Origin of the sequence: Planotetraspora phitsanulokensis, assembly GCF_016863295.1 — a bacterium.
Lineage (GTDB): Bacteria > Actinomycetota > Actinomycetes > Streptosporangiales > Streptosporangiaceae > Planotetraspora > Planotetraspora phitsanulokensis.
The window spans coordinates 1-57,351 of record NZ_BOOP01000030.1 but is presented as its reverse complement, the minus strand read 5'-3'; the positions used below and the strand labels follow the sequence as shown (position 1 = coordinate 57,351).

The window sequence follows — 57,351 nt, the reverse complement described above, 5'->3', positions numbered from 1 at the left end:
GCACCCGGCCTGCCGGAGCGGTACCCCTTCTCGAGCCACTTCAGCTGGGTCGACAGCCGGCCGTGGTCGCGGATCCACGCGCCGTCGAGCGTGCCCCAGTACAGGTCGCGGTACTCCTGCCACGGCGGCATCTGACGGCGCATCGCGGACACGGCCACTCCGGCGAAGCATTCGGCCTGCAGTTCGAGGCGCCGGCTCAGCAGGTCCGCGGCCGATCGCTTGTCGGCGACGTCGGCTGCCGCCTCCTCGTAGGCCAGCATGTTCGTCCAGTACTGGACGTGATGGCCGTACTCGTGGGCGATCACCTCGGATATCCACGTTGCCGCCCAGGGCCGCAGCGAGTACTTCGGGACCAGGACGTAGTAGGTCGTGGTCGCGCCGCAGTAGGTCCCGTCGGCCCCTTTGGCGGGCATCATCCCGCACGCGGGATCGCGCACGCGGCGCTGCACGAACTTCCGCTTGGGCGGCGTGAAGTAGATCCTCGCCTCCTTGAACGAGCCCGCCCAGATCCGGTCCAGACAGGTCGAGACGGCGGCCATGTACTTGTTCATGGACGGCCGGCTGCCCGACGTGATCGCGGGAATGTCGCAGCTCGCTTTCACCCGGGGTGCGGCGTAGAGCGGGCTGTCGACCACTGCGGGGTGGCCGAGGGGGACCGTGAGCAGCTGAGTCGGCGCCGGGGACGGCGAGGCCGAAGGCGACGGCGTCGCCGCGGGCGCGGCGCCCTTTCTCGCGCCGGACAGAGGAATCGGCGTGGGCGAGGGGGCGGCGGGTGAACACGCGGTGAGGAGGAGGACACAAATGATCAAAGGCCGGGAGAGGCGGCGCATATTGGGGGATCTTATCCACCAATTATCGCGAAATGGAGTTTATTTATTTTCGCCGGACTACTGGGATTATTGCGTTTAAAGGGATGAATGGCTCAGGCGTCGCGCATCGAGGGATCGCCGGGAAGACCGACCCGGTCCGGTACGGCCTGAGGCAGCCCGCGCAGCCAGCCGTCGAGGTCGTCGGGCCACCACCGGCCGGGCGCCAGGTGCCCGAGCAGTTCTCCGACGACCGCCGCGGACGCCGGGGCGGGCACGACGCGGGTCGGCGCGGCTCCGGCGAGCACGCCCAGCCACCAGTGCCGCCGGGTGGCCGGCAGGTCGTCGGGGTCGAGGACGACGTAGTAGTCGGGAAGGATGAGGCGGTCGCCGCGCAGCCCGGCGAGGGCCGCCTCAATCGCGATCTCCAGGCCCCCGGTGGGTGCGGCGCCGTCGAAGAAGTCCGCCCAGGCGGCGCCGACGTCGGCGAGAGGATCGGCGTCGTGCACCACATAGGTCGCCCGCGCGCGTGTCACCGTCTCGGTCACGTCCGCCGCCGGACGCTCGCCGCGAGTGATCGCCCGCACGTTGTGCAGGCCGTCGAGCGCGGAGACCACGTCCGCCGCATGATCCCCCGCCACCACGACCACGGTGCTGCTCAGTCGCCGCATGAATCGGAGTCTAAGACCCCATATCTGGCGATCTCGTCCGTGGGCGGCGTCCCCCATGGTCATCTGACCGCCGCCGAATGAGGCTCGTGCCGTCCGCGCCGAGGCCTGCCGTACGATCGGCGGCGTGCTGGTCATGACTCTGGCGTCCTATCCCGGCGGGCCCTCGTTTCCCGCGTCCGACGACGCGGACGCGTTGCGCGTCGCGGCCGAGGCGTTCGACGGTCCCGAGCCGGTCGTCGCCGTTGACGACGACGGGCGGGTCCGGTTCCTGCGCAGAGACGTGACCGGCGCGTTCGTCGCGGTCCGGGAGCGACCGGTCGTCGCCGAGGCCCTCGACCTGCTCCCGCACCCCGAGGGCGGGTGGTTCCGCGAGACCTGGCGGACGTCCGCGAGCTTCGAGCCGCCCGGCTACGGCGGGCCGCGTCAGAGCGCCACGGGCATCTACTTCCTCCTCCACCCGGGAGAGGAGTCGGTGTGGCACGTGGTCCGCTCGGACGAGGTCTGGTTCTGGCACCGGGGCGGCCCGCTGTCCCTCGTGCTCGGGGGCGCAGGCGACCGGCCGGGTGAGGAGCGGACGATCACGCTCGGTCCCGAGGTCGAGCACGGCCAGGTGCCCCAGGCGCTCGTGCCGGCGGGGGTCTGGCAGGCGGCTCGCCCGGCGGGTTCGGAGGGCGTGCTCGTGAGCTGCGTGGTGTCCCCCGGATTCGACTTCGCCGACTTCAGAGCCGTCTGACGATCAGGCGGCTTCGGGCTCCGGTTCCGTCTCCGGCTCCTCGGTTCCCGTCTCCGACTCCGCCTCGCGTACGGCCTCGGCGATCGGCTGGAGCAGTATGCCGGCGGCCGTCGCCGCCGCCGCGCTTCCCAGAGCGATGCACCAGGCCAGCGGACCGAGCGGACGGGACCCGAAGAACCTGCTGACACCGGGGACGGTGACGATCGCCCACAGGACGGCGAGCGACACCAGGGCGGCCAGCAGGACCACCTTGTCCCTCCCGCCGTTGGTCAGGGTCTGCATCAGCTGCGCCGAGACGAGCGCGACCAGCCCGATCGTGTCCGCCCTGCCCCGGGTGCCGGTCACGCGTCCCAGCGTCCACGCGGCCGTGGCGGCCGTCGCCGTGATGACGGCCCGCAGGTAGATGTCCCTGGTCAGCGTGGCTCCGAGTGAGGCCTCCGGTCCTTCGGCCAGGAGCTTTTCCGGGTCGGTCGCCGCGGGCGGCCTGACGGCCACCGCCATGGCGGGCACCATGTCGGTGAGCAGGTTGACCAGCAGGAGCTGGCGGGCGTTCAGCGCGCTCCGCCCGGCGAGCACGCTCGATCCCACAGTGAAGGCGATCTCTCCGATGTTCCCGCCCAGCAGGATGCTCAGCGCGTCCCGGACCGAGCCCCACATGGCGCGGCCTTCGACGATCGCGTCGACGATCGTCTCGATGCGGTCGTCGGTGACCACGAGGTCGGCCGCGCCCCGGGCCGCGGGGGTGGCCCGCGTACCCAGCGCGATGCCCACGTCGGCCATGCGGATGGCGGGGGCGTCGTTGGCGCCGTCGCCCGTGACGGCGACGACCTCTCCGGCCTGGCGCAGGCAGGTGACGATCCGCGCCTTGTGGGCCGGCGTGGCCCGGGCGAAGACCGCCACGTCGGGAAGGATCTTCGTCAGGGCCTCGTCGTCCATCTCGTCCAGTTCGGGCCCGGTCATGATGCCCCGGCCGTTCAACGCGTTGAGCTCGACGGCGATGGCCTCAGCCGTGCTCGGATGGTCGCCGGTCACCATGACGATCCGGACGCCTGCGCGGATGAGCCGGTCGACGCTCTCCGCCGCGGTCGGGCGCACCGGATCGGCGAGGCCGAGGAAGCCCAGGAAGCAGAGGTCGTCGATGCGCGCCTCGTCGAGGTCCCGTCGATCGGAGGCGGGACGCTGCGCGACGGCGAGGATGCGGTCACCCTGGCGTGCGAGCCTGTCGACCTCCTGTTCCAGCGCCCGCCGCGCGGCGTCGTCGCACGGGACCTGCCGGGTCCCGTCGAACATCGTGGTGCAGTGGGTGAGCACGATCTCGGGGGCACCCTTGACGCTGAGCAGGTGCCCGGACTCGGTGAGGCCGAGCACGGCGTGGTAGCCGCGCCCGGGTTCGAAGGGCAACTCGTCGACGCGCTCCCAGGTGGCCAGGCCCTCGCCCGGCGTCACGCCCATGCGCTCGGCGCCGTCGACGACCGCGCGGTCGGTGGGGTGGGCGATGACGTGGCCGTCGCCCGACCGGGGACTGGCGCGTACGGCCGCGGCGACGATCCGCTTCAGCGCCGGAGCCGGATCGTCCACGGAGCAGCTTTCCCGGCCGTCGGACACGTGGCGCAGGCTGATGTGCCCCTCGGTCAGCGTCCCCGTCTTGTCGAAACACAACACGTTCACCCGGCCGAGCGCCTCGATCGTGGACGGGTTGCGCACCAGCGCGGCGCGCTTCGACAACCGGCGCGCCGCGGCGAGCTCGGCGACGGTCGCGACGAAGGGCAGCCCTTCGGGCACTGCCGCGACGGTGAGGCTCACCGCGGGCGTGAGCGCGGTGGCAAGGCTGCGTCCCCGGAACAGGTCGATGGCCAGCAGCACGAAGCCCGACGCGATCGAGACGGGGAGGATCCGGCTGCTCAGCTCGCGCAGCCGCAACTCGACGCCGGTCGGCGGGGCGGCCTCCCCGGCGAGTTTCGCGCTGCGCCCCGCCTCCGTCATGTCGCCCGTCGCGACGATCACCGCGCGGCCGCTGCCCGCCGCGATCGTCGTGCCCTGGTACACCATCGAGCTCCGGTCGGCGACGGCCATGGCGACCGTCGGCGCCGCCGTCTTGGTGACCAGTTGCGACTCGCCGGTGAGGGTCGACTCGTCGACCTCGAGGCCGACCGCCTTGATCACTCGCCCGTCGGCCGGCACGGCGTCGCCGGCGCGCAACTCCACGACGTCGCCGGGGGCCAGGTCCTCCCTGGTCGCCTCGACCGTCCCCTCGGGACGGCGCAGCCGCACCCGCACGGCGGTGGCCTCGGTCAGCCGGGTCAGCGCACGGTCGGCCCTGGACCGCTGGACGCCGCCGAGGAAGGCGTTGATCGTCATGACGCTGCCGATCAGCACGGCGTCGAGGACCGATCCGATCAGGGCGGAGATGCCCGCCCCCGCCGCCAGAGCGGGAGTCAGCGGGTTCGCCAGCTCCTCGAACGTCGTGCGCGCCAGTGACGGCGGCCCCTGAGGTTCCCCCTCGGGTCGTGCGGCCTCCCGTCGCTGTGCGGCCTCCACCTCGGCGAGCCCCTGGCTGGACGAGCCCAGCCGGGACAGGACGTCCTTGGCCGACATGGCGTGCCAGGGCGTGGCGTCGGCGCGCAGCGGCGCGGTGACACGGCCGGCGCTCTGGCCGGCCCACTCACCGATGACCAGGGCCACGGCCGAGACGCCGGCGCTCACGAGCTGCGCCCGGTTCAGCGCGGTGGCCTCCGGCCCCGCGATCGAGAGCAGGCTGCCGACGACCCCCGCTGTGGCGCCGAGCCGTACACCGTTCCTGCTGACCCGCGCCGCGGTCGGCAGGCAGCTCAGCAGCAGGTGAACGCCCTCGGAGTCGCCCACGACGTCGGCGTCCCACGGCACGGGGCCCGACTCGTCCATGACGCCGACGCCGAGGTCGGCCTGGGCCAGCGCCTCGCGGCAGCCGCGTGACACCACCAGGACGCAGTGCCCCTCGGACTGGAGCTCGTAGATCGTGTCCGCGAGTTCAGGGCCCCCGGGGACCGGCTGTCCGAGGGCGAGCCGCCGGGCGAGGCCATCGTCGCCTCCCGCGAGGATCACGGTCGTCGCGGCCGCCTTGGCCCTGGCGACCACGGCCTCCGCCATGGGGTCGACCTCGTGGGCCAGTCCGGCGACCGCGATCAGGCGGCCCTCTCTCTTCACCTCGACAGGGCGCAGTCCCCGCTCCCGCCACGAGGGCGCCTCGGCCGGAAGATGTGCGTCCAGGTCGGCGAGCGGCGCCACCGTCACGCCGTCGCCGGATCTCGTGCCGGTCGGATCGGTGAAGTCGATCAGGGTGTGGAGCCGCGCGTACAACTCGCCGGTGTCCATGCCGTCGCCGACGGGCACGACGCGGTCGATCGTCCACGATCCGGTCATGAGGCAGTCCGCGTCGAGGATCACCGTGTCGACGCGGTCCATGGAGCGCAGGCAGGTGGCGTCGAGGACGACCGTGTCGCGCTCCCCGAGAGCCCGGCTGATCGCGCCGGAGAAGGCGTCGCGACAGTGCGCCGCGACGTCGGGGGTGGCCGAGATCAGCACGGACAGCGCCCGATCGCCGCTGCCCGTGAGCAGCCGGGTGACCGTGTACGCGCCCGCCGTCGCCGGGCTGGCGAGGTCGGCGTAACGCTCGACCGGGCCGTGGGGCAGGGGGCACGGCCGTTCCCGCGCGGGGGTTTTGATGTGCCGGTAGGCGCCGTCCTGGTGGGAGAGCCTCTCCTCGAGCTCCTCCCACGCGTACCGGCCGGCCCGGGCCTCCACGAAGCGGCCGACCGACGCCATCGACTGCACGAGCAGCCCCAGCGGCCGCAACGCCAGCGTCTGCGTGATCATCGTCGCCGCTGTGAACATGGCGGTCGTGGCGCGGTGGCCGAGGCGACGGTCCAACTGCTCGCGCAGGGCCGGGGTGGAGTTCACCAGATGCAGCACCGAGGGGACGGTGAGCGGCAGGCTCGGGAGATTGGCGGCCCTGCCCGCGAAGACCAGGCCGATGCCCCCGACGCCGGCGGCCAGGCGGACCGTGGCGCGCAGATGCTCGTCTCTCAGGCGGGCCGGTGCATGGGGAGCGCGGTCCTCCTGGTCGTCCAGCTCGGCCACGATCGCGATCAGCTCGTCCTCGTCGACCTTCTCCCCGTCGCATACGACGAAGACGCTGCCGAGCCGTCCGTTGACCTCCGCCCTGTCCACGTGGGGGAGCGCGCACAGCCGCTTCTCCAGTCGCCTCGCCGCGCGCTCGGTGCCGTGGGCGCCGATGCCGTGCAGGTCGACCCGCAGGCCGGCGGGGTACGGCCTGACCTGGCGGACCGTCGGCAGGACGTCCTTGAGAGGGTCGGGCAGCACGCCGCGAAGCAGCGCGGCCGACGTCGTGAGCATGCGGGTCAGGAACATCCGCCCGCCCGGATGTCAGTCATGACCCCTCCTGGCATGAACCGGGGGGTTCGATGACGTGTACACGAGCGGCCGTGAAGCCGTCGTTCCTACCTTTCCTCCATCGGGCACGGCAGAAACTCGCACCGGGTCCGGAAATCGGACAGACGGGCGAGTTTGTTGGAAACTCCCTAGGTGATCGCGAAGGTGGGCCAGGCGAGCAGGTCGAGGACACGCTCCAGCCCGGGCTGGACGTTGCTCAGCCGTACCGGGTGATCGACCGGGTCGTCGGACAACAGGGTGAGGGTGCGCAGGCCGTAGAGGTCGATGAACTCCAGGTCCTCGACGTCGCAGGTCGGGGCTTGCCCCCCGCCGTACAGGAGGAGCAGGGCCTTGATCGCGGCGTCGCTGTTGGTCACGTCGATCTGCCCGCTCAGCCGGATGCGGCCGCGGCCGGAGCACCGGATGCTGAGCTGGTCGTCGGTGTACAGGACGTCCGGCATCGAGGCCTGCGACAGGCGTCCGGGGGCCTTCGTCATCGGGAAGTGCCGCCTTCCTTCAGTGGGGCGGACCACTTTCGAGCATCATCGCCTGCGACGACGCCTGTCAACCGATGCGCGCAACGATCTCCCAGACGGGGCGGGTTCACGCCTTACGGGCGACGCCTCCCACGAAGGTGTGATACGTGATCCCCTGCTCGGGAATGTCGTCCGGCTCCGGCCGCCATTCCGCCAGCGGGACGAGCCCCGGGTCAAGGAGCTCGAAGTCACCGAAATAGGCCACGATCTCGTCGTGGGTGCGCCACCGCCCGGTGCCGAGGTTCTCGTTGAACAGCCTCTCGGCCGAGGTGGCCTGAGCCGACACCTCGGGGTGCTTGTCGCCGGGGTTGTGGAAGTGCGAGACGGCGAGGTAGCTGCCCGAAGACAGCGCGTCGCGGTACCGTCCGGCGGTCCCCTCCGGGTCCTCGTCGTCGTTCAGGTGGTGCAGGATCGCGAACAGCAGCAGGCCGACGGGCTTGGTGAAGTCGATGAGCCTCGTGACCTCGGGGTGCCCGAGAATCGACTCCGGGTCGCGGATGTCCGCCTCGATGACCGTGGTGCGCCCGTCCTTGGCCAGGATCGCCCGGCCGTGGGCGAGCACGATGGGGTCGATGTCGACGTAGACCGTGTGCGCGTCGGGCGCGAACTCCTGGGCGATCTCGTGCACGTTGCCCTGGGTCGGCAGGCCCGAGCCGATGTCGAGGAACTGCCGCACGTCGACGTCCTGCGCCAGGTGGCGGACCACCCGCTTCAGGAAGTCACGGTTGGCCCGGGCGGCGGCCGGCGCGTCGGGGGCGATCCGCAGGGCCATCTCCGCCACCTGACGGTCGACGGCGAAGTTGTCCTTGCCGCCGAGCATGACGTCGTAGACCCGCGAAATGCTCGGCTTCGTCGTGTCCACGGGAGGTCGAGCGTTGTCGTTCGGAGTCTCGGTGGACGTCACGTCGTGGTCTCTGTCCGGCACGGGCCCATCCCTGGTCGCTTCGCGGCGCACTGATCTAGATCACGATAATTGTGATCTTGTCGGCCTGGAACCGTTTTGCGGCGAGAAGGGCTACCTGCGCGCTAAATGGACACGCCGACGCCGCCGCGAGTCTCGGCTCCGTACCGCTCCAACTCCTTCGCGATGTCGAGCGGCCGGATCTGGGATCGGCCGGCGAGGGTCTCCTCGTCGAGCAGGGCGGCGGGGACGAGCCAGGACACCTCGAACTCGATCCCGTCGGGGTCCTTGGCGTACAACGCCTTGGTGGTGGAGTGGTCGGACGCCCCGGCCAGCGAACCCATCTCCGCGAGCTTCACCGAGACGCGCTCCAGTTCCGCGAGGGTGTCCACCTCCCACGCGAGGTGGTAGAGCCCCACGGTCGACCGCCCCGCGGCCGACGGCCCGGCCTGGGCGCCGATCTGGAAGAGACCGAGGTCGTGGTCGTTCGTCGATCCGGAGGCCTGCAGGAACGCCGCACCCGGGAAGGAGTTGACCACCCGGAAGCCGAGTGCCTCCTGGTAGAAGGCGACGCTGCGCGACACGTCGCGGACGTACAGCACCGCGTGGTTGAGACGTTGGATCGGCACGACCCCTCCTTACACTCTTGAACTCTCAAGTAATTCTACCGCGAGCGGCGTTCCCGGAAACTGTCGGGGGCAGGCCGTACGGTGACCTCCGGACGGAGCCGACAGAGGGGGAACTCATCATGGCCGCCGACAGTGTCGCGCGAGAGCGCGAAGCCAACCAGGTCCTGTTCAGGGCCGTGCACGATGTGGCCCTCCGCCATGCCGGCGAGCCGTTCCACCAGGTGGTGTCCGCGCTCGCGAGCACTCTGCCCGGCACACCCCGCCTCGACGAGGCCGAGGTGCGCCGGATCGCGGAGGAGATCAGCGTCGGGCGCGATCCCTCGGGTCTGTGATGCCGTGCCCCTTCGGGTCTGTGACGCCGTGACCGTTCAGGCCTGTGAGACCTCGGGGGCTCGACGGGGACGTCAGGTCTGCAGCAGAGCGGCGGGGTCGGCGATGACGCGCTGGATGACCTGACCGGCGGCGCCGAGCGCGGCGGCCTCCGTGCCGAGCCGGGAGACCACCACGGGCGGCACCGCGTCGCGCATCTGGCCGAGCCGGGAGGTCAGTGTGGCGGTCACCGCCTCGCCGATCCAGGGGAACAGGGGCCCGTAGATCCCGCCGAGCACGATGGTGTCGGGGTCGACAAGGTTGATCGCGGAGGACAGGGCGACCCCGAGCGCCCACCCGGCCCGCTCGCAGGCGGCCAGGGCGGCCGGGTCCTCCGCCTCGAGCCGCGCGACGATCCGCGAGATGTCCCCGGCCGTCGTGCCGCCAGGGCTCGCCTGCGCGCCGCTTCCTGTGATCGCGCCGCCTCGGGTGCCGTTCCCCGTGGTCGGGGCCTGTGTGCCGTTTCCGGCCGTCGCGGCGGCCTGTGCGCCGGTCGTGTGCGGGTTCGCAGCCGGTGTGAGGCCGGTCGCCGAGGCGAGGGCGTCCTGGCTCGCGTACTGCTCGAGGCAGCCCCTCCCGCCGCATCGGCAGGCGGGCCCGTCGGGCGAGACGACCACATGGCCGAGCTCACCGGCGAAGCCGTGTGACCCCTGGAACAGCCGGCCGCGGACGACGAGGCCGGCGCCGATGCCGATCTCTCCCGAGACGTGCAGGAAGTCGGACAGCCCTGATCCGAACCACAACTCGCCCAGCGCGGCCAGGTTCGCCTCGTTCTCCACCTGGACGGGGAAGGGCAACTCGAGCAGCGCCGCGACCGGCACGTCGCGCCAGCCGAGGTTGGGGGCGTTGTGCACGGTCCCGGTCCGCTGGTCGACCGGGCCGGGGACGGCGAGGACTCCGCCGACCACCCGCAACCCCATGTCCACAGCGTCGTCCACAGCCTTCAGCGCGAGATTCCGGAGGAGTGCGACGACATCCCCAGGCTGTGCGAATCGGTTGTCCACAGCCTGTGTACGGCGGAGCCGTACCGTGCGGGACAGGTCGACCACGCGCACGGCCAGGTAGTCGACGTTGATCTCCAGTCCGACCGAGGCGACGTGCTCACCGCTGACGCGGACCACCACGCCGGGCCGGCCGCGCTCGCCGTCGCGCACCGCGCCCGTCTCGACCACCAGTCCGGCGTCTATCAGGTCGGCCACGAGCTTGGACACGGTCGTCTTGGTCAGTCCGGTGATCTCCGCCAAGGCGGCACGCGTCACCGAACCCCGGGAGTTCACCTCACCGAGGACGAGCGCCAGGTTCCGTGCGCGCATCGCGTCATGCCGTACGGCCTGTGCCATCACACCCTCCGGGGCCGGGAGTTGAAATCGTAGACATGAGCCACTTGACCTGTCGCACGCGGAGTCCGATATTTAGTCCACAACGTAGACTAATTCAGGAGGCGAACATGTACACCCCCACTCCCGAGGACAAGTTCACATTCGGGCTGTGGACGGTCGGCTGGCAGGCGCGCGACCCCTTCGGCGACGCCACCAGGGCTCCGCTGGACCCCGTTGAGAGCGTTCACCGGCTTGCCGAGCTCGGCGCCTACGGCGTGACGTTCCACGACGACGACCTGCTCGCGGTCGAGTCGGACCGGGGCAAGGCCATCGAGAGCTTCAAGAAGGCCCTCGCCGACACCGGCCTCAAGGTGCCGATGGCGACCACCAACCTGTTCACCCATCCGGTGTTCAAGGACGGCGGCTTCACGAGCAACGACCGGGACGTCCGCCGTTACGCGCTGCGCAAGGTCATGCGCAACGTCGACCTCGCCGCCGAGCTGGGTGCCACGACCTACGTGTGCTGGGGTGGCCGCGAGGGTGCGGAGTCCGACGCCGCCAAGGACGTCAGGGCCGCCCTGGACAGGTACAAGGAGAGCATGGACATCCTGTGCCAGTACGTGATCGACAAGGGCTACGACATCCGTTTCGCGCTCGAGCCCAAGCCGAACGAGCCGCGGGGTGACATCCTGCTGCCGACCATCGGGCACGCCCTCGGCCTGATCAGCATGCTGGAGCACCCGGAGATGGTGGGCCTCAACCCCGAGGTCGGCCACGAGCAGATGGCGGGCCTCAACTACGCCCACGGCATCGCCCAGGCGCTGTGGCAGGGCAAGCTCTTCCACCTCGACCTCAACGGCCAGCACGGTCCGCGGTACGACCAGGACCTGGTCTTCGGGCACGGCGACGTGAAGAACGCGTTCTTCCTCGTCGACCTCCTGGAGAACGGCGGCTACGAGGGCCCCCGGCACTTCGACTACAAGCCGCTGCGCACCGAGGACAGCGAGGACGTGTGGGTCTCCGCCGCCGCCAACATGCGGACCTACCTCATCCTCAAGGAGAAGTCCAAGGCCTTCCGGGCGGACCCCGAGGTCCAGGAGGCGCTCGCGGCCAGCAGGGTGCTCGACCTCTCCCAGCCGACCCTGGCCGAGGGCGAGACCTACGAGGACCTGTTCAACGACGACTTCGACCTCGACGCGGCGGCCGAGCGCGGCTTCCACTTCACGCACCTGAACCAGCTCGCGCTGGAGCACCTGTTCGGCGTCCGCGGCTGATGCGCGCGTTCGCGATGCGTGCTTTCACCGAGCACGCTTTCGCCAAGCGTGGTGTCGTGAAGCGTGATGTCGTGGTGCGGGCTGTCGTGATGCGAACCGGAGGACGGTCATGAGCCTGGTGGCGGGGGTCGACTCCTCGACCCAGAGCTGCAAGGTGGTGATCCGCGAGGCGGAGACCGGCGCGCTCGTGCGTGAGGGGCGCGCCACGCATCCGGACGGGACCGAGGTCCATCCCGACGCGTGGTGGGCGGCGTTGCGCACGGCGATCGAGCAGGCCGGCGGCCTGGACGACGTCGAGGCTCTGAGCGTGGCCGCCCAGCAGCACGGCATGGTGTGCCTCGACGACGACGGCGAGGTCGTGCGGCCCGCGCTGCTGTGGAACGACACCCGTTCCGCCAGGGCGGCGGCCGATCTGATCGCCGAGCTCGGCGGCGCCGACAAGTGGGCCGCCGCCGTCGGCAGCGTCCCGGTCGCGTCGTTCACCGTGACCAAGCTCCGGTGGCTGGCCGAGCACGAGCCCGAGCACGCGGGCCGTACGAGCTCGGTCTGCCTTCCGCACGACTGGCTGACGTGGAAGCTCGCCGGGCGGCCCGCCGAGATCACCACCGACCGGGGAGACGCCTCCGGCACCGGCTACTGGTCGCCCGCGACCGGGACCTACCGGACCGATCTCCTCCAGTCGGCGATGGGCGCCACTCCGGCGCTGCCCCGCGTGCTCGGTCCCGCGGAGCAGGCCGGCGTCGCCGGCTCCGTACGGCTCGCGCCGGGCACGGGCGACAACATGGCCGCCGCGCTCGGCGTCGGCATCGGTCCCGGCGACGTCGTCGTCTCGATCGGCACGTCGGGTACGGCGTTCGCCGTCACGGAGTCGCCGTCGGCCGATCCCTCGGGAGCGGTCGCCGGGTTCGCCGACGCGACCGGACGGTTCCTGCCGCTGGTGGCGACGTTGAACGCGGCCCGTGTGCTGCAGGCGGCCGCACGGATGCTCGGAGTCACCCAGGAGCGGCTGAGCGAGCTGGCCCTGCAGGCTCCGCCCGGCGCCGACGGCCTGGTGCTCGTGCCGTACCTGGAAGGGGAGCGCACGCCGAACCGGCCGGACGCGACGGGATCGCTGCACGGGCTGAGGCTGGCCACGGCCACCCCCGAGCACCTGGCCCGCGCGGCAGTCGAGGGCATGCTCTGCGGCCTCGCGGACGCGCTCGACGCGCTCGGGCTGTCGGCGAACAGGGTGCTGCTCATCGGCGGCGGGGCCCGTTCCGAGGCGGTCAGGCGCATTGCCCCCACCGTGTTCGGCGCGCCCGTTCTGGTGCCGAGCCCGGGTGAGTACGTCGCGGACGGGGCGGCCCGCCAGGCGGCGTGGCTGCTGTCAGGCGCTCCCGAGGCTCCGCGCTGGGAGGCGGCCGACACGGAGCTCTACGAGGCCGATGTCACGAAGGGACTCCGCGACCGCTACCGGGAGGCGAGCTCCGGCTGAGCTGGCAGGAGGCGAGGCCGGGAGCCGTACCCTGAGGCGACCCTGAGGGTGTGTCCGGGACATCTTGGGCGTTTACCCGGATGCCCGGACGCACCCGCGCGGGGGATCCTCGGAGGCATGGTCAAGAGGCTCTATCCCCTGATCGCCTGTGGCGGCATCCTGTTCGCGGTGATCTATGTGGTCACGGCTCAGGTGGCCGGAGACTCGGCTCTCGACCCGGTCACGATGACGATCAGCGAGTACGCCTCGCTGGACCGCGGCGCCGGGATCGAGGTGGCCATGGCGGTCCTCGGGCTCGCGTCTCTGGCGCTGACGGCCGGGATGCGTGCCGCCGGCGCCCCGATCGACGGCTGGCCGCGCGTCCTGATGACGGTCTGGAGCGTCTCAGTCATGGTGGCGGCGTTCGTGCCCACGACGGCAGCGGGGCAGGAGCCCGGCTGGGCGACCGGCGCGCACCTCGTCCTGTCGGCGGCGGCCTTCGTGAGCCTTCCGCTCGCGGCGACGCTCCTGGCCGGGCGGCTGGGGCAGGACGAGCGGTGGAGCCCGGCGGCGCGGCCGGTCGAGTGGCTCGCCCTCGCCGGCGGGCTGGGGCTCGCGGCCATCACCTATGTCGCCCTGCCCGGGCACGGTGTGATGGTGGGCCTGGTGGAGCGGCTTCTCCTCACCACCGAAGTGGCGGTCCTCCTGGTGCTCGCCGTACGGCTGCTGTGGCTCACCTGGGCGGGGACGCTGCGAGGAGTGGCCTACGTGCGGCGGGGGCGGTTCGTGACCGTCGGGGAGGGGGCCGATGTGCGGCCGCTGGAGTCGGCGGGGGCCCCGGGGGCCCTGTCGTCCGCAGGACCCCCGAAGCTCGCCGCGTGACCTCAGCGCTGGGCGGCCGTCAGGGTCTTCAGCGCGTGCTCGACCAGCGTGACGAGCACCACCTTGGCCGACGCCCGCCTGCGGACGTCGCAGAGCAGCACCGGGACCTCGGGGTCGAGGTCGAGCGCGACCCGCACGTCGTCGGGCTCGTGGCGATCCGCGCCGTCGAAGCAGTTCACCGCGACGATGAACGGCGTGCCACGCTGCTCGAAGTAGTCGATGGACGGGAAGCAGTCCGTCAGGCGACGGGTGTCGGCCAGGACGACCGCTCCCAGGGCGCCGTAGGACAGCTCGTCCCACATGAACCAGAAGCGCTCCTGCCCGGGGGTGCCGAACAGGTAGACCACGAGGCCTTCGCGGATGGTGATCCGGCCGAAGTCCATCGCCACGGTGGTGGTGGTCTTCCCCTCCACCCCGTCGATGTCGTCCACACCGACGCTGCGGTCGGACAGGATCTCCTCAGTGCGCAGGGGACGAATCTCGCTGATGGCGCCGACCAGCGTGGTCTTGCCGACGCCGAAGCCGCCGGCGACGAGGATCTTCAGAGCGACCGGCTCGTCAGAGGGCGCGAAGGCCATTGATCACTTCCTTGAGAATGCGCTCGCTGGGCTGCGGCGCGACCTTGACCGGAGGCCGTACGACGATCAGCCCTTGGTCGTGCAGATCCCCGATCAGGACGCGGACCACGCCAAGCGGCAGGTCGACGTCGGAAGCGATGTCCGCGACCGACGCCCCCGAGCGCGCGATCTCCAATATCCGCCGTTGCTCGGGACCGATGGTCGTGTCCCCGGGCGGCGGCGTTCCTGTCGACCTCACCATCGCGATGAGGTCGAGATTGTCACCGGAGGACCGCGCGCGGCCCCCCGTCAGGGCGAAAGGCCGGACGACGGGTCCGGCCTCCTCGTCCATCCAGCGCGGCCCCGTCATGCGGCGCCCCGGTTCATTGCGGGGTCCGCCGCGGGTTCGTCGAGATGTGCTGGCCGACCCGCTTGACGAGCATGGCCATCTCGTAGGCGATGTGGCCGACGTCCGCGTCGGACGCCGCGAGCACGGCGAGGCAGGTACCCTGCCCTGCGGCCGTCACGAACAGGAACGCCGACTCCATCTCGACGATGGTCTGGCGCACCTCGCCGCCGCCGAAGTGACGTCCGGCGCCGCGGGCCAGGCTCTGGAATCCCGCGGCGACGGCGGACAGGTGTTCCGCGTCCTCACGGCTCAGCCCTTGGGACGCGCCGACGACGAGGCCGTCCGTGGAGAGGATCACCGCCTGGCGGACGGCGGCGACCCTGCTGATGAGATCGTCGAGCAGCCAGTTGAGCTCGCCGGTCGACGTCGCTTTGCCGGTCATTCGTCACCCTTCTCGCCCTGCGCGTTGTTTGCGAAGCTTCCGTACTCCTGGCCATCCGGCTGCTCGGAGTTCTCACGGCCCCGGCGGGCACCCGCCTGGAAGGCGGAGAACATGGCCCTCGCCTCTTCCGGCGAACGCTCTTCGGGATCCGGTGTGGGCGCCCCCAGCGGCTGCGACCCTTCGCGGAGCTGAGGAACGATGTTGGCCTGCCGTACTCGACGGGGCAGTCCCGCGTGCGTGCCGTTCGCGGTGGAGGTCGCCTGGGCCGCAGGCCTCGTCGGCTCCGCGGCGGGAACGCCTTCGCGGACCGTGCGGTCGCGAGTCGTGCGCTCCCGCATGGGGAGGCCGTTGACGGTGGCTCCGTTCGACGACGAGCGGGGGCCGCCGTCCGACGGGTCCGCGAACGCGCCCACCCGCCGCCCGTCGAAGCCGGGAGCGGACAGGGAGTCCGGTGCGACCTTCCGCCCGCCCGACGCCGGCTCGTCGTCGGGGAGGTCGTCGCGCGCCGCGGAGGGGACGGCCTCGGTCCGCAGCGCGGCGGGCGTGAAGAACGGGGAGGTCTCCGGGCCGGACTCCTCGGCCGCCTGAGGAGCCGCGGTGTCGGGGACCACCGTCTGGGGGCTTGCGGGCTGGAGGGTCGGCTCCCGCTCGGCCGGCTCCGCGGCGGCCGGCGCCGCGATGGCGCGCTTGCCGTTCGTTCCGGCGCTCACGGCGTATGCCACGGAGCCGGCCATCGCCTCGGGGGATCCGTCGTCGGCCACCAGGGCCCGCGGCATGAGCACGATCGCGGTCGTGCCGCCGTACGGCGAGCCGCGGAGCAGCACGCTGATGCCGTAACGCGCGGCGAGCTGGCCGACCACGAAGAGCCCGAGGCGGTCGCTGTCGGCCAGGTCGAACTCTGGCGGGTTCGCCAGCCGCTCGTTGATGTCGGCGTACTCCTCGGGCGTCAGCCCCAGACCGCGGTCCTCGATCTCGATGACCAGCCCGTTGGCGACGACCTCGCCGCGCACCAGCACCTTGGTCTGCGGCGGGGAGAAGATCGTCGCGTTCTCGAGCAGCTCGGCCAGAAGGTGGACGACGTCCGCGACGGCGGAGCCCGTCATGGACGCGTTCGGCATCGTCGGCAGGGAGATGCGGGTGAAGTCCTCGACCTCGGAGATGGCCGCGCGGACCACGTCCATGACCGGCACCGGCTTGCGCCAGGAACGGCCGGGCGCGGCGCCGGAGAGGATGATCAGACCCTCCGCATGACGGCGCATGCGGGTGGTCAGGTGGTCGAGCCTGAACAGGTCCTCCAGGCTCTCCGGATCCGCCGACCGGCGTTGCATGGAGTCGAGGAGGGTCAGCTGACGGTGGAGCAGGCTCTGCTTGCGCCGGGCCAGGTTGAGGAACATCTGGCTGATGCCGCGCCGCAGGTTGGCCTGGCCGACGGCGGCCTCCACGGCCGTGCGCCGCACCGTGCTGAACGCGTTGGCGACGTCCACGACCTCGCTCGAGCCGGTCGCCTTGATCGGCGGCGCCGCCGCTTCGACGTCGACGTCCTCGCCTCGGCGGAGCCGGTCGACCACGTCGGGCAGCCGTACGTCGGCGAGGTCGAGAGCGGCCTCGCGCAGGCCGGCGAGGTCGCCGACGAGACGGCGGCCGAAGCGGACGGAGAAGATGATCGTGGCCAGGATCGCCACCAGGCCGAGCCCGCCGGCGATCGCGATGCGGCCGACGATGCCGGTGGCCGCCGAGGTGGCCTCCGCGGTGAGCGCGTCGGTCGCCTTGACCCGCGACGTGTCCAGCCGGGAGTCGAGAGAGTCGACGGTGGGAGCCCACTTGTCACGGTCGATGGCGTACAGGCTGCCGGAGGTCTGCGCCACGACGCCGTCCTCGAGCGTGGTGAAGCGGTCGTAGAGCTCGGAGTTCAGCACGTCCTCGTACGGCTGCCGCATGCCGCCCTTGAGGATCGGACGGTACTTCAGATAGATGAACCGGCGGTTGGCGGCCCATTCCGCGAAGGCCTTGTGCTCGTCGCGGGTCAGCCGGCCGCCGCTCATGATCGTGCCGCGGACCAGGGCGTCCTCGCGGGCGATCATCTCGTAGGCGTTGCCCATCGCCTGCATGGCGCTGGCCTGCTGGAAGATGGCCAGGTCCGGCACCGAGACGAGGCGGTCGTAGAGCCCGAACAGCTCGTCCATGACCCCGTTGTAGGCGTTCATCGCCTCGAGCCGGTCGAACTTGCCGAGTGTGACGGACTCGCGGATCGACGGCAGGCGGTCGAGCGAGGCGAGCAGGGAGTCCATCGGCGCCTTGAGGTCGGAGCCGAGGGCGCCCGCGTCCTCCTGCTCGTGCACGGCCTTGTCGAAGGCGTCGATCGCGGCGCTGGTCTTGCCCTGCTGCGAGGTGACCGCGGGTGAACTCGTCTGGCCTGCGCTGAGCATCCGGATGGTGAGCCCGCGCTCGGCCTGGATGTGCAGGCCGAGGTCGGCGGAGGTCACGCCGATCGCGTCGTACAGCGATTTGGCGCGGAGGAGGGTCACCCCGTCGCCGACCGTGAGCTTAAGGACAAAGCCCCACAAAGCGCTCAACATGAGCAACGGGAGGAGCAGCAACAAGAAGATCTTGAACCGAATCGACCGGTTTCTGGAACCCATGGCCACTCCTGCAGTGCGTGGAGGCTCGCGCCGCATTTATGGGGAAATGCACCTCCGGAAGATCGCATAGGAGACTAGCACCGATACTGTTCTGGCGCAGTGGAGGTTCTGATGATTACTGTGCTTACTGGGGCCAGTGCCGGAATCGGTGCAGCTGTTGCGCTTGATCTCGCAAAGCAGGCGCACCAACTAGTGCTTGTGGGACGCACCCCCGCCAGGCTGGAGGCGGTCGCCGACCGTGTCGCCGCCGTCACCGGAACCGCGCCCGCGACCTTCCAGGCCGACTTCGCGGTCCTGGCCGACGTCCGCAAGCTGGCGGACGAGCTGCTCGCGCGCTACGAACGCATCGACGTGCTCGTCAACAACGCGGGCGTGATGACGACCCGGCGGGAGCGGACCGCCGACGGGCACGAGCTCATGATGCAGGTCAATCATCTGGCCCCCTTTCTTCTGACGAACCTGTTGCTCGACCGTCTGAAGGAGTCGTCCGCGCGGATCGTCACGACCTCGTCGCGGGCGGCCAGGACGGGCAGGATCGACCCCGCCGACCTGTCCCGGGATCGCCGCCGGTGGAGTGGATGGCTGCAGTACGGCGACACCAAACAGGCGGGCGCCCTGTTCACCGTCGGGCTGGCCGAGCGCGGGCTGGCGGCCACCAGCCTGCATCCCGGCGTGCTCGACACGGGCTTCGCCCCGGGCACGCTCTTCATGAAGTTCCTCACCGTCGTGCCGGGGATGGCCGAGCCGCCGGAGGCGGGGGCGAGGAGGATCGTCCATCTGGTGACCCAGCCCGACGGGGTCGACCACCCGGGCCGGTTCTTCGTCAAGAACGCCCCCGCGGCCGTGCCCCGCACGATGACCGACCCCGCACTCGCCGAGGCCCTCTGGAAGGCCGGCCAGACCGCCTGCCACCTCTGACCTCTCACCCCCGTGATCATGCGCACATTCGGTGAGATGCCGGCTGAGCTGCGCGAGCCCATGCCGTGATCAAGCACGAATTCGTATGAATGCGGCCTGAGCTGCGCACATTCCGTTTATGATCATGTAGATAAGTGGTCGTTGATCGTTACGGCAAAATTTGTTCGCCGTTACCTATCACGACATACGCGCAGTCGATAGGGTCCGGCACCGTGACCGCGTCTCCCGCCGCCTCTTTGAAGCCTGGCACGTCCGCTCGTGACCCCCTGCTGGACAACGCCAAGTACCTGGCCATCCTTCTCGTGGTCTGTGCCCACCTCATCGAGAATCTGCGGGATGTGAAGGGCGCGCACGCCCTGTACTTCTTCGTATACCTCTTTCACATGCCGCTGTTCATTGTTATTAGCGGCTACTTATCGCGAAATTTCACCTTCTCTGCGGGTAAGGCGAGGAAGCTCATCAGCGGCCTCGCCGTGCCGTACGTGATCTTCGAAACGCTGTATTCGATGCCGCGTTTCCTCCTGTACGGCAAGCTGGAGATCAGCCTGCTCGATCCGTACTACCTGACGTGGTTCCTGATGTCGCTCTTCCTGTGGCGGCTCTCCACGCCGGTGTGGCAGCAGCTGCGGTGGCCGCTGGTGGTCGCCGTCGGCCTGTCGCTCCTGTCGGGGACGAGCGCGTTGCCGGACGAACTGTCGATGAACCGCACGCTCGGGCTGCTGCCGTTCTATGTTCTCGGGCTCATGCTGAAGCCGGAGCACTTCGACATCCTGCGGCAGCGGTGGGCGAGGATCGCCGGGGCGGCCGTCCTCGTCGTGGGGCTCGCCGTGGCCTTCGCCGTACACATGAAGGTGCCGACCGAGTGGATCCGCTGGCGGCACGCGAACTCGGCGATCGGCGTGGACGACCTGACGGGCAGTCTGACCCGGCTGGCCCTGCTGGCGACGGGTGCGCTGCTGGTGGCCGCCTTCATCGCGATCACGCCGAGGCGCCGTGTGTGGTTCACCGGGCTGGGCGCCGCGACCATGTACGCGTACCTGCTGCACGGTTTCGTGGTCAAGGTGCTCGAACGGTTCTACAACCGGCTGGACACTCCGCTCGGGGTCACCCTGGTGATCGTCTTCGGCGTGGTCCTGGCGACCGTGCTCTGTACGTGGCCCGTCCGGTTCCTGACTAAATGGGCGGTTGAGCCGAACATGTCCTGGGCCTTCACCAAACTCCGGCGTCCGGAGTCCCAGGTCAAGGACGGATCGCCGGCGCCCGCCGTGCCGAGCGGCAGTGAAAGCGAGCAGTCCCGCGAGCCTGCCGTACACGGGTGAGTCCTTCTTTGTGCCGACAAGGCGTATTGCCTGGTCATATGTGAATCGGCTGAACGTCGTACGACGGACACGTCGGTACATCTCCTTTGAATACTGACGTATCTGTTTCTGACGAGTAACCTGCGTATTCGCAGTGAATGCGAAGACGACGGGGTGACACGGGTGGTCGGCAGGCAGGGCAGAGTCACGGGCAAGATCGGTCCGGGCCTTGTCGGTGAGGTCATGGTGCCGATCCGCGGGGGGGTAGAGGCGTTCTACGCCTATCCGAGCGTGCCCGACGAGGAGATCCCGGTGGGGTCGATCGTCGTTGTCGTGGAGTATTCACCGCCACGTTCGGTCTATGTCGCGCGCGCGATCGCCTGACCATCCACTCCCCACGTCGCGGAGGCTCGCATGCCTACGGAGTTCGCCGTTCTGGGCGGCGCGATCGTCGTCGCCCTCGTCGTCATCGTCTTACTGTTCAAGGCCATCTGGCGGGTGGCCGAGCCGAACGAGGCGATGATCATCTCTGGGCTCGGCGCCCGGTCGAGAACCGAATTGGCCGACAGCCTGGGCTTCAAGATCGTCACAGGTAAGGGCACCGCCGTCCTGCCCGGCTTCCAGACCTCGCGCCGGCTCAGGCTGGACAGCCGCGCGGCCAACCTCCAGGTCTCGTGCGTCACCCAGCAGGGCATCCCCGTCCAGGTGCGCGGCGTGGTGATCTACAAGGTGGGCGACGACTTCGCCAGCATCGCCAACGCCGCCCGGCGCTTCCTCGACCAGCAGGACTCGATGAACGGCGCCATCCACGAGCTCTTCACCGGCCACCTGCGCTCGATCATCGGCAACCTCACCGTCGAGGACCTCATACTGAACCGCGAGCGGCTGACCAGCGAGACGCGCAGCTCCGCCGCCGACGAGATGAGCAAGCTCGGGCTGGTCGTGGACTCGCTGCAGATCCAGGAGATCGACGACGAGACCGGCTACATCACGAACCTGGGCAAGCCGCACGCCGCCAAGATCGCCGCCTCGGCTCGCATCGCCGAGGCGCAGCGGGACCAGGAGGCGACGGAGGCCGAGCAGGTCGCCGCGGCCAAGAAGGCCGCCGCGATCCGCGAGTCGCAGATCCAGCAGGCCGGGTACCAGGCCGAGGTCGACCAGGCCGCGGCCAAGTCGCGGCAGGCCGGCCCCCTGTCGGAGGCCACCGCCCGCCAGGAGGTCGTCGTCCAGGAGACCAGGGCCGCCGAGCTGGAGGCCCAGCTGGCCGAGCAGCGACTCCAGTCCCAGGTCCGCAAGCCCGCCGACGCCAAGGCGTACGAGACCGTGACGCTCTCGCAGGCCGAGCGCGACGCCCGCATCGCGCAGGCGGAGGCCGAGGCCAAGGAGACGGAGCTGCGCGCGGTGGCGCAGGCGTCCCAGGTCAAGCAGGCCGCGGCCGCGGAGGCCGAGTCGGTACGGCTGCGCGGAGAGGCCGCCGCGGCGGCGACGAAGGCGACCGGAGTCGGTGAGGCGGAGGCGGCGAAGGCCCGGGGCCTCGCCGATGCCGAGGCGGCGAGGGCTCGCGGTCTGGCCGAGGCGGAGGCCGCCAAGGCCCGCGGTCTGGCCGAGGCCGAGGCGATCCGGGCCCGGTCCGAGGCGCTGGCCGAGAACCAGGAGGCCGTCATCGCGCAGCAGTTGGCCGAGAACTGGCCGCAGATCGTGGAGGCGGGCTCCAAGGCGTTCGGCAACGTCGACCACATGGTCGTGCTGAACGGCGCGCAGGGGATCGAGGAGATGCTGGCCAAGGCCCTGACGCTGGGTGGAACGGGCCTCGGCCTGGCCCGCTCCCTGCTCGCCAAGGGAGGGTCCGCGAGCGTCAACGGCTCCGAAGCCCCCGCGTCCCCGATCACCCCCGAGCCCCGGGCGTGATGATCATGCACCGGTTCGTGGACGGCCTGTGTGAGCAGGCCGTCCCCAGGCCGTGATCATGCAGCGCTCGGGGCTGCGCATTCACGAACCCGTGCATGATCACCCCAAGGTTGCGGGGGTCAGATCATTACGTGGGCTTCTGGGCTGCCGACGAAGGCGAATTGCGCGTTGCGGGTCAGCACGTGGTCGGCGGCCTGCCAGGTGTGGAGGGCGGCGTCGGAGTTGCGCATGTAGACGAAGTTGAACCGGTCTGCCGAGTAGATGGAGACGCCCTCCTCCTGGCAGCGCAGGATCAGGTTGGTGTCCTCGCCCGTGTTGAGCGGTTCGAAGAGCATCGACCGCATGAGATCGGCCTTGGCGGTGATCGTCCCGCCCTGGACGAGATGGGTGTAGCGGTGCTCAAGCCCGGGGAGGCGGAACACGGTGACGTCCTGGTGGGAGAAGTAGGTGTAGTGCCCGCCCTTGCCCACCAGCTCCGCGTCGCTGTAGTCGAAGGCGCGCAGCAGGTCGGACAGGTAGTGCTCGCCGTAGAGGTTGTCGTCGTCCATCTTGGAGATGAGCTCGCCCTCGGCGTGCGCGATCCCGTGGTTGAGCACCTCGCCCAGCGTCCATGAGGCGTCGGCGTTCAGCACCTTGACCGCCGGGACGCCCGCCGCCAGCGCCTTCTCCCTGATGACGTTCGTGTCCTCGGACAGGCCGTGCAGGACCAGCACGAGTTCCAGGTTGCGGTGCTTCTGCCGCGCGACCTGGCTGATCGCGTGCTCGATCTGGCCGGGCCGGTTGGTCGGCAGGACGATGGACACCGACCGCGACCGTGAAACGACCGGCCGGCCGATATCGGCGAGGATCTGGTCGACGCGGTGCGAGAACAGGTGCTTGTCGAACACCTCGCGCATGGCCAGGTGTCCCTGGCGGGCCCGCAGTTCGGGGCTGTTGATGAAGTACAGCGCCAGGTTGTAGGCCTCTTCCTCCGTGTGGGCGACGGGGATGAGCGGGCCGAAGGTCTCCTCGATCGCGCGGGACCAGCCCGACAGCACGGTGGTCGAGCAGGCCGACAGCTCGAAGACCCGCCGGGCGCACATGGTCGGTGAGTCGATCACCGAGTTCACGTTCAGGAAGACCTTGTACATCCGGTACGCGGCCAGCATCTGCTCGTACGGAAGTTCGCCCACGATGTGGGGGCGGTACTCCTCGGGCCACGCGTACTTGTCGTCCACCGTGCCGTTGCGGGCGAAGATGTGCAGGCCGAGCTTGCGGACCGGGGCGAGGATCGTCTCCATCTGCTCGCGCCGCTCGGGGTGCTTGTCCCGGAAGTACATGCCGCCGAACACGATGTCGTACGGCCGGCCCTCCCGGGTCTGGATGGGGTTGTGGATCCGCGGCTGGGCCGCGAACTGCAGGACTCCCACCCTGTCGTGACCCAGAATTTCACGATATTTCGGCACCATGTCGCCGTCGCACGTATACACGTAGTCGAACAGCTTGGCCGTGTCGATGAAGAAGTCGAAGTTCGGCGGGTCCTCCTTGTTCCAGAAGACCGTGGGGATGCCCTCCTGCCTGCACCAGTCGAGGAGGTCGCGCAGCTCCTGCTTGGGGGCGTTGGTGCCGGTCATCTGGTAGCGCCACCTGGTCTGGTTGCCGTGCCAGGCCGACTCGCAGAACAGCATCTCGGGGCGCTTCTCGGCGAAGATCTCCCGCCAGTCGTTGAGACCGAACTCGATCTGGTCCCACTCGTAGCGGAACGCCATGCGGGAGAAGTCGTCCAGAATCACGGCGACGCGCATGTCGGGCCGCACGACGGGGCCGTCCGGCCACTCCAGGCTGGGGATCTCGACCTCGGGTCCCCGCGCCTTGGCGAGTGCGACGGCCTGGGTCACCGGCAAGGGCGCCTTGGGACCGTTGCCTCGCTTGATGGCCTTGCCCAGATCCCGGGGAAGGCGGGTGTACTCGTTGGACTTCGCGGCGACTCTGAGCGCCTGGACGACCCGGAAGGGACGGTTGGCCTTGAGCTTGTAGAGCGCGTTGTCGGTGCGGGCCTGCTGGGTGGCGAGCTTCGTCTCCAACTCGCGGATCCGCTTCTCGTAACGCTCGACGGTCTTGCGCTCCTCGGGCAGCCAGTTCGCGGGGCCGAGCCGCTGGAAACGGGGGGCGTCCTGAGAGTTCTCAGCCAATGCTTCGTCCCTTTATGTAAGAGCCTCGTGCGGTGGCCGACGCCACCTTCCGACGGGGACCTAGCCGACCTTGCCTTTGGCGGCCGGGGAAAGATTGTCGCCACGCAGCCAGGCCGCGATGACACGCGCGATCCTAGGTCCCGCCGCGCCGTCCCATAGTGGCGGAAGCTCGCCGCTCGGTGTCGTCGCGCCGTCCGCGAGCGCCTTTGAGGCGGCGGCCGGAAGCGAGGAGGGCGTCACGAGCCGGTTGGTGCCGTGGGTGACGGTGATCGGCCGTTCGGTGTTCGGCCGGATGGTCAGGCAGGGGATGCCGAGCATTGTCGTCTCCTCCTGCACGCCGCCGGAGTCGGTGACGACGAGCGCGGCGCCCCGGACGAGAGACAGGAAGTCCACGTATCCGAGCGGATCCACGATCTTGAGGTTGGGCCGGTCGACCAGTCCCGCGTCGGCGAGCCGCTGCCGTCCCCGCGGGTGCAGCGGCACCACGACGGGCACCTGCTCGGCCACCTCGAGCACCGCGTCCACGAGTTCACGCGCCGCCGCGGGGTCGTCCACGTTGGCCGGCCGGTGGAGGGTCGCCACCGCGTAGGCGCCGGAGACGCCGAGGCGTGCCTGGACGGGCGCGGGGTCGAGGGTGGGCAGCGCGGAGAAGAGGCTGTCGATCATCGGGTTGCCGACGAGGTGGACCTTCGCCGGGTCCACGCCCTCCGCCGCCAGGTGCGACAGGGCCTCCGGCGAGGTGGCGAACAACATGTCCGAGAGCGCGTCGGTGACGACCCGGTTGACCTCTTCGGGCATCTCCCGGTCGAACGAGCGCAGGCCCGCCTCCACGTGCGCCGTCGGGATGTGCAGCTTCGCGCAGACGAGGATCGCGGCGAGCGTGGAGTTCACGTCTCCGTAGACGACGACGAGCGACGGGGAGTGCTCGGTCATGACGTCTTCGAGGCCGGTCAGCAGGGCCGCCGTCTGCCGGGCGTGCGTTCCCGAGCCGACACCGAGATTGGCGATGGGCTCCGGCAGTCCCAGGTCGGCGAAGAAGACGTCCGACATGAGAGCGTCGTAATGCTGACCGGTGTGAACGATGCCCTGGCGGACTCCGAGTTCGGTCAGCGCTCTGACCACGGGGGCCGCTTTGACGAAGTTGGGCCGGGCGCCCAGAACGTGTAGAACGAGGGCGTTCTCGGTCATTACCTCGCCTTTCGTATAAGCCTAGGCCAATCCGGAGCCTATGGTACGGTCACGCCGTGGAATCCGAGGCCATCACGCCCTCCAAGGTCTCAGCCAAGTCGGCGAAGGCCGGTATTCGGGGCTTTCTTCGCGGATTTGTGAAGAATCCAGTCGTCGTCTCGCGGGTTTTCGTGAGCAAGGTCACGTCCGACCCCGCTCGGGTCGCGCATGCCGCCGCCGATGCCGTGCCGACTCGGATGCGCCCCATGGTGGGCTGGGTCGCCCGTCCCGCCAGGCTGACCGTGCTCAAGATCATGAGCCCCGCGCTGAACAAGGCGAAGGCCGAGTTCGACGCCGGACGGATGACGGAGGCCATCGATCTGCTGCGCCCGCGCACCAGATGGCCGTTGGTCCGCAAGAGGATCGCGTTCTACGAGGGAGAGCGGGCGGCCATCGGAGCCGACCCCATCCCGCCCAAGCCCAAGGTCATCATGGGCGAGCGGGTGACCGGCCGGGTTCTGCACATGGTCACCAACGCGTTGCCGTACACGCAGGCGGGCTACACCGTCCGCACGCACCGCATCGTCACGGCGCAGGCCAAGGAGGGGCTCGACCCTCACGTCGTGACGAGCTGGGGCTGGCCGATGCTCCAGGGGCACGCCGAGGCCACGCCGTACGAGGAGATCGACGGGATTCCCTACTACCGGCTGCTGCCGAAGGGCGAGGTCCCGTTCGAGAGCCGGGGCCGCATGATCCGCGGCGCCGCCGACGTGTCGGAGCTCGTCCGCACTCTCAGGCCGCAGGTGCTGCACGCCGCGACCGACCACCGCAACGGCTCGGTCGCGCTCGCCGTGCGCGAGCGCACCGGCACGCCCTTCGTCTACGAAGTGCGCGGCTTCCTCGAGGAGACCTGGACGTCCAGGGACCCGGCTCGCGTCGGCAGTGAGCGCCACCTCATGCAGCGCGACCGCGAGGCGCACATCATGCGTGAGGCCGACGCGGTCGTCACACTGGCCGAGACGATGGTCGCCGAGATCGTCGAGCGTGGAGTCCCCCGCGAGCGCATCCACCTCGCGCCCAACGCCGTGAACGACACGCTGCTCACCGCGGACTACGACGGCGCCGCGTTCCGTGACATGTACGGCATCGCCAAGGACGAGATCGTCGTCGGGTCGGTGTCGAGCATCGTGGGCTATGAGGGGTTCGCCACCCTGCTGAGCGCCGCGGCCCTGCTGCGGGACGCGGGCACGCCGATGAAGGTCCTGCTCGTGGGTGACGGAGCCGAGCGGCCCGCCCTGCTCGACCAGGTCGAGCGCCTCGGCCTGAAGGACCTCGCGATCCTCCCTGGCCGAGTGGGCCCCGAGGAGGCGCTCCAGGCGCAGGCGGCCATCGACATCTTCGCCTGCCCCCGTGAGGACCTCCGGGTGTGCCGCCTGGTGACTCCGCTGAAGCCGGTCGAGGCGATGGCGCTCGGCAAGCCCGTCGTCCTGAGCGACCTGCCCGCGCTCTCCGAGCTCGTGGGCGCCGACGGCGCCGGCCTGCTGGTGCCGCCGGGCGACCCGGAGGCGTTCGCGAAGGCCCTCGCGGCCCTGCGGGACGACCCGGAGCGGCGGCGCGTCATGGGCGAGGCGGGCAGGGCCGAGGTGGCCGCCCGCCGCACGTGGAGTAGCCTCGCGCGGACGTACCGCGGGATCTACGAGACACTGACCGAATCGAGATAAACCCCCCAAATACGGATGCGCCGGTTTAGGCATTCTTGGTGTTAACTTGGGATAGCCTTTGACACCATGAAGTGTTGTCTCTCCACCCAGGTAGCATCGTGACCGGCTTCGATCTCACGATCATCGGGCTGGGTTACGTGGGTATGCCGCTGGCCAAAGAGGCCACGGCCGCCGGGCTCCGGGTTGCAGGTCTCGACGTCGACCCCCGCAAGGTCGACGCGCTCAACGCAGGCCGTTCGTACATCGACGACCTGACCGACGCCGATCTTGACGCGATGATCTCGGGTGGCTTCACCGCCACCCTGGACGCGTCGGTGCTGGCACAGTCGCGCACCATCGTCATCTGTGTGCCGACTCCCCTTGACGAGGACCACCGTCCCGACCTGTCCGCCGTCGAAGGCGCGACACGGACGGTCGCCGAGCATCTCCAGCCGGGAACGCTCGTGGTCCTCGAATCAACCACTTGGCCCGGCACCACGGACGAGGTCGCGCGGCCGATCCTGGAGAAGTCCGGGCTCGTCGCGGGCATCGACTTCCATCTGGCGTTCTCCCCGGAGCGGATCGACCCGGGCAACGCCAAGTTCGGGCTGCGTAACACGCCGAAGGTCGTCGGCGGCTACACGAGCGCCTGCAAGGACAGGGCCAGCGCCTTCTACGGGCAGTTCGTCGAGCGTGTGGTGCCGGTGAGCGGCACGCGTGAGGCGGAGATGGCCAAGCTGCTCGAGAACACCTACCGTCACGTCAACATCGCTCTGGTCAACGAGATGGCGATCTTCTGCGACGAGCTCGGCGTGAACCTGTGGGAGTCCATCGAGGCGGCCGCCACCAAGCCGTTCGGATTCCAGAAGTTCCTTCCCGGTCCGGGCGTGGGCGGCCACTGCATCCCCGTGGACCCGTCCTACCTGTCGTACACGGTCCGCAAGCTGGGCTACCCGTTCCGGTTCGTCGAGCTGGCGCAGGAGATCAACGAGCGGATGCCGTCGTACGTGGTGACTCGCGTGCAGCGTCTGCTCAACCAGACGCGCAAGCCGGTGAACGGCTCTCGCGTACTGCTCCTCGGCGTGACGTACAAGCCAGACATCGCGGACGAACGGGAGACGCCCGCGATCCCAGTGGCGGAGGCGCTGCTGGAACTGGGCGCCGAGCTGTCGTTCTGCGACCCGCACGTCAAGGAGTGGACGGTCAAGGGGGAGCCGGTCCAGCGCGAGGCGGATCTCGCCGAGGCGCTGGCGAAGGCCGACATCACCGTCCTGCTCCAGCAGCACGCGGTGTTCGACCTCGACCTCATCGAGGAGCGGTCCAATCTTGTGCTCGACACGCGGGGCGTGCTCACCACGAGCGATCGCGTCGAGCGGTTGTAGGGGGGTTCGTCCGTGCACGTGCTCGTCATGACGGTGGTTCATCACCCCGAAGACGCCCGGATCCTGCACCGGCAGATCCGTGCGCTCGTCGATGCCGGTCATGAGGTCACGTATGCCGCGCCGTACACCGCGCGCGGCGCCGTTCCACGTTCCTGGGTGACAGGCGTCGACCTGCCCCGGGCCGCGGAACGGCGCCGCGTCACGGCCGTACGGGCCGCGCGCCGGCTCTTCAAGAGCATGCGCGGCCGCGTCGACCTGGCGCTCATCCACGACCCGGAGCTGCTCCTGGCGGTGGCGGGGGTGCGCAAGCGCCCGCCCGTCGTCTGGGACGTGCACGAGGACACTCCCGCAACACTGTCGCTGAAGCCGTGGCTGCCCGCCTTCCTCCGCCCGCCGGTGCGCTTCCTGGCCCGGCTGATGGAGGCGACGGCGGAACGCCACCTGCATCTGCTGCTGGCGGAGACCGCCTACACCGGGCGGTTCCGCAAGCCGCATCCCGTGGTGCCGAACGACACCTGGGTGCCGGACACCGTCAGCCCGCCGGGGGACGACCGGGTGGTCTACCTCGGTTGGTTATCGGAGGCCCGCGGGGTCCACGAGGCCGTCGAGGCGGCCCGCATCCTCCAGCGGCACAAGGTGACGGTCGAGCTGATCGGTTACGCCGACCCGAGGACCCGCCCGGTCCTGAAGGAGGCGGTCGAGCAGGGAATCCTCGAATGGCGTGACTTCATGCCGAACGACGAGGCCCTGAAGCGGCTCGACGGCGCCCTCGCGGGGCTCTCGCTCCTGCACGACGAGCCCAACTATCGCCACTCCATGCCCACGAAGATCGTGGAGTACATGGCACACGGAGTCCCGGTCATCACCACGCCCTCGCCGCGAGCCGTTGAGCTTGTGGAACGTTACCGATCCGGGGCCGTGGTCCCCTGGCGGGACGCGGAGGCCATCGCGCGAGTCGTGCTCCGGCTGCGTGACGACGCGGTGGAACGGGCGGAAACGAGTGCACGGGGCTACGCCGCCGCGCGGGCGAACCACCACTGGCCGAACTCGGCGCCGCGGTTCGTCGGGCACCTGGAGGAGTGGGCGGGCGTTAAGAGTTAAGACGTCGTATGCGATCTGTCTTACTCGACGGGCGGTAGTGTTCCAGCGTGCGCGGCCTTTCTGTGATCATGGGCTTGGTGGTCCTCCTCGGCGTCGCCGTCGCCGTGACCGTGTTCCGGCATGACCCAGGGAAGTCCCGCGCCGCCGAAGTGCGGACGACCGGTCCGGCCGTCGCCAAGAGCACGAAGAGTCCGAGTCCGAGCCCGACTCCGAGTGCAGATCCTTGCGGCACGTCCAATGCGCCGTCGCCCGTGAAGTACCCGGTGACCGGCTTCTGGGTGATGCCGAACAAGGACGCCTGCACCTGGCAGCGCCAGTTCGAGGGGGTCCATCGAGTCGGTGGCGACACCGTCATACGGTTCGGATTCAAGCTCTCGCCGCGCGGCCTCGACGCCCAGGGCCGGATCCTGACGGAGGGCTCCCCGAAGAAGGCCAAGCCCGACTCCCGCTACGCCAAGTGCGAGGAGAACGGGTCCGCCTGCGCGCGGGCGGCGGAGAAGGACCTCAAGGCCGCCAACCCCGCCAACAGGCTCAGCCGCATCTACGTCTACGACACCGATGAGCAGTACGGCCCGAGCATCTTCCGCTGCCCGTCGATGGAGCACAAGATCACTGTCGGCGACGCGGTCTTCTACCGGCTGATCGTCTCGCCTGACGGGTCGGACGCCGGCACCTGCGACTTCTCCAAGGGATCCGGCTACGACCTGATCCTGATCTCGGGCGGTAAGACGGACAGCCTCAGCAAGCTGCTCGCCCTGGGTGACCGGTTCGGCATCAAGGTCTACCCCTCGTTGCCCCCCTCGCCGCGTGATCCGAAGACGTTCCAGGCCGACGTGCAGCACATCGGTCCCCTCACGGCGCTGACCCGGCGCGTCATGCGGGACTACGCCAAACGTTTCAAGGGACGTGAGTCCCTGGGCGGCGTGTATCAGACCTACGAGCTGGCGCTGAGGGACTGGCCCGAACCGGATCGGGTGGGGACCCTCCGGGTGTACACCGCGCAGAACCGCGTCGTCCGAGCGGAGTTGCCGGGCGTGCCGATCCTGGTCAGCCCGTACATGGACGCCCGCAAGAAGCTCAGCTACTCCCCGACGCCGGCTCAGGTCGCCGAGGGCTTCAAGGTCCTCGCCAAGACCGGTGTCGACATCATCGCGCCCCAGGACGGCAGGGGCACCGGCAAGCTGGGCCTGTTCTGGCCGAACTGGACGGACCGGCCGGTGGACTCGCGGCTCAAGCCCATCGTGGGTGACACGACGTACGCCAAGGCCTACATCGCGGCGACCCGCGGCTACTTCGGGGCGATGTCCGTCGCCCGCGACGAACTGGCCAAGGAGGGCGTGGACGTCCAGCTCTGGGCCAATCTCGAGGCGTTCCAGCCGACGCCGGTGGGGCGCTGCGGCGACCAGGACGCCCGTGGCAACATCGACAAGCCGCGACTCGACACCCAGGTGACGCTCGCCGGGCCGTACGTCTCGAAGATCATCTCTTACATGTGGAGCGGGTTCTACACCTGTGGATCGCCGCCGCTGTCGAAGCAGATCGCCGACGACTGGGACCGGCCGATCCCCATCGCCGCGAGCAGGCAGTCGCGGCAGCTCCGAGACGGGCTGCAGATCACCGGGTACCACCTCGGCGACGCGGTGGTCAGCATGTCCTGGGACAAGCTCAAGGAGCCGCGGAAGATCGAGCCCGCGAAGGTCGGCTCGTATGACGCCACGCCGATCGCCGGGCTGCCCCGGGGCGCGGAGAGGATCTGGGTCCCGCTCGACTGGTCCACCGTCCCCAAGGACGCCTGGGTGCAGGTCGAGGTGACGTCGCCGGACGGACGCAAGGCGGCGGAACCGGTTTATTACGCCAACGGCGTGTAGCGTGCCTTCCATGATCCCGCGAATACCGGTCAGCGTGGATCTGGTCGTCCTCACTGTCAGGAGCCAGGAGCTGAGCGCGCTCGTATGGCGGCGTGACAATCCACCGTACGAAGGCCGCTGGGCGCTGTCGGGCGGGTTCATCCAGCTGGAGGAGGACCTGCCCGCCGCTGCCGCCCGCGTCCTCGCCGAACGCGCCGGGCTTCCCGGCGCCCCCGTCCATCTGGAGCAACTCCAGACGTACGGATACCCCGACCGGGATCCCCGCCAGCGGGTGGTCAGCGTGGCCTACCTCGGGCTCGCCCCCGACCTGCCGGCGCCCACCGAGGCGCACATGAGCTGGCAGCCGGTCGCCTCGCTGACGGACATGGCGTTCGACCACCGCCGGATCATGCTCGACGGGGTCGAACGGGCCAGGGCCAAGCTGGAGTACACCTCGCTGGGCGCGGCGTTCTGCCCGTCGGAGTTCACCGTGGCCGAGTTGCGACGGGTGTACGAGATCGTTTGGGGCCGTCCGCTCGACCCGCGGAACTTCCACCGCAAGGTGACCAAGACCGAGGGCTTCCTCATGCCCACCGGACGTACCACGACCAGGGACGGCGGCCGACCGGCCATGCTCCACCGCCGCGGCCCCGCCGTGCTCCTCCACCCCCCCATGCTCCGCGTCTGACCTGCGACTTCGCCATTCGTGATCTGGCAATCGACCTCCTCCCGCATGATCACGCCCAGGGTTGGCGCAGGTCGGAGCGGTCGTCTCCGAGCCTGTGCATGATCACGGGGAAAGTGCTGGAGGGGGCGTATCTGGGTGGGGGACGTATCTCCTAAGGTAAGGACATGCCTCGTTTCCGCGCGATTCTCGACACCATGCCGGCCTACAAGCCGGGCAAGACCATGGTTTCCGCAGAAGGCCGGTCGTTCAAGCTCTCCTCAAACGAGAGCCCGTACGAGCCGCTGCCCTCCGTCGTCGAGGCGATCGCGAAGGCGGCCACCGAGGTCAACCGCTACCCCGATCCCGCTTCTGTGAAGCTCACCGAGGCGCTCGCGGCCCGGTTCGGCGTGCCGTTCGACCACGTCGCCCTGGGCGGGGGTTCGGTGGCCGTGGCCCAGCAGCTGCTTGAGGCCGTCGGGGAGCCGGGGGCCGAGGTGATGTACGCCTGGCGGTCCTTCGAGGCCTACCCGACGCTCGCCAGCCTCGCCGGAGTCGTCTCGGTCGAGGTCCCCCTCGTGGACGAGACCCACGACCTTGACGCCATGGCGGACGCGGTGACGCCGCAGACGCGCCTGATCTTCGTCTGCAACCCGAACAACCCGACCGGCACGGTCAACCGTTCGGCCGAGTTGCGGCGCTTCCTCGACCGGGTGCCCGAGAACGTGCTGGTGGTCCTGGACGAGGCCTACCGGGAGTACGTCCGGGACGCCGACGTGCCCGACGGGCTGACCATCTACCGCGAGCGGCCCAATGTCGCGGTCCTGCGGACGTTCTCCAAGGCGTACGGCCTGGCCGGCCTCCGGGTCGGTTATCTGATCGGCCACACTCCGGTGGCGGCGGCCGTCAGGAAGACGTTGCTGCCGTTCGCGGTCAACCACCTCGCGCAGGCCGCGGCCCTGGCGTCCCTCGACGCCGAAGGCGAGCTGCTCGAGCGGGTCGAGACCGTCGTCAAGGAGCGGACCCGTGTGCGGGAGACCCTGATCGCGCAGGGCTGGACGGTGCCCCCCACCGAGGCCAACTTCGTGTGGCTGCGTCTCGGCGACCGCACCATGGAGTTCGCCGACCTGTGCGCCGAAAGCGGCGTGGCCGTCCGTCCCTTCGCCGGTGAGGGTGCGCGCGTCTCGATCGGCGACGTGGAGGCCAACGACACCTTACTCGCCGCCGCCGAGGCGTTCAGGCGCTGACCGCGCGGGCGGAGCTCACGTCCGAGGCTCCGGGGAGCCGACGCGAGGCGACGGCGCATCCGATTGAACCGCCGGTGAGCGTCTCTCGGTGGAGACCACGAGGGCCACGCCGACCACGATGAGCGCTCCGGCGAGCAGCATGCCGTGCGTCACCTGCTCGCCGACGACGACCATGCCCAGGAGCACCGCCACCACCGGGTTCACGTACGCGTAGGTCGACACGAGAGAGATCGGCGCGTTCCCCAGCAGCCAGACGTACGACGTGAAGGCGACCAGCGATCCGGCGACGACCAGGTAGGCCACGGCCAGCCACGATCGCCCGGTCACGGCCCCCAAGTCGAGGCGCTCGCCGAACGCGGTGCCGAGCACCAGGAGACCCGCGCCTCCGGCGACCATCTCGATGGTGCTGGCCATGAACGGATCCTTCGGCATCGAGATCCGCGGCGACAGGAACGAGCCGAGCGACCAGGAGATCGAGGCCAGCAGGATCACGAGGATCCCGACGGTGCCCGCCGACGTCCCGCCGCCCAGCGACAAGCCCGCCACGCCGACGAAGCCCACGAGCACTCCGGCCATCGTCAGCAGGTGCGGCCGGTCGCGGACGACCATCCGCAGCACGATCAGCCACAACGGCACCGACGCCACGAGCAGGGCGGCCAGGCCACTGGAGATGTACTGCTCCGCCAGGGCCACCATGCCGTTGCCGGCGGTGAGCAGGAGCAGCCCGACCAGCGCCGCGCTGCCGAACTCCCGCCAGGTGATCCGGAACGCCGCGAACCCCTTGCGGGCGAGCAGCACCGTCCCCAGGATCAGCGAGGCCGTGATGAAACGGAGCCCGCCGCTCAGTAGGGGAGGGATGCTCTCGGTGGCGAACTTGATGCCGAGATATGTCGAACCCCAGATCACGTAGACAGCGCCAAGCGCCAACCAGACCCGGATGTCACGACCGTTCCGTCCCATGGGTCATGACAATATCGCCTGAACCAGACAATACAGGCGGCGCACCTGCCGAAGGCTCAGCGGCTCAGCTTCTCCACGATCAGCCGGTACAGCTGACGCGGCCGGCCGGGCTGCGGAGTGCGGTTCGGCGGAAGCGGCCACGCGAGTCCCTCGTCAACCAGCGTGCGCAACAACCGCCGAGCCGTACGGGGTGTGACGCCGAGCATGCGCCCCGCCCCCTCCGCGTCCACGACCGTGTCCCCGCCCTCGAGCTTGGCGGCCAGGCGGGCGAGCACCTCGACGCCGCGGGGCTTGGCCGGCCCGCCCGACTGGGGAGGCATCCGGGGCGGCGGCACGAGCGCCCTGCCCTCCCGGTCCACCGCGAAGCCCTGAGCCTGCTTCCCGCCCTGGCTCCGGGTCAGCGCGCCCCGTGCGTGCGTCTCGGCGTCATGGGTCGTACGGCCCATGCCGACACCCACCTCGACGGCCAGTCCCAGCTCCTCGCGGATCCTGGCCGCGAACGGAAGGACCCGGAAGCCGTCGGTGGCCGCGGCGATCGAGCCCTTCGTCGCCACCACCAGATAGCTGTGGTCGTCGATGGGCCACACGCTCGCGTTGATCCGGTTGGCCTCCTGAACCAGCAGCCGATGCAGGGACAGGCGCAGTTCGTCGCGCCAGTAACGCGGGGAGGCCCGCCGTACGGGCTCGCGCAGCGTCGGAACCTCCACCAGGATGACGGTGAGCTGGGACTCCTCCAGCCGGTGCCGGGCGCCCAGCAGGCCCGCCGTGTGCAGAGCGGAGCGGATCGCGGCCGACGTCGGCCGGATCGGGATGGCCGGCATCCCCGCGGCGGACAACCGGTCGGCGACGCCCTGGACGCACGTCAGCACGCCCGTGGTGACGCCCTGACGCAGCAGCCGTTCGTGGAAGGCGGTGATGGTGCCCGTGGCCCCCGGCTCGTCACGGCTGTGGACATCCCCGGAGGGGAGGTTCAGATCGGAGTACGCCTCATCGATCTCCGACCGGCTCAGCACGTCGATGCTCACCCGCCGGGGATCGATGCGGTCGTCCAGCATCGCGCGCGCGATCGCGGAGACCAGCGCGGCGCCGCCGAGTTGCACGTGCGTCGCGGGCACCGTAAGGACCCCCGCACGCCGGGCCAACTCGAACGGGACCGGGCTGGCGAACAGGCAGGCGTCCACGCCGGGACCGAGCCGGGTCACCTTGTCGGCCGCCTCCTGCTCGTCCCGATAGGCGGCGGCGACCAGCCGGCAGGGTACCGGAGCCGCCGCATGCCCCATGAGCATCACCCGCTCGACGAGGTCGTGCGACCCCACCACTCCGATCGTGAGATCCGGCGTCCCCGCGCTCAGGCGCGACCCGCGCGGAGTCTCTTCCGTGCGTTCGACCAATGTTCGTCCCATCCCACGTGCCCTCGTTGTTGTGGTTCTCTTTGGAACGATCGCTGGTTAAGGCCGTAATGTCACGCCCGGATTTGCCGGAATGCCATTCTGTGAGGGGGCGGCGGTTCCGGTAAATTTAATGTTTCCGCTGGTCGGAGCGGATAATTGGGTTTGTGGACTCAGCCCTCGCTCAAAGGGGAAATTTCCCGTTCCACATCTGCGCCGAGTGCCTGCATACGCTGAGCCAGGTCCGCGTGTCCGCGATCGATGAGATATCCGGAGTCGATCGTCGTCTCTCCGTCGGCCGCGAGGCCGGCCAGAACGAGCGCGATTCCGGACCGCAGATCGTGGGCGGTCACTTCGGTGCCGTGCAACGGCGTGGGTCCGTGGACCACCGCGCGGCTTCCGTCGACCTCGATCCGGGCCCCCATCTTGTTGAGCTCACCCGCGAGCGCGAAGCGCCCGTCGAAGATCCGCTCATGGATGTAGCTGGAGCCCTCCGCGAGGCAGGCGACCGTCATGAGCGGCGACTGGAGGTCGGTCGCGAAGCCCGGGTAGGTGTCGGTGATCACGTTGATCGGCCGGAGGCTCCGGTCGCGCCGGACGTGGAGGACCGCGCCGTCGGTCTCGAACTCGACGCCCATCTGCTCCAGCTTCCACCGGACGACGCCGAGGTGCTCGAGCGAGGCGCCGACGAGGTTCACCTCGCCGCCCGTGATGGCGGCGGCCATCGCGAAGACGCCGGCGTCGAGCCGGTCCGGCATCACGGTGTGCTCGACCGCGGTCAGCTCGTCGACGCCCTCGACCGTGATGAAGCCGGTGCCGCCGCCGCTGATCCTGGCGCCCATGCGGGTGAGCATCCCGATCACGTCGAGGACCTCGGGCTCAAGAGCCGCGTTCTCGATGACCGTGGTGCCCTTGGCGAGCGCCGCGGCCATGATGAGGTTCTCGGTGCCGGTGTGGGAGGGCGTGTCGAGGTAGAGGGAGTGGCCCACAAGCCCGGCGGCCTTGATGTGGATGACGCTCTCGCCCTCGTCCACGATCGCGCCGAGGCGCTTGTAGCCGAGGTAGTGGAAGTCCAGGTTCCTGCTGCCGAGGTTGCAGCCGCCGATTCCCTCGATGACCGCCTCGCCGAGCCGGTGCAGCAGGGCGGGGACGAACAAGACGGAGCCGCGGAACCGTCGCGCGATGTGGGCGGGGAGAACCGGGCTGGTGAGCCGGGAGGCGTCGATCACCAGTGTCCGCTCGGTCTCGTGGAACTCCACTTTGGCGCCGACGGCCTCCGCGAGCTCGACGGCTCTGCGCACGTCCTCGATCACCGGAACGTTGCGCAGCACCGTGCGGCCCTCTGAGGCGAGCAGCGCCGCCCCGATCATGGGCAGTACGGCGTTCTTCGCGCCCTGGATGAAGGCGGTTCCACGCAGTACGTTGCCACCGCGCACGCGGTAACGAACCATGAATGAGACTCCTAATTCGGGGGAAGTGGGGGACCCGCAATATGGCGGCAGCCACGCCGTCGGCCCAGAGTAGCCGCTATCCCGGGCGTTTCGCGGGGGAACAACCCTCCGAGGGCCCTAGATGGAGCTCCATGCTGCTGATGCGGGTGTGACGGGAGTGACTAACTTCTGAAGGCGGATCCGGTCAGCTGTTCGAACGCCTCGACGTAGCGCTGCCGCGTCCGTTCGACGACCTTGTCGGGAAGCGGCGGGGGCGCTTCGCCGGAGTTCCGATCCCAGCCGGATTCGGGGGAGACCAGCCAGTCCCGGACGTACTGCTTGTCGAACGACGGCTGCGGCCGTCCCGGCTCCCAGAGCTCTCGCGGCCAGAACCGGGAGGAGTCCGGCGTCAGGACCTCGTCGCCCAGGGTCAGCACGCCGTCGGCGTCCCAGCCGAGCTCGATCTTGGTGTCGGCCAGGATGATGCCCCGCTCCAGGGCGATCTCGGCGCCGCGGGTGTAGACGTCGAGCGTGATCTGCCGGAGCCGCTCGGCGACCTCCGCTCCCACCTCGCCGACGACCTGGTCATACGTCATCGGTTCGTCGTGCAGGCCCGCCGGGGCCTTGGTCGAGGGGGTGAAGATCGGCTCGGGCAGCCGCGACCCGTTGTCGAGGCCGGGCGGGAGCGGTACGCCGGAGACGGCGCCGGCCGCGCGGTACTCGAGCAGGCCGCCGCCGGTCAGGTAGCCGCGGGCCACGCACTCGACCGGAACCATGTCCAGCCGGCGGCACAACACGCCCCGGCCCGCGAACTCGGCCGGCACGTCCGTCGAGACCACGTGGTTGGGGACGACGTCCTTGAGCTGGTCGAACCACCACAACGACAGGCGCGTCAGTATCTCCCCCTTGTCGGGGATACCGGGTTCGAGCACATGGTCGAACGCGGAGATCCGATCGGAGGCCACCATCAGCAGCAGCCCGTCGTCGGTCTCGTACAGGTCGCGGACCTTGCCGGAGTGGAGGTGTTTCACCGTGCCGAGTTTATTCGGCTCCGCACAGGCGTGAACCGCCCGGGTCAGGACTCGGCCGCGGCCGACAGCGCGATGTCGGACCGGTGGTGGGAACCGCGCAACGAGATCTTCGCGAGCGCCTCGTAGGCCGCCGCACGCGCCCGCGCGACGTCCTCGCCGGTGCCGATCACATTGAGCACCCTGCCGCCGTTCGACACCAGGCGGTCGCCGTCGAAGGCGGTGCCCGCGTGGAGGACGTACGCGTCGGCGTCGTCCAGCGGGAGCCCTTCGATGACGTCGCCCTTCAGCGGGTCGGCCGGATAGTTCTCAGCCGCGATCACCACGGTCACCGCGGCGCCGCCGCGCCAGCGGAGGGGTTCGTGCGCCGCGAGGCCGCCCGTCGCGCAGGCGAGCAGCAGGCCCGCCAGCGGCGTCGCCAGCCGGTCGAGCACGACCTGGGTCTCCGGGTCGCCGAACCGGGCGTTGAACTCGATGACCCGTGGTCCGGCCTTCGTGAGGGCCAGCCCCGCGTACAGGACCCCGGTGTACGGCATGCCGCGCCGGGCGAGTTCGGCGACCGTCGGCCTGACGACCTCGGCCATGACCTGCTCGGTCAGGTCCTCGGGCGCCCAGGGCAGGGGCGTGTAGGCGCCCATGCCGCCGGTGTTCGGACCCTCGTCCCCGTCGTAGGCGCGCTTGAAGTCCTGCGCCGGCTGGAGCGGCACGGCCGTCTGCCCGTCGCACAACGCGAACAGCGACACCTCGGGACCGTCGAGGTATTCCTCCACGACGACCCGCTCGCACGCGCGGGCGTGGGCCAGCGCCTCGTCGCGGTCGCCGGTCACGACGACGCCCTTGCCCGCAGCGAGGCCGTCGTCCTTCACCACGTACGGCGGGCCGAACGCGTCGAGCGCCGCGGCGGCCTCGTCCTCGGTCGTGCAGGTGAACGCCCGTGCGGTGGGGACCCCGGCGGCCACCATGACGTCCTTGGCGAACGCCTTGGAACCCTCGATCGCGGCGGGCTCGCGTGACGGGCCGAAGCAGGGGATGCCCTGCGCCCTGACGGCGTCGGCGACGCCCGCGACCAGCGGTGCCTCCGGTCCGATGACGACCAGGTCGGCCCCCAACCGGACGGCCAGGGCGGAGACGGCCGCCCCGTCCGTGGGCGTCACGGGGTGCAGTGTCGCCACTTCCGCGATCCCGGCGTTGCCGGGGGCGCAGTGGAGCTCTGAGACGGCCGGGTCGAGTCGGAGGGCGCGGCACAGAGCGTGCTCGCGGCCCCCGGATCCGATGACGAGAACGCGCACGTGTTCCATTGTCGCGCCGTTTACAGGGCGCTTGTTCCGCCCGAGTGGGCGCCGTGCCCGATTCACTGGAGGTGTCGGGCGAATTTCACGAGTAGTGCATGATCACACGGGGGGGTTGGGTACGCTCAAAAGGCGGCCATCCCACGTATGTGGTAACTTAGGCGGGCTTCGTCCCCTCTCGTGGCGTTTGGAGGTGGTTCGGGATGAATTCTGGTGATCCCGTCAGTACGTGCTCGCGCACGTGCGACGTGCGCACTCCCGACCACTTCACAACTGAGCCCGAGGGGCAGCTCACGCCTTAATAAGGGGTGACATTACGTCGCGCGTGGAGCGTGCTGACTCGGGCGGGAAGGGACCGCCATGCGCTCTTCGGCTATTTTCCCTCGTATTACCAGGAACGCCCGGGTCATCCCTGCGCGTCTCAGCCCAACCGTGATCAACCCCCCGGAGCAGCTGAGCGGTTCGTGTGTTCCGCCGAGCAAGTCCCTCGTCGAGTTCGGCGCGTACATCGGTGGCAGGAAGGTCACCGTCGACGGCATCGCGGAGGCCGTGAGCCTCGTCCGTGCGCACAACTCCGGCGACTCCCCCTCCGACGCGTACGTGTGGGTCGGCCTGCACGAGCCTGCGGCGCCTGAGGTCGAATGGCTGGCCGACGTCTTCGGCCTGCACCCCCTGGCGGTCGAGGACGCGATCAAGGCGCACCAGCGGCCCAAGGTCGAGCGGTACGGCGACTCCCTGTTCGTCGTGCTCAAGACCGTTGCCTTCCTCGATCACGAGGTGCTGACCGCGACCAGCGAGATCATCGGCACCGGCGAGATCATGATCTTCGTTGGCCCCGACTTCGTCGTGACCGTACGGCACGGCAGGCACTGTCCCCTTGTCGACGTCCGGGAGAAGCTCGAGGACAAGCCGAAGCTGCTTGGCCGCGGGCCCACCGGTGTGCTGCACGCCATCGCCGACCACGTCGTCGACAAGTACCTCCAGGTCGCCGACCTCATGCAGGCCGAGCTCGAAGAGGTCGAGGCGGCCGTCTTCGCCGAGGTCAGCTCTCGCGACATCAACCGCATCTACCAGCTCAAGCGGGAGATGCTCGAGCTCAAGCGGGCCGTCGGCCCCCTGCAGACTCCGTTCAACGCCCTCCCCCAGCGCCGCATGATCCCGTCGGAGATGCGGGAGTACTTCCGCGACGTCGGCGACCACCTGTCCCGTGTGTGCGAGCAGGTTCAGGCGTCGAACGAGCTGTCGGACTCCATCCTGCAGGCCGCGCTGGCGCGCTCGAACGCGCTCGCCAACGAGGACATGCGGAAGATCTCCTCCTGGGTCGCGATCATCTCGGTCCCCACGATGATCGCGGGCATCTACGGGATGAACTTCGATCACATGCCCGAACTGCGGGCCGCCTACGGCTATCCCGTGGTGATCGCGGTCATGGTGGTCGCCTGCACGCTGCTGCACAGAGCCTTCCGCCGCAACGGCTGGCTCTGACCAACCTCGGCCCCGGCCTTTTCGCGCAGGGGTAGGGGGGTCAGCCGATTGATCCCAGGCCGCGGATCGCGATCTCCATGGCGCGCCGGCCCGTGGCCCAGACCTGCTCGGGTGTCTCGCCGCGCTCCATGCTGAACGTCGTGGCCAGGTAGGCCGCGCCCATGAGGGACCCGATGGCGGCGGCGGCCTCGACGGGGTCGATCTCGTCGGCGTAGGCGTGGTGGAGCGCGTCGGCCAGGCGCCGCTGCGTCTCGAACAGCAGGTCCAGCCCGCGCGCCCGAAGCGCCGGCGCCGTCATGATCAGCTGGCGGCGGGCGGGGGTCAGTTCCACCGTCAGATCGGCGTCGGTGACCGCGTCGAGGCTGTGGCCGACGACGCGCAGCAGGAGGTCGACGACGGTCTCCGCCGGCCTGCGGTCGGCGATCACCTTCAGGGCGGCCTCGACCCGGGCCTCGCCGTCGAAGAAGACGACGTCCTCCTTGCTGGTGAAGTAGCTGAAGAACGTCCTCGTCGAGACGTCCGCCGCCGCGGTTATCTCCGCGATCGTCGTCTCCTCGTAGCCCTTCTCCTCGAACAGGCGCAGCGCCGCCTCGATCAGCGCTCGCCGGGTGCGTAGCTTCTTGCGCACCCGCAAGCCCACCACATCGCCCATAACTTGAACTTTACGACATTCAAATCATATTTGCATCCATTGCAAATTTACACCGAATGATGCTAGGTGTGGAGGTGACGCTGACAAGCTGACAAGGAGCGAGTCATGACAGAGGCGACACCCGGTCTCATGACGTACACGACTGCTCGTGAGCGCCCCTTCGACCCGCCCGACGCCCTGACCCGGGCCCGTGAGGAGACGCCGATCCACCGCATGATCTATGCGGACGGCCATGAGGGTTGGCTCATCACGGGGTACGCCCTGGCCCGCGCCGTGCTCGCCCATCCTGGTTTCAGCACCCGCCCCGAGTTCCTCCATCCCCCGATCCAGCAGCGGCTGATCAACCTTCAGGAGATCCGGATGCAGCCCGGCTTCTTCCTCCGGATGGATCCCCCCGAGCACACCCGGTTCCGGCGGTTGCTGACCGGCCAGTTCACGGTGCGCAGGATGAAGCAGCTCGAGCCCCGGATCGCGCAGATCACCCAGGACCGCCTGGACGCCATGGAACGCGAGGGCGGTCCCGTCGACCTCGTGCAGGCCTTCGCCCTCCCCATCCCCTCGCTGGTGATCTGCGAGCTGCTCGGTGTGCCGTACGAGGACAGGGACAGGTTCCACCGCGACTCCGCCGTGATGCTGAGCCTGCACTCGACGCCGGAGCAGATCCGCACGGCGATCGACGACCTGCTGGACTACCTGCGCGCCCTCGTCAAGCACAAGCATGCGGAGCCCTCGGACGACCTGCTCGGCGGCCTGGTGGCCGGTGGCGAGCTGAACGACGAGGAGCTCGCCGGGGTCGGGCTGCTGCTGCTCGTCGCCGGACACGAGACCACAGCCAACATGCTGGCCCTCGGGACGTTCGCGCTGCTGACCAACCCCAAGCAGCTGGCGGCGGTGCGGGACGACCCCGACGTGGTGGAGGGCGCGGTCGAGGAACTGCTGCGCTATCTCACCATCATCCACATCGGCCCGATGAGGACGGCGCTGGAGGACATCGATCTCGACGGCCACCTGATCAAGGCGAAAGAGGTGGTGACGATCGCGGCCGCCGTGGCCAACCGGGACCCGGAGCGGTTCGGGGAGTCCGAGACGCTCGACGTCAGCCGGTCCGCCCACGGCCACCTCACGTTCGGGCACGGTGTGCACCAGTGCCTGGGTCAGCAACTCGCCAGGGCCGAGATGCGCATCGCCTACCCGGCGCTGCTCCGGCGCTTCCCGGAGCTGCGCCTCGCCGTGCCGGCCGAGGAGGTCCCGATGCGCTCGGACATGTCGATCTACGGGGTGCACCGCCTGCCGGTCACCTGGTAGGAGGGAGAGCGATGAAGATCAAGGCGGACACCGGCGTCTGCGTCGGGGCGGGCATGTGCGCCCTGACCGTGCCGGAGGTCTTCGATCAGAGCGAGGACGACGGGACGGTGGTCGTGCTCGAGCCCGATCCCCCCGCGTCCCGCGAGGCGGCGGTCCGCCGCGCGGTCAAGCTCTGCCCGTCCGGGGCGCTCTCGATCGAGGAGTGACGCCGGATATGTCAGGCGTCGACGTGCCGGAGCGGGCGGACCGGCTCCGGCAGCGGGAGGTTGCGCGCCTTCCATAGCAGGCGCATGCGATCGGGGTAGTCGGTGACGATCGCGGACGCACCCATGTCGATCAGGTGGGACGCCTCCTCAGGGTCGTTGACCGTCCAGACGGCGACCGGCATGCCGCGCAGGGACGCCCCGGCCATGAGGGACTCGTCGACGAGCACCCGATCGGGCGACAACGTCGTCGCCCCCACCTCGGCGGCGGCCGCCGGGATGTCGCCGTCGAAGTCGGCGAGGTCGAGCCCGTTCATCCACTCGGGGCTCATCGTCACCCGCTCGATCAGCGCGTACCGCTGGTCGATCAGATGCTCGGCGGCCTTCAGGATGCGCCAGTCGAAGCTGAGCATGGACGCCCGGGAGAGCTTGTCGTGCTTGTCGAGCTCCTTCACGACCGTTTCCGCGAACTCGACCGGGTCGGCCGACAGATCCGGGCGCGTCGGATTGGACTTCAGCTCCACGTTGAGCCGCACCTTGTCCGCTCCGAGGGCGCCGATCAGCCCGAGCACCGCGCCCAGCGTGGGCATCCGGGTGTCCGGCAGCGGCACCTGCGTGAGGGCGAACACGTCGTCGGGACGCTGCGGCAGCCGTACGCCGACGTCGAGGGTGCGCAGTTGCGCCAGCGTCAGCGAGTTGATCGGCTTCCCCACGTAGGGGAACATCTCGTCGTCCGGCGTGGCCATCCCGGTGTCGGCGCTGGTCACGGGAGAGACGAGCAGATCGTGGGTGAGCACGAGCTGCCCGTCGGCCGACATCGCCACGTCGAACTCCAACGCGTCGACACCCAGCTCCAGCGCGAACGCGAGACCGGGAAGCGTGTTCTCGGGCCTCAGCCCGCGCGCTCCCCGGTGACCATGTAGTTCAACGTATCCGTGCACAACGGCGTACCTTACTGTCTCCGCCGCCTCGCCCCGGGCATCTTCCGGGCCTCGGCGCGCATGCCCGCAAACCATCCCGTACGGCACATGCCTGCGGAAATCACAGCAGAGATCGGATCTGCAGGGTCTGCGTGCGCCCCGGGCCGACGCCGATCGCGGAGATCGGCGCGCCGCTCATCTCCTCCAGCGCCCGGACGTAGGACTGGGCGTTGGGCGGCAGGTCGTCGAAGGTCTTGGCGCTGGTGATGTCCTCCTGCCAGCCGGGCAGCTCCTCGTAGATCGGCGTGGCGTGGTGGAACTCGGTCTGCGTCATCGGGATCTCGTCGTGGCGCACGCCGTTCACGTCGTAGGCGACGCACACGGGGATCCGCTCGAGGCCGGACAGCACGTCGAGCTTCGTCAGGAAGAAGTCGGTCACGCCGTTGATCCGGGTGGCGTACCGCGCGATGACGGCGTCGAACCAGCCGCAGCGGCGGTTGCGGCCGGTGGTCACGCCGTACTCGCCGCCGGTCTGCCGCAGCCACTCGCCCTGCTCGTCGAGCAGCTCGGTGGGGAACGGCCCGGAGCCGACCCGGGTGGTGTACGCCTTGAGGATGCCGATCACCCGGGTGAGCCGGTTCGGCGGGATGCCGGAGCCCGCGCACGCGCCACCCGACGTGGGGGAGCTCGACGTGACGAACGGGTAGGTGCCGTGGTCGATGTCGAGCAGCGTGCCCTGGCCGCCCTCGAGCAGCACGACCTTGCCCTCGTCGAGCGCCTTGCCCAGGATCAGCGAGGTGTCGGCGATGTGGGGCCGCAGCCGTTCGGCGTAGCCCAGGTACTCGTCGAGGACCTTGGTCGCCTCGAGCCCACGGCGGTTGTAGATCTTGGTGAGGATCTGGTTCTTCTCCGTGAGGGCGGCCTCGATCTTCTGGCTGAGGATGCCGGGGTCGAGCAGGTCCTGCACCCGCACGCCCACGCGGTAGATCTTGTCTCCGTAGGCGGGCCCGATGCCCCGGCCGGTCGTGCCGATCTTGGCCTTGCCCAGGAACCGCTCGCTGACCTTGTCGATCGCCTTGTGGTGGGGCATGATCAGGTGCGCGTTCGCGGAGATCAGCAGGCGGCCGCAGTCGATCCCCCGGGCCGCCAGCCCGTCGATCTCGGACAGCAGCACACCGGGGTCGATGACGACGCCGTTGCCGATGACCGGCACGACGTCAGGGGAGAGCACACCCGTAGGCAGCAGGTGCAGCGCGTATTTCTGATCCCCGATCACCACCGTGTGACCCGCGTTGTTTCCCCCTTGGTAGCGGACCACGTAGTCGACGTCTCCGCCGAGCAGGTCGGTGGCCTTTCCCTTACCCTCATCGCCCCACTGGGCACCCACGAGAACGACAGCCGGCATGGTCTTACTCCTGCGACAAAACGAAAACCCTTGGCGCAAGCGCGACAAGGGCCTCTTGCAAACAGAGACTACCTGAGCATTCCGATTTAGGGGATCTCCGGCGCCGCCGAGTCGTGCGGGCCGTCACAGGAGTCTTCAGGAATCCCCGGGTGCCGAATGTCACACGATCGCGGAGGAACCGCCCCCCGCCGTACGACGGGAGGCGGTCGATGCCGGGGAACCGGCGGAGGTCACCGGGATCCGGCGAGCGCCTCCGTGGCGGTGGCGCTGCTGTCACGCAGGAACTGGGCGCAGCGCTCCGCCTCGTCCTTCTCGCCGATGGCCTGGGCGGCGCGGGCGAGGGCGTTCAGGCAGCGCAGGAAACCCCTGTTCGGCTCGTGCTCCCAGGGAATGGGGCCGTGGCCCTTCCATCCGGCCCGGCGCAGCTGGTCGAGTCCCCGGTGGTAGCCGGTGCGCGCGAACGCGTACGAGGTCACCGCGTGCCCGGCGGTGAAGAACTCGTCCGCCAGGTCGGCCCAGGCCGCCGAGTAGGTGGGGAAGCGCGCGGCCACGTCGGCCGCCTTGGCGCCTGCCTCGAGCATCTCCCGTGCCTCGGCGTTGTCCTGCAGCAGGGTGGGCGGCGGACCGCCAAGGAGGTTCTCGTGCGTTTCCATGGACACAGTCTTACCTGTGTCAGACCGAAAGAGTAATGATCGGTCATGCGAAAACGGGAGATCGATATGTCTGCGATCTCCCGTTCCCGGTTGACCTCGGACTACTTGGGACTACTTGAGCTTCGTGCCCGCCGACTTGAGCTGCGCGCAGGCGTCGGCGACCCGCTGGGCCATCCCGGCCTCGGCGGCCTTGCCGTACACGCGGGGGTCGTAGGCCTTCTTGTTGCCGACCTCGCCGTCGACCTTGAGCACGCCGTCGTAGTTCTTGAACATGTGGTCGGCGATCGGCCGGGTGAAGGCATACTGGGTGTCGGTGTCGATGTTCATCTTCACGACGCCGTAGGAGATGGCCTCCTGGATCTCCTCGACCGCCGAGCCGGAGCCGCCGTGGAAGACCAGCGCGAACGGCTTGTCCTTGCCGTACTTGGCGCCGACGGCGTCCTGTATCTCCTTGAGCACGCTCGGGCGGAGCTTCACGTGGCCGGGCTTGTAGACGCCGTGGACGTTGCCGAAGGTGGCGGCAACGAGGTAACGGCCGCGCTCACCCAGCCCCAGGGCCTCGGCGAGGGCGAGCCCGTCCTCGGGAGTGCTGTAGAGCTTCTCGTTGATCTCGCCGACGACGCCGTCCTCCTCGCCGCCGACGACGCCGATCTCGACCTCGAGGATCACATGCGCCTCGCGGGTCTTGTCGATGAGCTCGGAGGCGATGGCGATGTTCTCCTCGAGCGGTACGGCGGAGCCGTCCCACATGTGGGACTGGTACAGGGGCTCCTCGCCGCGGGCCACGCGCTCACGGGAGATCTCGAGCAGCGGGCGGACGAACCCGTCCAGCTTGTCCTTCGGGCAGTGGTCGGTGTGCAGGCCGACCGTGACGGGGTACTTCGCGGCGACAACACGGGCGAACTCGGCGAACGCCGTCGCACCGGTCACCATGTCCTTGACGGTCGTGCCGGAAAGGAACTCGGCGCCTCCCGTCGACACCTGGATGATCCCGTCGCTCTCCGCCTCCGCGAAGCCCCGAAGCGCCGCGTGCAACGTCTGCGACGAGGTCACATTGATCGCCGGATACGCGAAGCCGCCCGCTTTGGCGCGGTCGAACATCTCGGCGTAGACCTCTGGAGTCGCGATAGGCATCGAAGTCATCTCCTTCTGGACGGGTCAACGGTGGCCAGTATCCCCAAGGCCATGCCCATCAGGGAAGCGCCGAAGTTCAAGGTCATTCCACAACACGGCTCACGGGGCCGTCGCTTCTCAGTCTCATCTCATAAGGGACAGGTAGGCTCACACCGTGGATGTGCTCTTGGAACTTCTTGACCCCAAGTGGTGGCTGGGCATGCTCGGCCCTCTGGCCACGGTCGGCGTTATTGCCATCATATTTGCCGAAACAGGCCTGCTTGTCGGATTCTTCCTGCCTGGCGACTCGCTGCTCGTCGCCGCGGGAATCTTCAGCACCGCCGCCGCGGCCCAGGGGCTCGGCATTGCACCGCTATCGCTGCCGACGTTGCTGATTTTCACGCCGGTCGCCGCCGTCGCTGGTGCGCAATTCGGACATTTCCTTGGAGGCAGGTTCGGCCGCAAGCTGTTCGACAAGCCTGATTCCCGGCTGTTCAAGAAGGAGCACGTCGACAAGGCCGAGCATTACTTCGAAAAGTTCGGCCCCGCCAAGGCGGTCGTCGCCGCACGTTTCATGCCGATCGTCCGCACGTTCATGAACCCGGTGGCGGGCGTCCTGGAGATGAACCCGCGCCGGTTCTTCGTCTGGAACGTCGTGGGCGGCGTGGTCTGGGTCGAGCTGCTGCTGCTCCTCGGATACTTCCTGGGCGCCAAGGTCGAGAACATCGACAAGTACATCCTGCCGGGCGTCCTCGTCATCATCGTCCTGTCGCTGATCCCCATCGTGCGGGAGGTCATCAAGAGCCGCAGGGCGGTCGTCCCCGAGCCCAAGGGCCGTCACCACGCCGGGCGGTGAAACACATTCACACCCGCTGGGTCGGCCGCGAGCGATGACCCCGTCCCGTAGCCCGGTTACCCACTAGTCTCCAAAGTGTGGGACGCCACCGGTCTGACCCGCTGGGCATCGCCAGGCTCGCGCTAATCGTCCTGGCGGTCGTAGTGCTGTTGGCGCTGATAGGAGTGGGTGCGAAGGCGCTGATCTCCTCGCTCAGCTCCGAAGACCTTCCCGCTCCCGGCACGCCCGCCGCTACGAGTGCTCCGCCGACCTCGCAACAGCCGTCGGCGGAGAAGGTGCCCACCGTCCAGGTGGTCTGCCAGGCCGATCTCTGTCCGGTCTTCGTGCGGGTGCCGGGCGGGGACGTCCTCATCGACCGCGACCTGGCCCGGGGCGAGCAGGCCTCGTACTTCAACCCCGAACTCGACGTGGTCCTGGGCGACGCCGGGACGGTGCAGGTGTTCGAGAACGGCACCGCCCGGCCCGCGGGTCAGCAGGGTGAACGCGAGGCGTTCAAGGTCACGAGAGCCCCAGATCAGTGAGGGTGTAGGCCGACCGGTACGGCAGGCCGGTCGCGGCCAGGTTCTCGTCGCCGCCGCGGTGCACGATCGTGGCGATCCCCACGACCTCGGCTCCCGCCTCCCGGAGCGCCTCCACCGCCGTCAGAACCGACGAGCCGGTCGTCGTCGTGTCCTCGACCGCGAGCACCCGCCGGCCCGCGACGTCCGGGCCCTCGATCCGGCGCTGCAGGCCGTGCGCCTTGCCCTCCTTCCGCACGACGAACGCGTCGAGCACGCGGCCGCGGGCCGCCGCGGCGTGCAACATCGCCGTCGCCACCGGGTCGGCTCCGAGCGTGAGGCCGCCGACCGCCTCGTAGCCGAGGTCCTCGGTCAGCTCGAGCATCACCCGGCCCACGAGAGGGGCCGCCACGGCGTCGAGCGTGATCCGGCGCAGGTCCACGTACCAGTCGGCCTCCCGGCCTGAGGACAGCACGACCCGTCCGTGCACGACCCCCTTGTTCTTGATCTCGTCCAGCAGCTGTTCACGGTCACTCATGGTGCACAGCGTACGGCCGGTTCCTCAGGGGCCGTCTGGTCAGGTAAAGGCGGGTGCGCGGTTTAGCCACGACACTCGCTGCGGAATGAATGGCGTTGCTACTCAACGTAATCGTGAGGTCGCAATGCGTAGAACGGACCGGCAAGCCGATGTGGAACTGCTGGAGGCGGTCAGGGGAGGAAACGCCCCGGCCTACGGCACGCTGTACGAGCGTCACGCCGTCGCCGCGCGATCGCTCGCCTGTCAGTTCATCCAGGGCGACGAGGAGGTCGAGGACGTCCTCGTCGAGACCTTCGCGGGGATCCTCGACCTGGTCAGAGCCGGTGAGGGGCCGGTCTTCGCGTTCCGGCCCTACCTGCTCATGGCGGTGCGCCGTTTCGCCGCCATCGGCGTGGTCGACCTGACCGACCCCGACGCCGTCTACGTCGATCCCGAGCTGACCGGGCTGGAACGGGCGGTGCTCGCCAGGGCGTTCTTCTCGTTGCCCGAGCGCTGGCGGATGGTCTTGTGGCACGCCGACGTCGAGAGCGCCAGGCCCGGTGACATCGCCCCGATGCTCGGCATGTCCGCAGGCGGTGTCATGGCGCTCGCCGACCGTGCCCGTGAGGGCCTTCGCCAGGCGTACCTGCAGTTGCACCGGGAGGGCGGCCCGCGCGAGGAATGCGGCCCGATCCTGTCGAACATCGTCAGTTACGCCGAGGGCGGCCTGCACAGGCGTGAGGCCCAGGTGGTGGACGAGCACGTCGCCGAGTGCATCGACTGCCGTGCGGTCTTCCTCGAGCTGGCGGACATGCCGCAGGGCCTGAGAGTGATCGTCGGCCAGCTCGTCGCCGGCCCGCACATCGACGGTTATCTCTCCGAGCTCAAAAGGGTGGGGGAGACCACGAGCAGTCCCGCACTAGGGGCTGCCGCGGCGCTCAGGCGCGTGCCGGTCTCACGCAGGGTCCTCGCCGTGGGTGTGGCCGCGACGATGGCCGCCGCGGCGGTCATCCTGATCTCCGAGCCGCTCTCCGACGAAACGCCGGCGCCCCGCCATCCGGAGGCGAACGGCCGCCCCACACCCCCGATGCCCGCCGTCAGTGCGACAGCCGCCGGCACCCCGACGCCCGCCGCCCCCTCGGGGAAGTCCCCGTCATCGGCTCCCCGGACGACGCCTTCGCCGCGGAATGATCCCGCGGGCCAGGCCCCGGTGGTGCGGCCGTCCTCGCAGGTCCCCCAGCCGTCCTCCCAGGCCCCGCGGTCGCCGGAGGCCGGCGGGCGCGCGCCGGACGCGGTACGGCCCTCGCGGCTGTCCGCGCCCGTCGCGAGGCGGCCGGCCGACCGGCATCGTCCGGAGCCGCAGGACTCGACGCTGGCGGCGAGCATCGACCCGCTCGGCTCGCTGGTGCGGGCGCGGCCCGGCATCGTGGGAGTGCGGTTGCGCAACACCGGCCGGACGGAGACCCCGAATCTGCGGGCCGCGGTCACTCTGCCCCAGGGAGTCGCCCTCACAGCGGGCGCCGCGCCGGGGGCAGCCGACGGCTCCGTCGGCACGATGGACGGCTGGGCCTGCCGTACGGAGGGGAGGGTCGTGACCTGCTCCCGCGGCGCGCTGGCCTCCGGCGCGGCGACCACCGTCTTCCTCCGCGTGAGCGTCGCAGCCCACGCGCCCATGGGGGGCGGGCTTGCTCTGCGGGTGAGGTCGGGCGGCCAGGTCGTGTCGGCGAGGTCCACCACCGGCGTCCGCGCCTCGGGTGCCACGGCCCGCTTCGCCGCCGACGGACGGGTCACCACCCGGGCCGTGGGCAACACCCTGCTGAGCTCCGCACCTGTGGGGACGACCTGCGAGATGCGACCCGCGCGGCCGGTCGCCCGGAGGCTCGTGGTGCCGGTGGACCTCGACACGGACCCCACGACCCGAAGCTCCAGCTGCGCCAGGCTCGACCTGCCCGCGGGCGGCCAGGTGTTGTGGGCCGGTCTCTACTGGTCCGCCACCGGGCGCGGCGCGGCGCCTGTGAGCTCCGTGCGGGTGAGGCCGCCCGGGGCCGCCTCCTACACGTGGGTCCACGCGACCGAGGTCGCCGGCAGCGACCTGCCCATCCGGCACGGCTACCAGGCGTTCACCGACGTGACCTCGATGGTCCAAGGGGCCGGCGGCGGGCGATGGTGGGTGGCGGACCCGTCGATGCGCTGGGGCGCGTCCCAGCGGGCAGGCTGGAGCCTGGTCGTGATGGTCTCCGACGAGAGCCGGCCGTACAGCAGGGCGGCGGTGCTGGACACGGCCGCCGTCGTCGGTCGTGGCGGAGGTCCTCTGACGGTGCCGCTCGCGGGGCTCGCCCCGGCGGCCGTCCCGGCCCGGATCGACGTCGTGGTGTGGAAGCCCGACGGAGCTGAGGACGGCTCGATGACGCTGGCCGACCGCGCGTCCCCCACGGGCGGCGGCGCGGCCGGCGAGATGCGCGGAGTCGTCGTGGAGACGCTTCACACCGTCCTCGGAAGGCGTGCCGTGCTTCGCCTGAAAGCCAGGGAGAACAGCCTTCTCTTCGGGGTCGTGGCGGTCAGCGCACGCTCATGGTCCTAACCGATTGGCTGGAAGGAAATAGACGGACAAACTGGTACGGTCTCCGTGAACACTCCCACCCCAGGGCGCGGGCCCACAAGATCCCCATCGTGCGCGCGCGGGCCGAATCGTCGGGATTCCCCCTCGGACGATCACCCGTTTCATTACCCTGGGAAAACCATGGAGGAAGGGCGGTGTCACGTGGATCGGTGTGCGCTGTTCGTCGACGCCGGCTATCTGCTGGCCGACGGCGCGATGGCCGTGCACGGGACCCGTCATCGTGAGGCCGTCTCCTGGGACTTCCCCGGCCTTTTGCAACTCTTGACCAACCTCTCGCGAGAGCGCACCGGGCTGCCGATGTTGCGCTGCTACTGGTACGAGGCGACGGTCGAGGGCCGCAGAACCCCTGAGCACGACGTGCTGGCCGACATCCCGGGCCTCAAGCTCCGTCTCGGCCGCATCCGGCCGGGCCGGCGTGAGGGCGTCGACGCCCAGGTGCACCGCGACCTCATGACGCTGGCCCGCAACAACGCGGTCTGCGACGCGGTGGTGGTCAGCGGCGACGAGGATCTCGCCCAGGTGGTCAGCGACGCCCAGGACCTCGGCATCCGGGTGACGGTCGTGCACATCGCGGCCGACGGCAGCTGGGCGGTCTCCCGCACGCTCCGTCAGGAGTGCGACGACCTCATCGAGGTCGGGTCGGGGCATCTCCGTCCGTACGTCAGCCTTCTCGCCGGTGCCGATTCCGGTCATTCGACGGGGAACGGTCAGCTTCCCCAGCCTTCGCCGAACGGCCAGTCACGGGCCAACGGCGTCGTGCCCCTCGTCAACGGTTCGCCGGGTGCCGGCGTGGTGCCGCTGGCGAACGGTTCACCGGGAGGGAGCCGGTCGTCCAACGCCGCCCACGCGCGGCCCTCGCAGCCCTCCCAGCCTGCTCTCCCGGCACCGCCGCCGCCTTCCCCGCAGCCTGCCTACACGCAGTACGCGCCCGAGCCTCAGCCTGCGCCGCCGCCTCCGCAGCCCACGCCGCCTCCGCCCGTTGTGCAGCAGCCCGCCACGCCCCCGCCTCAGCCGCCCGTGACCCAGGCGCCGCCGCCCTCCGCGCCTCCGGTGTCCAACCCGTATTCGGTGAACACGGGGAACACCGGGAGCTACCCGTCGGGTGCGGGCTCGTACTCTTCCGGCACGGGAGGTTATGCGGCGCCGCTCGGGCCGTACACCGGTCCGCAGCCCGCTCCCGTGCCGATGCAAAGTGCGGGCACCACGACGCTCGCCGAGGCGGTCAAGGCCGCGCACAAGGAGGGGCACGACTTCGGCGACTCGGTCGCCCGGGACGCGCCCGCGCTGTGGTTGGAGGCTGTGCTCGCCCGCAAGCCGAGGATGCCCTCGGATCTCGAGGCACGCCTGTTGCAGGGCTCGTCGTTGCCCATCGACTTCCTGCTGCACGACGAGGTCCGCCATGCCCTGCGCCGGGGCTTCTGGGATGCCCTGGAGCGAGCGCGGCGCTGAGCTGGACTGACGACCTGAGCTGGATGTGCTGAGGTTCAGTCGGTGCGGCGGAGCAGGAGCGTGACGAACCCGAGGACGCCGCGGTAGCCGTTCAGCCACATGTCACGGTGGTCGAGCGCGGCCGCCAGGGCGGCGTCGCCGTCGGGGCCGGGATGGTCGAGGGCCCAGCGGGTCAGGCTGCCGGTCCAGGACCACTCGTACTCGTCCCATTCGGCGAGTTCGCTGGTGTGCCCGTAGACGACGCGGAAACCGGCGTCCTCCATGCGCGCGACGGTTCCCGGCAGGTCGGCGTATTCGTCGGGGGTCGCGTCGAGCAGGGTGAGCAGTGACGGCGCCGGAGGCGCCTCCCAGAACCCCTCCCCGATCAGCGCGAGGCCGCCGGGCCGCAGGAACCGCCGGACGCCCTCCATGGTCGCGGTGAGCCCGCCGAACGCGTGCGTGGATCCGACGCACAGGACGAGGTCGTACGGCTCGGCGGCGAGGAACTCGGCCGCCGGCTTCTCGTGCAGACGGATCCGGTCGGCGAGCCCTCCGCCCTCGGCGTTCCTCGCGGCGGCCTCCAGAGCCGATGAGGAGACGTCCACCCCGTCGGCCGTCGCACCGGGGAAGAGCTCGAGCGCCCGCAACGTCCAGGCGGCCTGACCGCAGCCGAGGTCGAGGATGCGCGCACCGGTCCCGAGTTTGCTCAGAGCGAGGAGGCGGTCGAGGTGGGGTTCGCTCACCGGCGCGGCGACGGGGTGGTCGAGATGCGCGATGGCGCTGATCGTCTGACGGTCCATGGGTCCACCCTGTTGGGCCTGCCTCACGCCTGTCCACCGGTTAAACCGTGCGCCGATCGCCTGGCGGGCGCCGTTCAGGTGAGGGCGTCGAATCCGGCCCGCAGGTGGGCGACGCGGTCCGAGAGGCTGGAGAGCGAGTCGTCCATGGCCGTGTCGGCGGTCTTGTGGGCGAGGTCGCGGGCCCGTGCGAGTTCCTCTTCGACGGCGGCGACCCGCCTCGACAGTTCGGGCAGGACGGCGGCCTGGTCGGCCGCGCTTCCCGACAACTCGCTCGACAGCCGTTCGCGCAGCAGCGCCGCCTGCTCGGCGAGCCGCCGGTTCATGTTGTAGAGCTCCACGAACACGGCGACCTTCGCCCGCAACACCCAGGGGTCGAACGGCTTGGTGAGATAGTCGACCGCGCCGGCGGCGTACCCCCGGAAGGCGTAGTCGGGCGCGCTGTCCACCACGGTCAGGAAGATGATCGGGATGTTGCGCGTGCGCTCCCGCCGCTTGATGTGGGCGGCGGTCTCGAAGCCGTCCATGCCGGGCATGCGCACGTCGAGGAGGATGAGCGCGAACTCGGTGGCCAGCAGGGCCTTCAGCGCCTCCTCTCCGGATCTGGCCCGGATGGGCAGCAGGTCCAGCGAGCTGAGGATCGCCTCGAGCGCGATCAGATTCTCCTCTCGGTCGTCGACGAGGAGGACCTTTGCGCGGTCAGCCATCGATCACGCACCTTCACGGGAGTCGGGCAGTTCGGAGCCGGAGGCGTATTCCTGGGTCTCCGCGGTCACGACGCGTCCCCGGATGAGCCAGCCGCGGAGGCGCTCGAGGAGACGGTCGACGTCGACGGGCTTGGGCACGTAGTCGGAGGCGCCGGAGGCGATGCTCTTCTCCCGGTCGCCGCGCATGACCTTGGCGGTCAGCGCGATGATCGGCAGGTCGGCGAACTGCGGCATCTTCCTGATCGCCGACGTGGTGGCCCAGCCGTCCATCTCCGGCATCATGATGTCCATCAGCACCAGGGCCACGTCCTCGTTGCGCTCGAGCTGTTCGATGCCTTCGCGTCCGTTCTCCGCGTAGACCACGACCGAGCCGTGCCGTTCGAGGACGCTGGTGAGTGCGAAGACGTTGCGGATGTCGTCGTCGACGATGAGGATCTTGGCGCCGGTGAGCGGATCCTCGCCCTGCCACTCCTGGCCCTCCGCGAGCGGTTCGAGGTGGGACAGCGGCATGTCGGTCGGCAACGGGATCTCCGGGAGGATGTCCTCGTCGTCGATCGGGCGCTCCAGGGCCCTCCTCGGGCCTCCGACGGACCCGGTGGTCATCGCGCCGCCGTCACGGGCGGCCAGCGGCCCCGAGTAGGCCATCGGCAGGTACAGGGTGAAGATGCTGCCCTTGCTCGGCGTGCTGTCCACGTGGATCTCGCCGCCGAGGAGCCGGGCGATCTCCCGGCAGATCGACAGGCCCAGGCCGGTGCCGCCGTACTTGCGGCTGGTGGTGCCGTCGGCCTGCCGGAAGGCCTCGAAGATGACCTCCAGCTTGTCCGGCGCGATGCCGATGCCGGTGTCCACGACCTTGAAGGCGAGGATGTTGTCCGAGCCCTTCAGCGTGTCGTCGACGAAGGGCACGTTCGGCGACGCGTGGGTGACCTCCAGCCGCACCTCGCCCTTCGGCGTGAACTTGACCGCGTTCGAGAGCAGGTTGCGCAGCACCTGCTGCATGCGCTGCTCGTCGGTGCGCAGTTCGTTCGGCACGGTGGGATCGACCTCGACCGCGAACGCGAGTCCCTTGTCCTGTGCCAGAGGCGCGAACGTCGCCTCCATGTAGTCGACGAGCCTGGACAACGACAGCTGCTGCGGGTGGATGTCCATCCGGCCCGCCTCGACCTTCGACAGGTCGAGGATGTCGTTGATCAGCTGGAGCAGGGCGGAGCCCGCACTGTGGATCGTCCGGGCGAACTCGACCTGCTGCGGGGTCAGGTTGCCCTCGGCGTTCTCGGTCAGCAGCTTGGCGAGCACGAGCAGGCTGTTCAGCGGCGTGCGCAGCTCGTGGGACATGTTGGCGAGGAACTCGGACTTGTAGCGCGAGGACACCGCCAGCTGCTCGGCGCGCTCCTCCAGCGTGCGCCGGGCCTGCTCGATCTGGAAGTTCTGGATCTCGATCGCGCGGTTCTGCTTGGCCAGCAGCGCCGCCTTGTCCTCCAGTTCGGCGTTGGACCTGCGCAGCTCCTCCTGCTGGCGCTGGAGCTCGTCCGAGCGCTCCTGCAGCTCGGTGGCCAGGCGCTGCGACTCCTTGAGCAGGTCTTCCGTACGGGAGTTGGCGATGATCGTGTTGATCGTGACGCCGATGGTCTCCACGAGCTGGGTCAGGAACGCCAGGTGGACCTCGTTGAACTTGTTGAACGAGGCCATCTCCAGCACGCCGAGGACCTGGTTCTCGAACAGGATCGGCAGGACCACGATCTGCGCGGGGTTGGCGCTGCTCAGCCCCGTCTCGATGGTGATGTACTCGGCCGGGACGTTCTCCAGGATGATCTGCCGGGCCTCCAGCGCGGCCTGCCCGACGATGCCCTCGCCCAGTGCGAACCGCTGCCGCGGGCTCGATCCCGGCTGGATGCCGTACCCCGCGATGAGGCTCAGCTGGCCGTTGACGACCAGGTAGCAGGCGCCGTGGCTGGCCGTGACCAGGGGCGTCAGTTCGCTCATGATCAGCCGGGAGACCTCGATGAGGTCGCGGTGGCCCTGCATGAGGCGGGAGATCCGGACGAGGTTGGACTTCAGCCAGTCCTGTTCCTCGTTGGCCTTCGTGGTGTCGCGCAGCGTCGACACCATGGTGTTGATGTTGTCCTTGAGCTGGGCGAGCTCACCCGGCGCCTCCACGGAGACCGACCTCGTGTGGTCGCCCCTCGCGACGGCGCTGGTGACCTCGGCGATCGCGCGGACCTGGGTGGTGAGGTTGCCGGCCAGCTCGTTGACGCTCTCGGTGAGCCGCTTCCAGGTGCCCTCCACGCCCTCGACTCGGGCCTGGCCGCCGAGCTGGCCCTCGGAGCCGACCTCGCGGGCGACTCGGGTGACCTCGGAGGCGAAGGACGACAGCTGGTCGACCATGGTGTTGATCGTGGTCTTGAGGACCAGGATCTCGCCCTGGGCGTCCACGTCGATCTTGCGGGTGAGGTCGCCGTTGGCGACGGCGGTCGTGACCTCGCCGATGTTGCGGACCTGGAAGGTCAGGTTGGTGGTCATCGAGTTGACGTTGTCGGTGAGGTCCTTCCAGACGCCGGAGACGCCGCGGACCCGGGCCTGGCCGCCGAGGCGGCCTTCGGTGCCGACCTCGCGGGCGACTCGGGTGACCTCGTCGGCGAAGGCGGACAGCTGGTCCACCATGGTGTTCATGGTGTCCTTGAGCTGCTGGATCTCGCCCTGGGCGTCC

General features: G+C 69.6%; 49 protein-coding genes (1 of these 49 only partly in view). 22 read left to right on the top strand and 27 right to left on the bottom strand.

Annotation, left to right across the window (positions count from 1 at the left end):
• Positions 1–551, bottom strand: partial view of a neutral zinc metallopeptidase gene (locus tag Pph01_RS30035; RefSeq protein ID WP_204076533.1) — the 5' portion only. The gene continues 40 nt to the left of window position 1, outside the view; 551 of the gene's 591 nt are visible here — the first part of the coding sequence; the start codon lies at positions 549–551; its stop codon lies beyond the left edge, outside the window.
• Between the two features lie 371 nt (positions 552–922).
• The gene (locus tag Pph01_RS30030) at positions 923–1,477 is read right to left on the bottom strand and encodes a hypothetical protein (RefSeq protein WP_204076532.1); all 555 of its coding nucleotides are present in this window, start codon (positions 1,475–1,477) and stop codon (positions 923–925) included.
• 133 nt (positions 1,478–1,610) lie between these two features.
• Between Pph01_RS30030 and Pph01_RS30025 the strand changes: the two genes are divergently transcribed.
• The gene (locus Pph01_RS30025) at positions 1,611–2,210 is read left to right on the top strand and encodes a cupin domain-containing protein (RefSeq protein WP_204076638.1); all 600 of its coding nucleotides are present in this window, start codon (positions 1,611–1,613) and stop codon (positions 2,208–2,210) included.
• 3 nt (positions 2,211–2,213) lie between these two features.
• On the opposite strand, the gene Pph01_RS30020 is transcribed toward Pph01_RS30025, so the two are convergent.
• From Pph01_RS30020 to Pph01_RS30005, 4 genes are all read right to left on the bottom strand, one after another.
• Positions 2,214–6,602, bottom strand: a complete 4,389-nt coding sequence (locus Pph01_RS30020; protein ID WP_239117120.1) for a cation-translocating P-type ATPase — start codon at positions 6,600–6,602, stop codon at positions 2,214–2,216.
• Positions 6,603–6,787: 185 nt separating this feature from the next.
• Positions 6,788–7,135: an STAS domain-containing protein gene (locus Pph01_RS30015; RefSeq protein WP_204076530.1), complete on the bottom strand. Its 348-nt coding sequence runs from the start codon at positions 7,133–7,135 to the stop codon at positions 6,788–6,790.
• 106 nt (positions 7,136–7,241) lie between these two features.
• Positions 7,242–8,099, bottom strand: a complete 858-nt coding sequence (locus Pph01_RS30010) for an SAM-dependent methyltransferase (protein WP_239117119.1) — start codon at positions 8,097–8,099, stop codon at positions 7,242–7,244.
• Between the two features lie 101 nt (positions 8,100–8,200).
• Entirely contained in the window at positions 8,201–8,704 is a 504-nt protein-coding gene (locus tag Pph01_RS30005) for a VOC family protein (RefSeq protein WP_204076529.1), read from the bottom strand.
• A 119-nt stretch (positions 8,705–8,823) separates the two neighbouring features.
• On the opposite strand from Pph01_RS30005, the gene Pph01_RS30000 reads away from it, so the two are divergent.
• A complete protein-coding gene (locus Pph01_RS30000) occupies positions 8,824–9,036 on the top strand; it encodes a hypothetical protein (protein ID WP_204076528.1) in 213 nt (70 codons plus the stop codon).
• Positions 9,037–9,108: 72 nt separating this feature from the next.
• Here Pph01_RS30000 and Pph01_RS29995 read toward each other — a convergent pair whose 3' ends face one another.
• A complete protein-coding gene (locus Pph01_RS29995) occupies positions 9,109–10,413 on the bottom strand; it encodes an ROK family transcriptional regulator (protein ID WP_204076527.1) in 1,305 nt (434 codons plus the stop codon).
• A gap of 107 nt (positions 10,414–10,520) precedes the next feature.
• On the opposite strand from Pph01_RS29995, the gene xylA reads away from it, so the two are divergent.
• From xylA to Pph01_RS29980, 3 genes are all read left to right on the top strand, one after another.
• Positions 10,521–11,666 carry a xylose isomerase gene (gene xylA / locus Pph01_RS29990; protein WP_204076526.1) on the top strand — a complete coding sequence of 382 codons (1,146 nt, stop codon included), beginning with the start codon at positions 10,521–10,523 and terminating at the stop codon, positions 11,664–11,666.
• A 109-nt stretch (positions 11,667–11,775) separates the two neighbouring features.
• Positions 11,776–13,140 carry a xylulokinase gene (gene xylB, locus Pph01_RS29985; RefSeq protein ID WP_204076525.1) on the top strand — a complete coding sequence of 455 codons (1,365 nt, stop codon included), beginning with the start codon at positions 11,776–11,778 and terminating at the stop codon, positions 13,138–13,140.
• Between the two features lie 117 nt (positions 13,141–13,257).
• Positions 13,258–14,001, top strand: a complete 744-nt coding sequence (locus Pph01_RS29980; RefSeq protein ID WP_204076524.1) for a DUF998 domain-containing protein — start codon at positions 13,258–13,260, stop codon at positions 13,999–14,001.
• Positions 14,002–14,003: 2 nt separating this feature from the next.
• On the opposite strand, the gene Pph01_RS29975 is transcribed toward Pph01_RS29980, so the two are convergent.
• Genes Pph01_RS29975 through Pph01_RS29960 form a run of 4 tightly spaced genes read right to left on the bottom strand, consistent with a single transcriptional unit; the run spans position 14,004 to position 17,988 of the window.
• The gene (locus Pph01_RS29975; protein WP_204076523.1) at positions 14,004–14,579 is read right to left on the bottom strand and encodes a GTP-binding protein; all 576 of its coding nucleotides are present in this window, start codon (positions 14,577–14,579) and stop codon (positions 14,004–14,006) included.
• Complete coding sequence (locus Pph01_RS29970; protein WP_204076522.1) at positions 14,560–14,928, bottom strand: DUF742 domain-containing protein; 369 nt, start codon at positions 14,926–14,928, stop codon at positions 14,560–14,562. The genes Pph01_RS29975 and Pph01_RS29970 overlap by 20 nt, the downstream gene beginning before the upstream one ends.
• Positions 14,929–14,941: 13 nt before the next feature.
• A complete protein-coding gene (locus Pph01_RS29965) occupies positions 14,942–15,349 on the bottom strand; it encodes a roadblock/LC7 domain-containing protein (protein WP_204076521.1) in 408 nt (135 codons plus the stop codon).
• Positions 15,346–17,988, bottom strand: a complete 2,643-nt coding sequence (locus Pph01_RS29960; protein WP_204076520.1) for a sensor histidine kinase — start codon at positions 17,986–17,988, stop codon at positions 15,346–15,348. The genes Pph01_RS29965 and Pph01_RS29960 overlap by 4 nt, the downstream gene beginning before the upstream one ends.
• A gap of 111 nt (positions 17,989–18,099) precedes the next feature.
• Here Pph01_RS29960 and Pph01_RS29955 point away from each other — a divergent pair, with 111 nt between their 5' ends.
• The 4 genes from Pph01_RS29955 to Pph01_RS29940 all read left to right on the top strand — a co-directional run bounded on the left by Pph01_RS29955 (position 18,100) and on the right by Pph01_RS29940 (position 22,112).
• Positions 18,100–18,906 carry an SDR family NAD(P)-dependent oxidoreductase gene (locus Pph01_RS29955; RefSeq protein ID WP_204076519.1) on the top strand — a complete coding sequence of 269 codons (807 nt, stop codon included), beginning with the start codon at positions 18,100–18,102 and terminating at the stop codon, positions 18,904–18,906.
• Positions 18,907–19,118: 212 nt separating this feature from the next.
• The gene (locus tag Pph01_RS29950; protein WP_204076518.1) at positions 19,119–20,225 is read left to right on the top strand and encodes an acyltransferase family protein; all 1,107 of its coding nucleotides are present in this window, start codon (positions 19,119–19,121) and stop codon (positions 20,223–20,225) included.
• Positions 20,226–20,387: 162 nt separating this feature from the next.
• Positions 20,388–20,588: an NfeD C-terminal domain-containing protein gene (locus tag Pph01_RS29945; RefSeq protein WP_203884393.1), complete on the top strand. Its 201-nt coding sequence runs from the start codon at positions 20,388–20,390 to the stop codon at positions 20,586–20,588.
• 30 nt (positions 20,589–20,618) lie between these two features.
• Positions 20,619–22,112, top strand: coding sequence for an SPFH domain-containing protein (locus Pph01_RS29940; RefSeq protein ID WP_204076517.1), 1,494 nt, complete (start codon positions 20,619–20,621; stop codon positions 22,110–22,112).
• Positions 22,113–22,231: 119 nt separating this feature from the next.
• On the opposite strand, the gene Pph01_RS29935 is transcribed toward Pph01_RS29940, so the two are convergent.
• Together Pph01_RS29935 and wecB are read right to left on the bottom strand one after the other, a co-directional pair.
• Positions 22,232–24,283 carry a glycosyltransferase family protein gene (locus Pph01_RS29935; protein WP_204076516.1) on the bottom strand — a complete coding sequence of 684 codons (2,052 nt, stop codon included), beginning with the start codon at positions 24,281–24,283 and terminating at the stop codon, positions 22,232–22,234.
• Between the two features lie 60 nt (positions 24,284–24,343).
• Positions 24,344–25,471, bottom strand: a complete 1,128-nt coding sequence (gene wecB / locus Pph01_RS29930; protein ID WP_204076515.1) for a non-hydrolyzing UDP-N-acetylglucosamine 2-epimerase — start codon at positions 25,469–25,471, stop codon at positions 24,344–24,346.
• A 170-nt stretch (positions 25,472–25,641) separates the two neighbouring features.
• Between wecB and Pph01_RS29925 the strand changes: the two genes are divergently transcribed.
• From Pph01_RS29925 to hisC, 6 genes are all read left to right on the top strand, one after another.
• Positions 25,642–27,171: a glycosyltransferase family 4 protein gene (locus tag Pph01_RS29925; protein WP_239117118.1), complete on the top strand. Its 1,530-nt coding sequence runs from the start codon at positions 25,642–25,644 to the stop codon at positions 27,169–27,171.
• Between the two features lie 98 nt (positions 27,172–27,269).
• On the top strand, positions 27,270–28,532 hold the full coding sequence (locus Pph01_RS29920) for a nucleotide sugar dehydrogenase (RefSeq protein ID WP_204076514.1): 1,263 nt from the start codon (positions 27,270–27,272) through the stop codon (positions 28,530–28,532).
• 27 nt (positions 28,533–28,559) lie between these two features.
• Positions 28,560–29,633, top strand: a complete 1,074-nt coding sequence (locus tag Pph01_RS29915) for a glycosyltransferase (RefSeq protein ID WP_308441928.1) — start codon at positions 28,560–28,562, stop codon at positions 29,631–29,633.
• Positions 29,634–29,680: 47 nt separating this feature from the next.
• The gene (locus Pph01_RS29910; RefSeq protein ID WP_204076512.1) at positions 29,681–31,501 is read left to right on the top strand and encodes a DUF4434 domain-containing protein; all 1,821 of its coding nucleotides are present in this window, start codon (positions 29,681–29,683) and stop codon (positions 31,499–31,501) included.
• Positions 31,502–31,511: 10 nt separating this feature from the next.
• A complete protein-coding gene (locus tag Pph01_RS29905) occupies positions 31,512–32,168 on the top strand; it encodes an NUDIX hydrolase (protein WP_204076511.1) in 657 nt (218 codons plus the stop codon).
• 164 nt (positions 32,169–32,332) lie between these two features.
• Positions 32,333–33,391: a histidinol-phosphate transaminase gene (gene hisC, locus Pph01_RS29900; protein ID WP_204076510.1), complete on the top strand. Its 1,059-nt coding sequence runs from the start codon at positions 32,333–32,335 to the stop codon at positions 33,389–33,391.
• Between the two features lie 15 nt (positions 33,392–33,406).
• On the opposite strand, the gene Pph01_RS29895 is transcribed toward hisC, so the two are convergent.
• From Pph01_RS29895 to purD, 5 genes are all read right to left on the bottom strand, one after another.
• A complete protein-coding gene (locus Pph01_RS29895; RefSeq protein ID WP_204076509.1) occupies positions 33,407–34,351 on the bottom strand; it encodes an EamA family transporter in 945 nt (314 codons plus the stop codon).
• A gap of 56 nt (positions 34,352–34,407) precedes the next feature.
• On the bottom strand, positions 34,408–35,637 hold the full coding sequence (locus Pph01_RS29890) for a GTP cyclohydrolase IIa (protein WP_204076635.1): 1,230 nt from the start codon (positions 35,635–35,637) through the stop codon (positions 34,408–34,410).
• 275 nt (positions 35,638–35,912) lie between these two features.
• Positions 35,913–37,190, bottom strand: coding sequence for a UDP-N-acetylglucosamine 1-carboxyvinyltransferase (murA, locus tag Pph01_RS29885; protein ID WP_204076508.1), 1,278 nt, complete (start codon positions 37,188–37,190; stop codon positions 35,913–35,915).
• A 161-nt stretch (positions 37,191–37,351) separates the two neighbouring features.
• A complete protein-coding gene (locus Pph01_RS29880; protein WP_204076507.1) occupies positions 37,352–38,200 on the bottom strand; it encodes a phosphoribosylaminoimidazolesuccinocarboxamide synthase in 849 nt (282 codons plus the stop codon).
• Between the two features lie 44 nt (positions 38,201–38,244).
• The gene (gene purD / locus Pph01_RS29875; RefSeq protein WP_204076506.1) at positions 38,245–39,486 is read right to left on the bottom strand and encodes a phosphoribosylamine--glycine ligase; all 1,242 of its coding nucleotides are present in this window, start codon (positions 39,484–39,486) and stop codon (positions 38,245–38,247) included.
• A 360-nt stretch (positions 39,487–39,846) separates the two neighbouring features.
• On the opposite strand from purD, the gene Pph01_RS29870 reads away from it, so the two are divergent.
• A complete protein-coding gene (locus Pph01_RS29870; RefSeq protein WP_204076505.1) occupies positions 39,847–40,971 on the top strand; it encodes a magnesium and cobalt transport protein CorA in 1,125 nt (374 codons plus the stop codon).
• Positions 40,972–41,011: 40 nt separating this feature from the next.
• On the opposite strand, the gene Pph01_RS29865 is transcribed toward Pph01_RS29870, so the two are convergent.
• On the bottom strand, positions 41,012–41,623 hold the full coding sequence (locus Pph01_RS29865; RefSeq protein WP_204076504.1) for a TetR/AcrR family transcriptional regulator: 612 nt from the start codon (positions 41,621–41,623) through the stop codon (positions 41,012–41,014).
• A 105-nt stretch (positions 41,624–41,728) separates the two neighbouring features.
• Here Pph01_RS29865 and Pph01_RS29860 point away from each other — a divergent pair, with 105 nt between their 5' ends.
• Complete coding sequence (locus Pph01_RS29860; protein ID WP_204076503.1) at positions 41,729–42,928, top strand: cytochrome P450; 1,200 nt, start codon at positions 41,729–41,731, stop codon at positions 42,926–42,928.
• An 11-nt stretch (positions 42,929–42,939) separates the two neighbouring features.
• On the top strand, positions 42,940–43,134 hold the full coding sequence (locus tag Pph01_RS29855) for a ferredoxin (RefSeq protein WP_204076502.1): 195 nt from the start codon (positions 42,940–42,942) through the stop codon (positions 43,132–43,134).
• Between the two features lie 11 nt (positions 43,135–43,145).
• Here Pph01_RS29855 and Pph01_RS29850 read toward each other — a convergent pair whose 3' ends face one another.
• The 4 genes from Pph01_RS29850 to fbaA form a co-directional block, all read right to left on the bottom strand.
• Positions 43,146–44,072, bottom strand: a complete 927-nt coding sequence (locus Pph01_RS29850) for a glycerophosphodiester phosphodiesterase family protein (RefSeq protein ID WP_239117116.1) — start codon at positions 44,070–44,072, stop codon at positions 43,146–43,148.
• A gap of 100 nt (positions 44,073–44,172) precedes the next feature.
• Positions 44,173–45,456 carry an adenylosuccinate synthase gene (locus Pph01_RS29845; protein ID WP_204076500.1) on the bottom strand — a complete coding sequence of 428 codons (1,284 nt, stop codon included), beginning with the start codon at positions 45,454–45,456 and terminating at the stop codon, positions 44,173–44,175.
• A 230-nt stretch (positions 45,457–45,686) separates the two neighbouring features.
• Positions 45,687–46,109 carry a DUF3151 domain-containing protein gene (locus Pph01_RS29840; RefSeq protein ID WP_204076499.1) on the bottom strand — a complete coding sequence of 141 codons (423 nt, stop codon included), beginning with the start codon at positions 46,107–46,109 and terminating at the stop codon, positions 45,687–45,689.
• Between the two features lie 111 nt (positions 46,110–46,220).
• The gene (fbaA, locus tag Pph01_RS29835; protein WP_204076498.1) at positions 46,221–47,243 is read right to left on the bottom strand and encodes a class II fructose-bisphosphate aldolase; all 1,023 of its coding nucleotides are present in this window, start codon (positions 47,241–47,243) and stop codon (positions 46,221–46,223) included.
• A gap of 154 nt (positions 47,244–47,397) precedes the next feature.
• Between fbaA and Pph01_RS29830 the strand changes: the two genes are divergently transcribed.
• Both Pph01_RS29830 and Pph01_RS29825 read left to right on the top strand, forming a co-directional pair.
• A complete protein-coding gene (locus Pph01_RS29830; RefSeq protein WP_239117115.1) occupies positions 47,398–48,078 on the top strand; it encodes a DedA family protein in 681 nt (226 codons plus the stop codon).
• A 77-nt stretch (positions 48,079–48,155) separates the two neighbouring features.
• A complete protein-coding gene (locus Pph01_RS29825; RefSeq protein WP_204076497.1) occupies positions 48,156–48,599 on the top strand; it encodes a hypothetical protein in 444 nt (147 codons plus the stop codon).
• Here the strand turns inward: Pph01_RS29825 and pyrE are convergent.
• Positions 48,577–49,113, bottom strand: a complete 537-nt coding sequence (gene pyrE / locus Pph01_RS29820; protein ID WP_204076496.1) for an orotate phosphoribosyltransferase — start codon at positions 49,111–49,113, stop codon at positions 48,577–48,579. The genes Pph01_RS29825 and pyrE overlap by 23 nt on opposite strands.
• A 124-nt stretch (positions 49,114–49,237) precedes the next feature.
• On the opposite strand from pyrE, the gene Pph01_RS29815 reads away from it, so the two are divergent.
• Positions 49,238–51,673, top strand: a complete 2,436-nt coding sequence (locus Pph01_RS29815) for a sigma-70 family RNA polymerase sigma factor (RefSeq protein WP_204076495.1) — start codon at positions 49,238–49,240, stop codon at positions 51,671–51,673.
• A 180-nt stretch (positions 51,674–51,853) separates the two neighbouring features.
• On the top strand, positions 51,854–53,161 hold the full coding sequence (locus tag Pph01_RS29810) for an NYN domain-containing protein (protein WP_204076494.1): 1,308 nt from the start codon (positions 51,854–51,856) through the stop codon (positions 53,159–53,161).
• Positions 53,162–53,196: 35 nt separating this feature from the next.
• On the opposite strand, the gene Pph01_RS29805 is transcribed toward Pph01_RS29810, so the two are convergent.
• From Pph01_RS29805 to Pph01_RS29795, 3 genes are all read right to left on the bottom strand, one after another.
• Positions 53,197–53,940, bottom strand: coding sequence for an SAM-dependent methyltransferase (locus Pph01_RS29805; RefSeq protein ID WP_204076493.1), 744 nt, complete (start codon positions 53,938–53,940; stop codon positions 53,197–53,199).
• A 74-nt stretch (positions 53,941–54,014) separates the two neighbouring features.
• Positions 54,015–54,644: a response regulator gene (locus Pph01_RS29800; RefSeq protein WP_204076492.1), complete on the bottom strand. Its 630-nt coding sequence runs from the start codon at positions 54,642–54,644 to the stop codon at positions 54,015–54,017.
• 3 nt (positions 54,645–54,647) lie between these two features.
• A partial coding sequence (locus tag Pph01_RS29795; RefSeq protein ID WP_204076491.1) for a hybrid sensor histidine kinase/response regulator occupies positions 54,648–57,351 on the bottom strand: 2,704 nt, incomplete at its 5' end.

Excerpts from the sequence above, each read along its gene's own strand:
- Pph01_RS29980 (WP_204076524.1), top strand. The coding sequence starts at position 13,258 with ATGGTCAAGAGGCTCTATCCCCTGATCGCCTGTGGCGGCATCCTGTTC.
- Pph01_RS29815 (WP_204076495.1), top strand. The coding sequence starts at position 49,238 with ATGCGTAGAACGGACCGGCAAGCCGATGTGGAACTGCTGGAGGCGGTC.
- Pph01_RS29855 (WP_204076502.1), top strand. The coding sequence starts at position 42,940 with ATGAAGATCAAGGCGGACACCGGCGTCTGCGTCGGGGCGGGCATGTGC.
- Pph01_RS30015 (WP_204076530.1), bottom strand. The coding sequence starts at position 7,135 with ATGACGAAGGCCCCCGGACGCCTGTCGCAGGCCTCGATGCCGGACGTC.
- Pph01_RS29840 (WP_204076499.1), bottom strand. The coding sequence starts at position 46,109 with ATGGAAACGCACGAGAACCTCCTTGGCGGTCCGCCGCCCACCCTGCTG.
- Pph01_RS30030 (WP_204076532.1), bottom strand. The coding sequence starts at position 1,477 with ATGCGGCGACTGAGCAGCACCGTGGTCGTGGTGGCGGGGGATCATGCG.
- Pph01_RS29870 (WP_204076505.1), top strand. The coding sequence starts at position 39,847 with ATGCGCTCTTCGGCTATTTTCCCTCGTATTACCAGGAACGCCCGGGTC.
- Pph01_RS29965 (WP_204076521.1), bottom strand. The coding sequence starts at position 15,349 with ATGACCGGCAAAGCGACGTCGACCGGCGAGCTCAACTGGCTGCTCGAC.
- Pph01_RS29890 (WP_204076635.1), bottom strand. The coding sequence starts at position 35,637 with ATGCTCATGGGGCATGCGGCGGCTCCGGTACCCTGCCGGCTGGTCGCC.
- Pph01_RS29915 (WP_308441928.1), top strand. The coding sequence starts at position 28,560 with ATGACGGTGGTTCATCACCCCGAAGACGCCCGGATCCTGCACCGGCAG.
- Pph01_RS30025 (WP_204076638.1), top strand. The coding sequence starts at position 1,611 with ATGACTCTGGCGTCCTATCCCGGCGGGCCCTCGTTTCCCGCGTCCGAC.
- Pph01_RS29960 (WP_204076520.1), bottom strand. The coding sequence starts at position 17,988 with ATGGGTTCCAGAAACCGGTCGATTCGGTTCAAGATCTTCTTGTTGCTG.
- pyrE (WP_204076496.1), bottom strand. The coding sequence starts at position 49,113 with ATGAGTGACCGTGAACAGCTGCTGGACGAGATCAAGAACAAGGGGGTC.
- Pph01_RS29955 (WP_204076519.1), top strand. The coding sequence starts at position 18,100 with ATGATTACTGTGCTTACTGGGGCCAGTGCCGGAATCGGTGCAGCTGTT.
- Pph01_RS30020 (WP_239117120.1), bottom strand. The coding sequence starts at position 6,602 with ATGCTCACGACGTCGGCCGCGCTGCTTCGCGGCGTGCTGCCCGACCCT.
- Pph01_RS29940 (WP_204076517.1), top strand. The coding sequence starts at position 20,619 with ATGCCTACGGAGTTCGCCGTTCTGGGCGGCGCGATCGTCGTCGCCCTC.
- fbaA (WP_204076498.1), bottom strand. The coding sequence starts at position 47,243 with ATGCCTATCGCGACTCCAGAGGTCTACGCCGAGATGTTCGACCGCGCC.
- Pph01_RS29895 (WP_204076509.1), bottom strand. The coding sequence starts at position 34,351 with ATGGGACGGAACGGTCGTGACATCCGGGTCTGGTTGGCGCTTGGCGCT.
- Pph01_RS29805 (WP_204076493.1), bottom strand. The coding sequence starts at position 53,940 with ATGGACCGTCAGACGATCAGCGCCATCGCGCATCTCGACCACCCCGTC.
- Pph01_RS29975 (WP_204076523.1), bottom strand. The coding sequence starts at position 14,579 with ATGGCCTTCGCGCCCTCTGACGAGCCGGTCGCTCTGAAGATCCTCGTC.
- Pph01_RS29860 (WP_204076503.1), top strand. The coding sequence starts at position 41,729 with ATGACAGAGGCGACACCCGGTCTCATGACGTACACGACTGCTCGTGAG.
- xylB (WP_204076525.1), top strand. The coding sequence starts at position 11,776 with ATGAGCCTGGTGGCGGGGGTCGACTCCTCGACCCAGAGCTGCAAGGTG.
- hisC (WP_204076510.1), top strand. The coding sequence starts at position 32,333 with ATGCCTCGTTTCCGCGCGATTCTCGACACCATGCCGGCCTACAAGCCG.
- wecB (WP_204076515.1), bottom strand. The coding sequence starts at position 25,471 with ATGACCGAGAACGCCCTCGTTCTACACGTTCTGGGCGCCCGGCCCAAC.
- Pph01_RS29905 (WP_204076511.1), top strand. The coding sequence starts at position 31,512 with ATGATCCCGCGAATACCGGTCAGCGTGGATCTGGTCGTCCTCACTGTC.
- Pph01_RS29995 (WP_204076527.1), bottom strand. The coding sequence starts at position 10,413 with ATGGCACAGGCCGTACGGCATGACGCGATGCGCGCACGGAACCTGGCG.
- Pph01_RS30000 (WP_204076528.1), top strand. The coding sequence starts at position 8,824 with ATGGCCGCCGACAGTGTCGCGCGAGAGCGCGAAGCCAACCAGGTCCTG.
- Pph01_RS29845 (WP_204076500.1), bottom strand. The coding sequence starts at position 45,456 with ATGCCGGCTGTCGTTCTCGTGGGTGCCCAGTGGGGCGATGAGGGTAAG.
- Pph01_RS29800 (WP_204076492.1), bottom strand. The coding sequence starts at position 54,644 with ATGGCTGACCGCGCAAAGGTCCTCCTCGTCGACGACCGAGAGGAGAAT.
- Pph01_RS29865 (WP_204076504.1), bottom strand. The coding sequence starts at position 41,623 with ATGGGCGATGTGGTGGGCTTGCGGGTGCGCAAGAAGCTACGCACCCGG.
- murA (WP_204076508.1), bottom strand. The coding sequence starts at position 37,190 with ATGGTTCGTTACCGCGTGCGCGGTGGCAACGTACTGCGTGGAACCGCC.
- Pph01_RS29970 (WP_204076522.1), bottom strand. The coding sequence starts at position 14,928 with ATGACGGGGCCGCGCTGGATGGACGAGGAGGCCGGACCCGTCGTCCGG.
- xylA (WP_204076526.1), top strand. The coding sequence starts at position 10,521 with ATGTACACCCCCACTCCCGAGGACAAGTTCACATTCGGGCTGTGGACG.